The organism is Halovulum marinum (assembly GCF_009697225.1).
Taxonomy (GTDB): domain Bacteria; phylum Pseudomonadota; class Alphaproteobacteria; order Rhodobacterales; family Rhodobacteraceae; genus Halovulum; species Halovulum marinum.
Map to the genome: position 1 here is coordinate 1 of NZ_WIND01000023.1, position 52,792 is coordinate 52,792.

Annotated in this window: 46 protein-coding genes; 26 read left to right on the plus strand and 20 right to left on the minus strand. The window is 70.5% G+C overall.

Translation table 11 applies throughout. The annotated features are described in order from the left end of the window. Window positions 1–49: 49 nt before the first annotated feature. Both GE300_RS18965 and sbmA read right to left on the minus strand, forming a co-directional pair. Complete coding sequence (locus GE300_RS18965; protein ID WP_154449031.1) at window positions 50–502, minus strand: DUF421 domain-containing protein; 453 nt, start codon at window positions 500–502, stop codon at window positions 50–52. A gap of 118 nt (window positions 503–620) precedes the next feature. After that, window positions 621–1,904, minus strand: coding sequence for a peptide antibiotic transporter SbmA (gene sbmA, locus GE300_RS18970; protein ID WP_325063322.1), 1,284 nt, complete (start codon window positions 1,902–1,904; stop codon window positions 621–623). 155 nt (window positions 1,905–2,059) lie between these two features. Here sbmA and smpB point away from each other — a divergent pair, with 155 nt between their 5' ends. Continuing rightward, the gene (gene smpB / locus GE300_RS18975) at window positions 2,060–2,533 is read left to right on the plus strand and encodes an SsrA-binding protein SmpB (RefSeq protein WP_154449033.1); all 474 of its coding nucleotides are present in this window, start codon (window positions 2,060–2,062) and stop codon (window positions 2,531–2,533) included. Between the two features lie 4 nt (window positions 2,534–2,537). Beyond that, complete coding sequence (gene gntR / locus GE300_RS18980; protein WP_325063323.1) at window positions 2,538–3,608, plus strand: HTH-type transcriptional regulator GntR; 1,071 nt, start codon at window positions 2,538–2,540, stop codon at window positions 3,606–3,608. A gap of 31 nt (window positions 3,609–3,639) precedes the next feature. On the opposite strand, the gene GE300_RS18985 is transcribed toward gntR, so the two are convergent. The 6 genes from GE300_RS18985 to GE300_RS19010 form a co-directional block, all read right to left on the minus strand. Further along, window positions 3,640–3,984 carry a phasin family protein gene (locus GE300_RS18985; RefSeq protein ID WP_154449035.1) on the minus strand — a complete coding sequence of 115 codons (345 nt, stop codon included), beginning with the start codon at window positions 3,982–3,984 and terminating at the stop codon, window positions 3,640–3,642. A 166-nt stretch (window positions 3,985–4,150) separates the two neighbouring features. After that, a complete protein-coding gene (locus GE300_RS18990) occupies window positions 4,151–4,873 on the minus strand; it encodes a peptidase (RefSeq protein ID WP_154449037.1) in 723 nt (240 codons plus the stop codon). Between the two features lie 29 nt (window positions 4,874–4,902). Continuing rightward, the gene (locus GE300_RS18995) at window positions 4,903–5,709 is read right to left on the minus strand and encodes a transglutaminase family protein (RefSeq protein ID WP_154449039.1); all 807 of its coding nucleotides are present in this window, start codon (window positions 5,707–5,709) and stop codon (window positions 4,903–4,905) included. 3 nt (window positions 5,710–5,712) lie between these two features. Beyond that, window positions 5,713–6,663, minus strand: coding sequence for an alpha-E domain-containing protein (locus GE300_RS19000; RefSeq protein WP_154449041.1), 951 nt, complete (start codon window positions 6,661–6,663; stop codon window positions 5,713–5,715). Window positions 6,664–6,668: 5 nt separating this feature from the next. Beyond that, window positions 6,669–8,060, minus strand: coding sequence for a circularly permuted type 2 ATP-grasp protein (locus tag GE300_RS19005; protein ID WP_154449112.1), 1,392 nt, complete (start codon window positions 8,058–8,060; stop codon window positions 6,669–6,671). 147 nt (window positions 8,061–8,207) lie between these two features. Continuing rightward, complete coding sequence (locus tag GE300_RS19010; RefSeq protein WP_154449043.1) at window positions 8,208–9,617, minus strand: mannose-1-phosphate guanylyltransferase/mannose-6-phosphate isomerase; 1,410 nt, start codon at window positions 9,615–9,617, stop codon at window positions 8,208–8,210. Window positions 9,618–9,972: 355 nt separating this feature from the next. On the opposite strand from GE300_RS19010, the gene GE300_RS19015 reads away from it, so the two are divergent. From GE300_RS19015 to GE300_RS19050, 8 genes are all read left to right on the plus strand, one after another. Further along, a complete protein-coding gene (locus GE300_RS19015; protein ID WP_154449045.1) occupies window positions 9,973–10,539 on the plus strand; it encodes a GAF domain-containing protein in 567 nt (188 codons plus the stop codon). Between the two features lie 182 nt (window positions 10,540–10,721). Next, window positions 10,722–11,747 carry an ABC transporter substrate-binding protein gene (locus tag GE300_RS19020; protein ID WP_154449047.1) on the plus strand — a complete coding sequence of 342 codons (1,026 nt, stop codon included), beginning with the start codon at window positions 10,722–10,724 and terminating at the stop codon, window positions 11,745–11,747. 19 nt (window positions 11,748–11,766) lie between these two features. Next, a complete protein-coding gene (locus GE300_RS19025; protein WP_154449049.1) occupies window positions 11,767–13,218 on the plus strand; it encodes a sugar ABC transporter ATP-binding protein in 1,452 nt (483 codons plus the stop codon). Next, complete coding sequence (locus GE300_RS19030; RefSeq protein WP_154449051.1) at window positions 13,218–14,168, plus strand: ABC transporter permease; 951 nt, start codon at window positions 13,218–13,220, stop codon at window positions 14,166–14,168. The genes GE300_RS19025 and GE300_RS19030 overlap by 1 nt, the downstream gene beginning before the upstream one ends. Continuing rightward, window positions 14,165–15,103 (plus strand): ABC transporter permease, encoded by a 939-nt coding sequence (locus GE300_RS19035; RefSeq protein WP_154449053.1) that lies wholly within the window; start codon window positions 14,165–14,167, stop codon window positions 15,101–15,103. The genes GE300_RS19030 and GE300_RS19035 overlap by 4 nt, the downstream gene beginning before the upstream one ends. A gap of 12 nt (window positions 15,104–15,115) precedes the next feature. After that, entirely contained in the window at window positions 15,116–16,030 is a 915-nt protein-coding gene (locus tag GE300_RS19040) for an SMP-30/gluconolactonase/LRE family protein (RefSeq protein WP_154449055.1), read from the plus strand. Window positions 16,031–16,236: 206 nt separating this feature from the next. Beyond that, complete coding sequence (locus tag GE300_RS19045) at window positions 16,237–18,165, plus strand: elongation factor G (RefSeq protein WP_154449057.1); 1,929 nt, start codon at window positions 16,237–16,239, stop codon at window positions 18,163–18,165. A gap of 79 nt (window positions 18,166–18,244) precedes the next feature. After that, entirely contained in the window at window positions 18,245–19,684 is a 1,440-nt protein-coding gene (locus tag GE300_RS19050) for a hypothetical protein (RefSeq protein WP_154449059.1), read from the plus strand. Between the two features lie 47 nt (window positions 19,685–19,731). Here GE300_RS19050 and GE300_RS19055 read toward each other — a convergent pair whose 3' ends face one another. Continuing rightward, the gene (locus GE300_RS19055; protein ID WP_154449061.1) at window positions 19,732–20,463 is read right to left on the minus strand and encodes a sulfotransferase-like domain-containing protein; all 732 of its coding nucleotides are present in this window, start codon (window positions 20,461–20,463) and stop codon (window positions 19,732–19,734) included. A gap of 190 nt (window positions 20,464–20,653) precedes the next feature. Here GE300_RS19055 and GE300_RS19060 point away from each other — a divergent pair, with 190 nt between their 5' ends. From GE300_RS19060 to GE300_RS19085, 6 genes are all read left to right on the plus strand, one after another. Continuing rightward, on the plus strand, window positions 20,654–22,246 hold the full coding sequence (locus tag GE300_RS19060; RefSeq protein ID WP_154449063.1) for an ABC transporter substrate-binding protein: 1,593 nt from the start codon (window positions 20,654–20,656) through the stop codon (window positions 22,244–22,246). 120 nt (window positions 22,247–22,366) lie between these two features. Beyond that, the gene (locus tag GE300_RS19065; protein WP_154449065.1) at window positions 22,367–23,461 is read left to right on the plus strand and encodes a M24 family metallopeptidase; all 1,095 of its coding nucleotides are present in this window, start codon (window positions 22,367–22,369) and stop codon (window positions 23,459–23,461) included. After that, complete coding sequence (locus tag GE300_RS19070) at window positions 23,461–24,468, plus strand: ABC transporter permease subunit (RefSeq protein ID WP_154449067.1); 1,008 nt, start codon at window positions 23,461–23,463, stop codon at window positions 24,466–24,468. The genes GE300_RS19065 and GE300_RS19070 overlap by 1 nt, the downstream gene beginning before the upstream one ends. Next, window positions 24,468–25,376: an ABC transporter permease subunit gene (locus tag GE300_RS19075; protein ID WP_154449069.1), complete on the plus strand. Its 909-nt coding sequence runs from the start codon at window positions 24,468–24,470 to the stop codon at window positions 25,374–25,376. The genes GE300_RS19070 and GE300_RS19075 overlap by 1 nt, the downstream gene beginning before the upstream one ends. 3 nt (window positions 25,377–25,379) lie before the next feature. Next, window positions 25,380–26,357 carry an ABC transporter ATP-binding protein gene (locus tag GE300_RS19080; RefSeq protein WP_154449071.1) on the plus strand — a complete coding sequence of 326 codons (978 nt, stop codon included), beginning with the start codon at window positions 25,380–25,382 and terminating at the stop codon, window positions 26,355–26,357. After that, a complete protein-coding gene (locus GE300_RS19085; protein ID WP_154449073.1) occupies window positions 26,354–27,307 on the plus strand; it encodes an ABC transporter ATP-binding protein in 954 nt (317 codons plus the stop codon). The genes GE300_RS19080 and GE300_RS19085 overlap by 4 nt, the downstream gene beginning before the upstream one ends. Before the next feature lie 108 nt (window positions 27,308–27,415). On the opposite strand, the gene GE300_RS19090 is transcribed toward GE300_RS19085, so the two are convergent. The 8 genes from GE300_RS19090 to GE300_RS19125 form a co-directional block, all read right to left on the minus strand. Further along, window positions 27,416–28,561: an iron-containing alcohol dehydrogenase gene (locus GE300_RS19090; RefSeq protein ID WP_325063324.1), complete on the minus strand. Its 1,146-nt coding sequence runs from the start codon at window positions 28,559–28,561 to the stop codon at window positions 27,416–27,418. A gap of 4 nt (window positions 28,562–28,565) precedes the next feature. Continuing rightward, complete coding sequence (locus GE300_RS19095; RefSeq protein WP_154449075.1) at window positions 28,566–29,942, minus strand: aldehyde dehydrogenase family protein; 1,377 nt, start codon at window positions 29,940–29,942, stop codon at window positions 28,566–28,568. Further along, window positions 29,939–30,319, minus strand: coding sequence for a VOC family protein (locus GE300_RS19100; RefSeq protein WP_154449077.1), 381 nt, complete (start codon window positions 30,317–30,319; stop codon window positions 29,939–29,941). Before GE300_RS19100 ends, GE300_RS19095 begins: the two co-directional genes overlap by 4 nt. Further along, window positions 30,319–31,683 (minus strand): glutamine synthetase family protein, encoded by a 1,365-nt coding sequence (locus tag GE300_RS19105; protein WP_154449079.1) that lies wholly within the window; start codon window positions 31,681–31,683, stop codon window positions 30,319–30,321. The genes GE300_RS19100 and GE300_RS19105 overlap by 1 nt, the downstream gene beginning before the upstream one ends. Window positions 31,684–31,786: 103 nt before the next feature. Next, on the minus strand, window positions 31,787–32,824 hold the full coding sequence (locus GE300_RS19110) for a TRAP transporter substrate-binding protein (RefSeq protein ID WP_154449081.1): 1,038 nt from the start codon (window positions 32,822–32,824) through the stop codon (window positions 31,787–31,789). Between the two features lie 61 nt (window positions 32,825–32,885). Then, window positions 32,886–34,211, minus strand: a complete 1,326-nt coding sequence (locus tag GE300_RS19115) for a TRAP transporter large permease (RefSeq protein ID WP_154449083.1) — start codon at window positions 34,209–34,211, stop codon at window positions 32,886–32,888. Continuing rightward, window positions 34,211–34,741, minus strand: coding sequence for a TRAP transporter small permease subunit (locus GE300_RS19120; RefSeq protein WP_154449116.1), 531 nt, complete (start codon window positions 34,739–34,741; stop codon window positions 34,211–34,213). The genes GE300_RS19115 and GE300_RS19120 overlap by 1 nt, the downstream gene beginning before the upstream one ends. A gap of 92 nt (window positions 34,742–34,833) precedes the next feature. Next, on the minus strand, window positions 34,834–35,616 hold the full coding sequence (locus GE300_RS19125; RefSeq protein WP_154449085.1) for an N-formylglutamate amidohydrolase: 783 nt from the start codon (window positions 35,614–35,616) through the stop codon (window positions 34,834–34,836). Window positions 35,617–35,717: 101 nt separating this feature from the next. Between GE300_RS19125 and GE300_RS19130 the strand changes: the two genes are divergently transcribed. The 3 genes from GE300_RS19130 to GE300_RS19140 all read left to right on the plus strand — a co-directional run bounded on the left by GE300_RS19130 (window position 35,718) and on the right by GE300_RS19140 (window position 39,887). After that, window positions 35,718–36,602, plus strand: a complete 885-nt coding sequence (locus GE300_RS19130) for a MurR/RpiR family transcriptional regulator (RefSeq protein WP_154449087.1) — start codon at window positions 35,718–35,720, stop codon at window positions 36,600–36,602. A 122-nt stretch (window positions 36,603–36,724) separates the two neighbouring features. Then, a complete protein-coding gene (locus GE300_RS19135; protein ID WP_154449089.1) occupies window positions 36,725–37,744 on the plus strand; it encodes a TAXI family TRAP transporter solute-binding subunit in 1,020 nt (339 codons plus the stop codon). Window positions 37,745–37,784: 40 nt separating this feature from the next. Further along, window positions 37,785–39,887, plus strand: a complete 2,103-nt coding sequence (locus tag GE300_RS19140; protein WP_233417189.1) for a TRAP transporter permease — start codon at window positions 37,785–37,787, stop codon at window positions 39,885–39,887. Here the strand turns inward: GE300_RS19140 and GE300_RS19145 are convergent. Further along, on the minus strand, window positions 39,884–40,999 hold the full coding sequence (locus tag GE300_RS19145; RefSeq protein WP_233417190.1) for an AbrB family transcriptional regulator: 1,116 nt from the start codon (window positions 40,997–40,999) through the stop codon (window positions 39,884–39,886). The two genes, GE300_RS19140 and GE300_RS19145, sit on opposite strands and share 4 nt — an antisense overlap. Before the next feature lie 221 nt (window positions 41,000–41,220). On the opposite strand from GE300_RS19145, the gene GE300_RS19150 reads away from it, so the two are divergent. Genes GE300_RS19150 through GE300_RS19165 form a run of 5 tightly spaced genes read left to right on the plus strand, consistent with a single transcriptional unit; the run spans window position 41,221 to window position 49,107 of the window. After that, window positions 41,221–43,527, plus strand: a complete 2,307-nt coding sequence (locus GE300_RS19150; RefSeq protein WP_154449093.1) for a tetratricopeptide repeat protein — start codon at window positions 41,221–41,223, stop codon at window positions 43,525–43,527. After that, the gene (locus tag GE300_RS19155) at window positions 43,524–45,230 is read left to right on the plus strand and encodes an AMP-binding protein (protein WP_154449095.1); all 1,707 of its coding nucleotides are present in this window, start codon (window positions 43,524–43,526) and stop codon (window positions 45,228–45,230) included. The genes GE300_RS19150 and GE300_RS19155 overlap by 4 nt, the downstream gene beginning before the upstream one ends. A 13-nt stretch (window positions 45,231–45,243) precedes the next feature. Continuing rightward, the gene (locus GE300_RS23280) at window positions 45,244–47,139 is read left to right on the plus strand and encodes a cytochrome P450 (protein WP_233417191.1); all 1,896 of its coding nucleotides are present in this window, start codon (window positions 45,244–45,246) and stop codon (window positions 47,137–47,139) included. Between the two features lie 37 nt (window positions 47,140–47,176). Beyond that, window positions 47,177–47,434, plus strand: coding sequence for an acyl carrier protein (locus GE300_RS23285; protein ID WP_233417192.1), 258 nt, complete (start codon window positions 47,177–47,179; stop codon window positions 47,432–47,434). After that, window positions 47,431–49,107, plus strand: coding sequence for a carbamoyltransferase family protein (locus GE300_RS19165; protein ID WP_154449100.1), 1,677 nt, complete (start codon window positions 47,431–47,433; stop codon window positions 49,105–49,107). Before GE300_RS23285 ends, GE300_RS19165 begins: the two co-directional genes overlap by 4 nt. 150 nt (window positions 49,108–49,257) lie before the next feature. Here the strand turns inward: GE300_RS19165 and GE300_RS19170 are convergent, their stop codons facing one another. Beyond that, window positions 49,258–49,746, minus strand: coding sequence for a hypothetical protein (locus GE300_RS19170; protein WP_154449102.1), 489 nt, complete (start codon window positions 49,744–49,746; stop codon window positions 49,258–49,260). A gap of 243 nt (window positions 49,747–49,989) precedes the next feature. Between GE300_RS19170 and GE300_RS19175 the strand changes: the two genes are divergently transcribed. Continuing rightward, a complete protein-coding gene (locus tag GE300_RS19175; protein WP_154449104.1) occupies window positions 49,990–50,946 on the plus strand; it encodes a DUF2927 domain-containing protein in 957 nt (318 codons plus the stop codon). Here GE300_RS19175 and GE300_RS23760 read toward each other — a convergent pair. Next, entirely contained in the window at window positions 50,921–51,757 is an 837-nt protein-coding gene (locus tag GE300_RS23760; RefSeq protein WP_325063325.1) for an AraC family transcriptional regulator, read from the minus strand. The two genes, GE300_RS19175 and GE300_RS23760, sit on opposite strands and share 26 nt — an antisense overlap. A gap of 88 nt (window positions 51,758–51,845) precedes the next feature. Here GE300_RS23760 and GE300_RS19185 point away from each other — a divergent pair, with 88 nt between their 5' ends. Next, entirely contained in the window at window positions 51,846–52,688 is an 843-nt protein-coding gene (locus GE300_RS19185; RefSeq protein WP_154449108.1) for a hypothetical protein, read from the plus strand. Window positions 52,689–52,792: the final 104 nt, after the last annotated feature.

Below are 52,792 nucleotides of genomic sequence, written 5' to 3' on the forward strand. Positions count from 1 at the left end.
AAGAAGTTCGCATTCGATCACACCCCAAAAAGGTCAGAACACTCTTGCATCACGGGCGGCAACCAAAGAAGTTCGCCTCGGACAGCCTGGTCATGCCGTGCGCGCGCAGCTTGGCGCGCACCTCGGCCTCGGTCACGCGCTCGGCGCGCAGCGCCTCGCGCAGGTAGCGCCCGTCTTCGGCCAGGATCCGCGGGTGCGGCTTGACCAGACCGGCGAAGCGCGGGCTGCGCAGCGCCAGCCAGGTGGTCGCCGACTGCAGCGCCGCCAGCAGCACCATCGCCAGCGCGGCGTCGGCGATCGAGACGTTCTTGAGCAGGATGCCGCTGGACGCCAGGCTGCCGATCGCGACGGTGATGATCCAGTCGAAATTGTTCATCTGCCCGGTGGTGCGCTTGCCCGACAGGCGCATCAGCGCGACGATGAACACGAAGAAGAACACCGAGCCGACGGCGATGCTCTGCAGCCGGGCCCAGCTGTTGAACCAGATGTCCACGTCCGCCATCGCCGCCCCCTTCCCGCCCGGTGCTGCGGAACAACGATAGGATGCCCGGCCGCGGTTTAAAGCCGCGGCCGGCGCGGGCGCGGGACGCGGCCACCGGCCCGGCGGGCTATTCGGCGGGCTATTCGGCGGGCTGGGTCTCGGGCTCCAGCTCGATCCCGGACAGCTGCTCGCCGCGGATCTGCGCCTCGAACGCGGCCAGGCGCTTGTAGATCGACATCAGCTCGACGATCGTCGACCAGTTGTGCACCAGGAACTGGAAGCTGTCCTCGACCCGGCCGAAGGCGCGGATGATCTGCTGCATCACGCCCAGGGTGAAGCCGGCGGTGATCACCGTCGGGCCCAGCGCGATGTAGGGCACCATCACCCCGGCCTGCAGGTAGGTGAAGCGGGCGATGTCGAAGTAGAGGTAGTTCAGGTACAGCCGGAAGTAGTTCTTGCGCACGTTGGCGTACAACTCGCGCACGGTCGGCGGCTCGGCGCGCTCGGCGTGGTCCTCGCCCAGCACCAGTTCCTTGCGGTAGGCGGCCTCGACGCGCTGGTTGCGAAACTCCAGCCCCGGCAGCCGGATCCCGGCCAGCGCCAGCAGCCCGGTGCCCATCGCCGACCAGATCAGCGCGGTGAACACCAGCGCCTGCGGCACCTCGCCGATCAGCGGCAACTCCTTCACGAAGCTCGACAGCCCCCACAGGATCGGGGTGAAGGCGATCAGCGTCATGATGCTGTCGATGAAGCGGGTGCCCAGGGTCTCCATGATCCGGGCGAAGCGCATGGTGTCTTCCTGCACGCGCTGGCTGGCGCCCTCGATGTGGCGGATCCGGTCCCACATGCCCATGTAGCGGTTGTTCATCGCCGTGCGCCAGCGGAACACGTAGTGGCTGGTGAAGAAGTTGTTGATCACCGCGACGGTGATGTAGACCAGCGCGATCTTCAGGAAGGTGGCGAGGGTGGCGTAGTACTGCGCGCCGGTGACGGTCTCCTGCCCGCCCAGCGAGACCTGGATCAGGTCGTAGAACTCGCCGAACCATGCGTTGATCATCACGTCGAGCTGCACCAGGAACCAGGCGACGAACACGATCAGCGCCGAGCCCATCACCGACCAGCGCGCCCAGGGATGCGGCGCGCGCACCAGCCAGAAGGCGGTGAAGGCGGCGAAGCAGACGATCAGGTATTCCCAGAACCAGAAGCCCTGCGCCGAGGCGCGCGCGGCGTCGTAGACCGCCTGCGCCTCCTCGCCGGCGTCGGGCGGCAGCACCTCGGGGTAGCCCCAGCCGCCGAACACGCCCAGGCTCAGCGCCTGGCCCCAGTCGCTGGCGGTGACGTACCACAGGATCACGCAGAAGATGGCCCAGGCCAGCGCCGAGCCGAAGAACTGTCCGGGCCTGGGAAAGAAGGATGAGAACACTTTGCATCGCCTCGTGTCGCATGGGCGCGGCCGCGCCGTTCCTTCCGGTCTAGGGTGCGGCGCGCGGACGTTCCAGTTAATTTCATGTCATGGGCGCGCACCGGCCGGGCCATCGCGGCTTTGACAGCTCCCGCGCGACCACATACATCCGGTGCATGGCCAGGACACCCGCATCCAATTCGCGCACGATCGCCGAGAACCGCAAGGCGCGGTACAACTACGCGATCGAGGACGACATCGAGGTCGGGATCATGCTGCAAGGGTCCGAGGTCAAGTCGCTGCGCGCCGGCAACGCCCAGATCGCCGAAAGCTACGCCGAGGTGAAGGACGGCGAGCTGTGGCTGGTGAACGCCTACATCGAGGGCTACGACAAGGCCAAGACCTTCGGCCATGACGAGCGCCGCCGCCGCAAGCTGCTGGCCAGCAGGCGCGAGATCGCGAGGATGCACCAGAACGTCGGCCGCGAGGGGATGACGCTGGTGCCGCTGTCGCTGTACTTCAACGGCCGCGGCATCGCCAAGCTGAAGCTGGGGCTGGCCAAGGGCAAGAAGGTCGCCGACAAGCGCGAGACCGAGAAGAAGCGCGACTGGAACCGGCAGAAGCAGCGCCTGCTGAAGGCGCACGGCTAGGCCCGTGGCACGCAAGCGGCGCGGCAGCGGCAATCCCACGATCATGGACGTCGCGCGCGCGGCCGGGGTCAGCGCGATCACCGTCAGCCGCGCGATCCGCACCCCCGGCCGGGTGTCGACCGAGGCCCGCGCCCGCGTCGCCGCGGCGATCCGCGATCTGGGCTACACCCCGGACCCGGCGGCCAAGGCGCTGGCGTCCAGCCGGTCCGACATCGTCGGCGTGCTGGTGCCCTCGGTCACCAACTCGGTGTTCCTGGACACGATGCGCGGCCTCTACGAGGTCTGCGAGACCACCGACTACCGGGTGCAGATCGCCAACACCCGCTATTCCGCCGCCGAGGAGGAGCGGCTGCTGCGCATGTTCCTGACGCAGCGCCCCGCCGGGCTGATCGTCACCGGGATCGACCAGTCGGCGGCCACCGCCGGGCTGCTGCGCAGCGCGCCCTGCCCGGTGGTGCAGATCACCGAGATCGGCCCGGCGCCGTTCGACATGATGGTCGGATTCTCGCATTCCGACGCGGCGCGCGTCGCCGCCGAGCACCTGGTCGACTCGGGCTACCGCCGCATCGCCTTCCTGGGCGCGCGGCGCGACGCGCGCTCGACCCGGCGGCTGTCGGGGTTCCGCGCCGGGCTGGAGGGCAAGGGGCTGTACAACCCGGCGCGGGTGCTGTTCGCTGACCGGCCCAGCTCGGTGCCGCTGGGCGCCGAGCAACTGGTCGAACTGCTGACCCGCGATCCGGACGCCGACGCGGTGCTGTGCAACAACGACGATCTGGCGCTGGGCGTGCTGTTCGAGTGCCAGCGCCGCGGGCTGGCGATCCCCGACCGGTTCGGCATCTGCGGCTTCAACGACATCTCGGCGATGGCGACCGCCTGCCCGGCGGTGACCTCGGTGCAGACGCCGCGGCGCGAGGTCGGCCGGCAGGCGATGACCATGCTGCTGGCGCGGCTGGCGGACGAGGATCCGGGCCGGCCGGTGCGCGATCTGGGCTTCCGGCTGGTGCGGCGCGACAGCACCCGGCGCGGGCAGGGCGCGGTGGCGCCCGGCCCCGGCCGGGTGCGGCCGATCGCCTGACCGCCGGTGCGCACCGGCCGCCGCGCGGCGATCACTGGGTGACGGTGCCGGCCATCATGTCGCCGCCCAGTTGCACCAGCTTGCCGGTCTCGGCCATGTACTGGTCCAGCGCGTCGCGCACGAAATCGGCCTGGACCCGGCGCAGCTCGTCCATGTCGTTGCAGTGCATCAACTGGTGTTGAAGCCGGAAGTCCTGCTGCACCCGGTCCGACAGGAACTGCGCCACCTCGGTGGTAAAGCCGCTGATGTTGTACATCCAGTTGGTGCCCAGCAGCGACAGCGTGCGCAGGCTGGAATCGCGCAGCCCCTCCATCGCAGCGAACGCGGTCAGCGGATCCGGGATCGCCGGAGTCTCGGGCGCGGCTTTGCGTGTCATGTCCCATCCTCCCCAGGAAAGGGCCGACGACGCGCTGGGATTGCGGGCGTCCAGCGTCCGGCGCCGGCCTTACATTCCAATGTTACGATACATCCGGGTCCGGTCAAAGCCCGCGATCGCGCCGCACGCGGATCGGCGGGGATCCCCCCTCAAGCCGCGCGCCGGCCTAGGGCACCGCCTTGAAACTGTCGCGCAGCGCCGACGACCAGGCCTCTGACATCGCCAGGAAATCCGCATCGCCTGCCTCGATCCGGGTCTGCTCGGCGATGGCGCAGGCGTCGCGGTGGACCACCAGCAGATCCAGCGGCATGCCCACCGACAGGTTCGAGCGCAGCGTCGAATCCATCGACAGCAGCGCGACCTTGCGCGCGTCCTCGAGGCTGGTGTCGGGCGTGACCACCCGGTCGAGGATCGGCTTGCCGTACTTGTGCTCGCCGATCTGCAGATAGGGGGTGTCCTCGGTCGCCTCGATGAAATTGCCCTCGGGGTAGAGCATGAACAGCCGCTGCGCGCCGCCGCGGCGCTGGCCGCCGACGATCATCGACGCGCTGGCGGCCTGCGTCATCCGGCTGACTTTGGCCGAGATGTCGGCCGACACGTCGGACAGCGTCTGGCCGACCATCTCGGCCACGCGCAGCATGGTGGGCGCCTGCAGGATCGAGCTGTCGGGCCCGGACTCGGGGTCCTCGATCGCCTCGGTCAGCTTGGCGATCACCGTCTGCGTGACCGACAGCGAGCCGGCGGTCTGGATCACGATGATCCGCTCGCCCGGCTCGCAGAACACGAACTGCTTGCGGTAGGTGGCGATGTTGTCGATGCCCGCGTTGGTGCGGGTGTCGGCAAGAAAGACCATGCCTGCGTTCAGCAGCAGGCCCACGCAATACGTCATCGGATTTATGTTCCTGCCCGGGCGGCCGCCTACTGCTGGGCGGCCACGCTGACCTGAATATCCATGCTTTCCTCGCCCGCGCCAAGCGAAATCCCCCGGATCGGCGCTGCGTCGAGCGCATCCAGCCCCGAGCTGACGCGGATGTAGCGCGCGTCCGGGCAGCAGCGGTTCGCCGGATCGAAACCGACCCAGCCCAGGTCGGGCAGGTAAAGCTCGGCCCAGGCGTGGCTGGCCTCGTCGCCGACGGTCTCGTCGCCGGCCAGCAGGTAGCCGGTGACGTAGCGCGCCGGGGTGCCGCGGATCCGGGCGATGGCGATCAGCACCTGCGTCTGGTCCTGGCAGACGCCCTGGCCCAGCTCGACCACGTCGGCGGCGGTCATGTCGGCCTCGGTCACCCCCGGCGTGTAGGCGATGGTGTCGGCGACCAGCGCGCACATCTCGTGCGCCGCGTCCAGCGTGCCCAGCGGCGCGGACACCTGCGCGCCCAGCTCGTGCAGGCCGATGCCGGCGGCGGTGGCCCAGGTCTCGCGCAGGTAGACCGGCGGCGCGACGGTCTCGCGGTGGCCGCGCAGCACGCCGGCGGTGTCGGCGGTCTCGACCTCGCCGCGCACCAGAACGGCGACGCCGTCGACCGGGCCCGGCACGGTCATGGTGCTGACCCGATTGCCGGCGCCGTCGACGAACGCCGCGCCGAAGCTGGCGCCATCGGCGGCGACCGACCAGGCGCGGATCGTCTGCGCGGCGCTGTCGGACGGGGTCAGGCGGTGGCTCTGCACCACCCGCTTGCGCGGCGCCTCGAAGCTGTAGCTGGTGCTGTGCTCGACGATCAGCCGCATGGCTCAGACCTTTCCGAAAAGATAGCTGTCGGCGATCTTCTGCCCCAGGTCGGCATTCCGGGCGACGAACCGGCCGAGGAACTCGTGCAGCCCGTCGTGGACGATGTCGCCGATCTCGGCGTCGGCCAGCTCGGCCAGCAGCGCGGCGGCGGCGTCGTTGGCCTCGGTGCGCTGGCCGGTGACGCGGCTGAGCTCGGTCAGGTGGTCCTCGGCGGCGTTGACGCAATGCACCAGCGACCGCGGGCAGGCGCGGTTGAGGATCAGGAAATGCGCGATCCGGCTGGGCGCGTAGTCGCCGCCATAGGCCCAGTGATAGGCGCGGTGCGCCGACAGCGCCCGCAGCAGAGTGGTCCACTGGTAGTTGTCGATGCCGCCGCCGACCATGTCGCTGGTCGGCAGCAGCACATAGTACTTCACGTCCAGCAGCCGCGCGGTGTTGTCGCCGCGCTCGACCGCGTGGCCCATGTTGAAGAACCGGTAGCCCTCGTTCTCGAGCTGGGTGTTCTCGTGCGCACCGCGCACCTCGGCGGCGTGGCGCTTGGTCCAGTCGCAGATCTGCGGCAGCGACAGTTCCGAGCGCGGCGTGCGCTCCAGCTCCTGAAACTCGAGGTAAGCGCGGTTCAGCGCCTCCCAGACCTCGGTGGTCAGCGCGGTGCGCACCGCGCGCGCGTTGTTCCGCGCCGACGCCAGGCAGCACTTGATGCTGGACGGATTCGCCGCGTCGAACACCAGGAAGCTGACGACGTTGCGCTCGACCGCGTCGCCGTAGCGCTCGGCGAAATCGCCGCGGGCGCCGGCGGCGGTCAGGACCGACTCCCATTCGCTGGCGAAGCCGCCGTCGGCGGTCGGGATCAGCTGCATCCGGTAGCCCATCTCCAGCAGACGGGCGGTGCAGTCGGCGCGCTCGACGTAGCGCGCGGTCCAGTAGAGGTTCTCTGCGGTCCTGCTCAGCATTGCCCCTACTCCGCCAGTACCCAGGTGTCCTTGACCCCGCCGCCCTGCGACGAGTTCACCACCAGCGAGCCCTCGCGCATCGCCACGCGGGTCAGCCCGCCCGGGGTCAGGTGCACCGTCTCGCCCACCAGGCAGTAGGGGCGCAGGTCGACATGGCGCGGCGCAAGGCCCTGATCCACGAAGGTCGGCGAGGTGGACAGCGCCAGCGTCGGCTGGGCGATGAAGTCGCCGGGATCGTGGCGGATGCGCGCGGCATAGGCGTCGATCTCCTCCTTCGTCGAGGCGGGGCCGACCAGCATGCCGTAGCCGCCCGAGCCGTGCACCTCCTTCACCACCAGCTCGCCCAGATGCTCCAGCACGTACTTCAGCTCGTCCGGCTCGGAGCAGCGCCAGGTCGGCACGTTGTTCAGGATCGGCTCCTCGCCCAGGTAGAAGCGGATCATCTCGGGGACGTAGGTGTAGATCGCCTTGTCGTCGGCGACGCCGGCGCCGGGGGCCGAGCAGATCTGCACCCCGCCCGAGCGGTAGACGTTCATCAGCCCCGGCACCCCCAGCAGGCTGTCGGGGCGGAAGCACAGCGGGTCGATGAACGGATCGTCGATCCGGCGGTAGATCACGTCGACCCGCTGCGGGCCGCGGGTGGTGCGCATGTAGACGAAATCGCCGTCGACGAACAGGTCGGGGCCCTCGACCAGCTCGACGCCCATCTGGTCGGCGAGGAAGGAATGCTCGTAGTAGGCCGAGTTGAACGAACCCGGCGTCAGCACCGCGATCGTCGGCTCGCCGGCGCATTTCTCGGGCGCGACCGAGGCGAAGGTGCGGCGCAGCGCCTGCGGGTAGTCGTCCACCGGCAGGATCCGCGACGAGCGGAACAGGTCCGGGAACAGCCGCATCATGATCTCGCGGTTCTCCAGCATGTAGGACACGCCGGACGGGGTGCGGCAGTTGTCCTCGAGCACGAAGAACTCGTCGAGGCCGGTGCGCACCAGGTCGACGCCGACGACGTGGGAATAGACCCCGCGCGCCGGCGAGGTGCCGACCACCGCCGGCTCGAACGCCTCGTTGCGCCAGATCAGGTCTCCGGGGATGCGGCCGGCGCGGACGATCTCGCGCCGGTGGTAGATGTCCCACAGGAACGCGTTCAGCGCGCGGGCGCGCTGCTTGACGCCGCGCTCCAGCTTGCGCCACTCGGTTTCGGTGAACACCCGCGGCATCATGTCGAACGGGATCAGCCGCTCGGAGGTTTCCTCGCTGCCGTAGACCGCGAAGGTGATGCCGATGCGGCGGAAGATGGTCTCGGCCTCCTTCCGCTTCAGCTCGAAATGCTCGGGCGGGTGGCCGTCGATCCACTGCGTCAGGTTGGCATAGGCGGGACGCACCGTGTCGCCGTCGTACATTTCGTTGAAGAACCTGGACTTCACGCGCGCCCCCTGCCGGATCCTGCGAGCCTTTCAAAGCGCGCGGGCAAATTCAACGCGGCAGTCCTGCCGCGACCGGTTGCGGGCGTCCGCTGCCGCTTTTCCGTGCACCTGCCGCCTGCGTGGTCACTTTCTGGCATAGATGTCATCATAGCGCACGATGTCATCCTCGCCCAGATAGCTGCCGGACTGCACCTCGATCAGCACCAGCTCGACCTTGCCGCGGTTCGCCAGCCGGTGCGTCGCGCCCAGCGGCACGTAGACGGATTCGTTTTCGGCCAGGGTGCGGACGGTGTCGCCGACGGTGACCTCGGCGGTGCCCGAGACCACCACCCAGTGCTCGGCCCGGTGCAGGTGGCTTTGCAGGCTGAGCACGCCGCCGGGCCGGACCGCGATCCGCTTGACCTGGAAGCGCGGCCCGGAGGCCAGCGCCTCGTAGCTGCCCCAGGGCCGCAGCACGCGGCGGTGCTCGGTCGCCTCGGGGTGGCCGGCGGCCTTCAGGTGCCGGACGACCTCGCCCGCGGCGCCGGGCGCGGCGCGGTCGGCGACCAGCACCGCGTCGGCGGTCGCCACCACCACCAGGTCGCGCACGCCGGTGACCGCGACCAGCGGGCCGTCGCTGTGGACATAGCTTCGCTTCGTGTCCAGCAGCGCGACGTTGCCGCGGGTGGCGTTGCCGTCGGCGCCCTCGCGGGCGATCTCCCACATCGCCGCCCAGGAGCCGAGGTCGGACCAGGTGAACTCGGCCGGGACCATCGCCGCCCGGCGGGTGCGCTCCATCACCGCGTAGTCGATCGACAGGTCCGGGCAGGCCACCAGCGGATCGGCGGCGAGGCGCAGGAAATCCAGGTCGCGGCCGGCGCCGTCGAGCGCACCGCGCGCCGCGTCCAGCACCTGCGGCGCGTGCGCGCGCAGCTCGTCCAGCAGCAGCGCCGCCGGGGCGGCGAAGATGCCGGCGTTCCAGAAGTGGTCGCCCGACGCCAGGTAGCCGCGCGCCGTCTCGAGGTCGGGCTTCTCGCGGAACGCCGCCACCCGCGCGCCGCGCTCGCACAGCGCCTCGCCGCGGCGGATGTAGCCATAGCCGGTCTCGGGGCCGTCCGGGGTCACGCCGAAGGTGACGATGTGCCCGCGCGCGGCCAGCGCCGCGGCGTGCGCGGCGGCGGCGCGGAACGCCGCCGCGTCGGGGATGTAGTGATCGGCGGGCGCGATCAGCAGGATCGTCCCCGGCGCCTGCCGCTCGGCGATCAGCGCCGCGACGGCGCAGGGCAGCGCGGTGTTGCGGGCCAGCGGCTCGAGCACGATCCGCGCCCGGTGCCCGGCCTCCTGCACATGCTCGGCGACCTGGAAGCGCGCCTGCTCGGCGCACAGAATCAGCATCTCAAGGCCCAGCGGCGCCAGCCGGTCCAGCGTCTCGCGCAGCATCGTGCGCTCGCCGGTCAGCGGCAGGAACTGCTTCGGCCGCGCCCGGCGCGAGACCGGCCACAGGCGCGAGCCGCTGCCGCCCGACAGGATGACGGGCAGAATGCGTGATTCCATGCGCTGACTGCTCCTTGCCGCGGCTTTTGGCGGATGATGCCCGATGCACGCATGACGTTAAAGCCCCGTCTGGGACTGCCGCCGGCAGGAACGACACGCGAATGGGACAGTTTTGCCACATGGCGATGGAATCTGCCGCCGTCGCGCCGCCCCCGGCATTGTATGCGATTGCACTTGCAGACAAAGAAACCGCCCGGAATAGAAGAGCCACGGGCCTCGGATGGGCCGGCGCGATGCGGGCAACCGGTTTCCCCGCGAACGATTTCCGCCGCAACCATCTGTGGACATTTCTTGTCACGCTCTTAAAGAAGGTGTGGCAGGTCACAGATGAACTAGTCAGGCGATAGATAGATTGATGTTGAGCAGGTTGCATCGCGTGCCGTCCGAGCAGACAGGCCACCGGAACACGGCGCTCTATTCGCTGTCCGACCTGGGGCTGGTGAATACGCCGCCGGACTCCGCCTTCGACCGCATCGCCGCGCTGGCGCAAAAGCTGCTGCGCGCGCCGATCGCCATGCTCAGCGTGATCGAGACCGACAGCGACCGGCAGTTCATGACCTCGCTGCGCGGCGCGCCCGAACCGCTGGCCGGCTCGCGCGAGTTGCCGCTGCGCTACTCGATCTGCAAGCACGTCAGCGCCAGCGCGGCGCCGCTGGTGATTCCCGACGCGCTGCACGACATCCGCACCCACGCCGCGCAGGAGTTCGGCCGCGTCGGCGCCTATCTGGGGGTGCCGGTGCGCGGGCCGATCAACGACGTGATCTGCGTGCTCAGCGTGATCGACCACGCGCCGCGCCACTGGCACGACGAGGATGTCGAGGCGATGGAGCAGCTGGCGGCGCTGGCCGAGCGCGAGATCCTGCTGCGCGCCTCGATGCGCACGCTGGGCCTGCTGCAGCGGCGCCAGCGCGGCGCCGCCTAGGCCCGGCGCCGGCGCGACCCGCCCCGACCGGCGGTACATCAGGCAATAAAAGCTTGCGATTTCCGGGGCCTTGGGCAGACTGGCCCTTGGGCCGGAGGATCGTCGCGCCGCCGCGCGCGCCGCCGTGCCGGCCCCCACCCGGCGCCGACAGCCGGCGGGACACCGACTTTGGGGAGCGAATCATGACCATCACCGAACGGGCGGCGCTGCTGGCGACCGCCGCAGCGCTGGCGTTTTCGGCCGGGACCTCGGCCGTGGCGGACACCTCGGACAAGCGCATCGCGCTGTCGAACAACTATGCCGGCAACAGCTGGCGGCAGGCGATGCTGCGCAGCTGGGAGAAGGTGACGGGACAGGCCGTGGCCGACGGCGCCGTGGCCGCCGCCGACGCCTTCACCACCGCCGAGAACCAGGTGACCGAGCAGGCGGCGCAGATCCAGAACCTGATCCTGCAGGGCTATGACGCGATCGTGCTGAACGCCGCCTCGCCCGAGGGGCTGAACGGCGCGGTCAAGGAGGCCTGCGACGCCGGCGTGACCGTGGTCAGCTTCGACGGCATCGTCACCGAGCCCTGCGCCTGGCGCATCGCCGTCGACTTCCAGCAGATGGGCAAGGACGAGGTGCTGTACCTGGCCGACCGCCTGGACGGCGGCAACCTGCTGGAGATCCGCGGCCTGGCCGGCGTGTTCGTCGACGACGAGATCAGCGCCGGCATCCAGGAGGGCGTGGACGAGACCGGCAAGTTCGAGATCGTCGGCTCGGTCCACGGCAACTGGGCGCAGGACGTGGCGCAGAAGGCGGTCGCGGGCATCCTGCCCTCGCTGCCGGACGTCGCCGCGGTGGTGACGCAGGGCGGCGACGGCTATGGCGCGGCGCAGGCGTTCAAGGCCGCCGGGCGCGACATCCCGATCATCGTCATGGGCAACCGCCATGACGAGCTGACCTGGTGGAAGGAACAGAAGGACGCCAGCGGCTACGAGACGATGTCGGTGAGCATCGCGCCGGGGGTCTCGACGCTGGCGTTCTGGGTGGCGCAGCAGATCCTGGACGGCGCCGAGGTGCCGAAGGACATGACCGTGCCGTTCCTGCGCATCGACCAGGACAATCTTGAAGAAAACCTGGCCAACACCGAGGAAGGCGGCGTCGCCAACGTGGAGTACACGCTGGAGGATGCCAAGGCGGTGATCGCGGAGGCGTCGGGCAGCTGATCCGGGCCTCTCACGGCAGATGACCGCGACCGCTCCCATCGTCCGGCTGGACGGCGTCGAAAAGCGATTCGGCGCCGTCCGCGCGCTTTCGGGGGTGTCGCTGGACCTGGCCGCGGGCGAGTGCCTGGGGCTGGTCGGGCACAACGGCGCGGGGAAATCCACGCTGATGAACGTGCTGTCGGGGGTGCTGACGCCGGACGCGGGTCGTGTCTCGATCGCCGGGCAGGACGTGACCGGCGGCTATTCCACCGCGAACGCGCAGGCGCACGGCGTGCGCTGCGTGTTCCAGGAGCTGTCGCTCTGCCCCAACCTGACCGTGGCCGAGAACGCGCGGATCTCGCATCCGGCGATTCGCGGCTTCGGCTGGCGCGGGCAGGCGCGCAGGCTGATCGGCAACAAGCTGGGCGAGGTGTTTCCGGGGCACGGGATCTCGCCCAACGATCTGGTCGGGGATCTGTCGATCGCGCGGCGGCAGATGGTCGAGATCGCCCGCGCCTTCGCCGTCACCGACCGCCCCGCCCGCGTGGTGATCCTGGACGAGCCGACAAGCTCGCTGGACAGCGTCGCCGCCGGTCTGCTGCTGAAGCATGTGCGGCGGTTCGTCGAGGGCGGCGGCACCTGCGTGCTGATCTCGCACCTGCTGGGCGAGATCCTGGACACCTCCGACCGGATCGCGGTGATGCGCGACGGCGGCGTCGTGGCGCTGGACGCCGCACGCGCCTTCGACCGCCGCTCGCTGGTCGCGGCGATGGGCAGCGTGACCGAGGCGCACGGCCAGGCCGACGCGGCGCCGAAGCGCGGCACCGCGCAGCCGGTGGTGCGGGCGCGGCCGCTCAAGCAGCCCGACGAAAGGGAACTGACCGCCCATGCGGGCGAGGTCGTGGGGCTGGCAGGCCTGTCGGGGCAGGGCCAGACCGAGCTTCTGGTGCGGATCTTCGACCGCGCGCCGGGAACGGATGTCGCCGGGCCGGTGGCGCTGGTCGCGGGCGACCGGCAGTCGGACGGGGTGTTTCCGCTGTGGTCGATCGCCGAGAACATCGCCGTCGGCTCGCTCAGGCGGTTCAAGGGCAAGTGGCTGCTGGACGAGGCCGGGATCACCCACTTCGCCGAGGACTGGCGGCGGAAGATCGGCATCCGCACGCCGGACGTCGGCAACCCGATCCTGTCGCTGTCGGGCGGCAACCAGCAGAAGGCGCTGTTCGCCCGCGCGCTGGGCTCGGACGCGCGGATCGTGGTGATGGACGACCCGATGCGCGGCGTCGATGTCGGCACCAAGCAGGAGGTCTACGGCATGATCCGCGAGCAGGCCGCCAAGGGCCGCTGTTTCCTCTGGTACACGACCGAGACGGACGAGTTGCGCAATTGCGACCACGTCTACGTCTTCCGCGAAGGGATCATCGCCGCCGACCTGCCGCGCGCCGAGATGACCGAGGAAAAGGTCATCCACGCCAGCTTCCGCGAGGACGCGTGATGGCCAGTCAGATCGGAAACCTGATCTCTCCGCGCCTGCTGCGCGCGCTGCTGCCGCCGCTGTCGCTGGCGGCGCTGCTGGTCACGATCTTCTGGCTGCAACCGCGCACGCAAAGCTATTTCGGGCTGAACCTGCTGCTGAACCTGGCGATCCCGATCGCGCTGGCGACGATCGCGCAGATGTTCATCCTGTGCGTGAACGAGCTGGACCTGTCGATCGGGGCGTTCGTCAGCCTGTGCGCCTGCATCACCGCGACCTGGCTGAACGACACGCCGCTGCTGGGCGTGCTGGCGCTGGCCGGGCTGGTCGGGGTCTATGCCTTGCTGGGGGCGCTGATCCACCTGCGGAACCTGCCCAGCATCGTGGTCACGCTGGGCATGTCCTTTGTCTGGCTGGGCCTTGCGGTGCTGGTGCTGCCGACGCCGGGCGGCGCGGCACCGGGCTGGATCCGGTCGCTGATGACGCTGAAGCCGCCGCTGGTGCCGTTCCCGATCATCGCCGCAGTGGCGATCGCCGGGGTGGTGCATGTCGGGCTGATGCGCTCGGCCTTCGGCACGGTGCTGCGCGGGGCGGGCGGCAACCCGGCCTCGCTGGCGCGGGCGGGCTGGTCGATCCTGCGGATCAAGATGACCATGTTCGCGCTGGCGGGCTTCTTCGGCGCGCTGTCGGGGATGGCGCTGGTCGGGCTGACGACCTCGGCCGATGCCAACATCGCGCTGCGCTACACGCTGCTGTCCATCGCCGGGGTGATCCTGGGCGGGGGCGAGTTCGTCGGCGGCCGGGTCTCGCCCATCGGCGCGGTGATCGGCGCGGTGACGCTGGCGCTGGCGGGCTCGTTCCTGTCGTTCCTGCGGCTCAACCCGGACTGGCAGATCGGCGCGCAGGGCGCGATCCTGATCCTGGTGCTGGCGCTGCGCGTGCTGATCAGCCGCGGCGAGGCGCGGCGATGAGCGGGCGTCTGCGGCAGCCCTGGCTCTGGGCCTGGGTCGGGGCGGCGGCGGTCTGGCTGGCGACGGCGGCATTCACCGGCGGCACCGGCTCGGCCCAGGTTCTCAGCGCGGCGCTGACCTTCGGCGCGTTCTACGTGATCGTGGCGCTGGGGCAGATGTTCGTGATCACCCTCGGCCCGGGCAATGTCGACCTGTCGATCCCGGCCTGCATGACGCTGGCCGGCACCGTGTCGATGAAGGTGATGGGCGGCGCGGCGGCGATGCTGCCGGTGGGGCTGGTGCTGGCGCTGCTGATCGGGCTGGGCGTCGGCACGGTCAACTTCGCGCTGATCCGGCTGCTGCGCATCCCGCCGATTATCGCCACGCTGTCGTCCAGCTTCATCTTCCAGTCGGCGGCGATCTGGTACAACCGTGGCCTGCGCGTCAAGCCGCCCGAGCCGCTGGCCGACTTCACCACCGCCCGGATCGCGGGGGTGCCGGTGATCGCGCTGGCCGTCGCCGCGCTGGCGGTGGCGATGCACCTGCTGCTGACGCGTACGCTTTATGGCCGTGCGGTGCTGGCCATCGGGCAGAACCAGCGCGCGGCGCACCTGGCCGGCATCAGGGTCGAGCGGACGCGGGCGCTGACCTACCTGATGTGCGCGACGCTGGCGGGGCTGTGCGGCTTCCTGCTGGCGGGCTTTTCGGGGGGCGCGGCGCTGAACATGGGCGAGGAGTACCTGCTGTCCTCGATCGCGGTGGTGGTGATCGGCGGCACCTCGGTCGCGGGCGGCTATTCCAATGTGCCGGGCCTGTGGGGCGCGGCGCTGTTCCTGTTCCTTCTGGTCACCATGCTCAACACCTTCGGCGCGGGCGCCGGGGTGCGGCTGGTGCTGACCGGGCTGATCATCATCGGCGTCATCGTCGCGGCCAGCGGCGGGCGCAGACGCATCTGAGGAGATTTGTGCATGGCGCTTGTGGGCGACGACATCGAGTATCACGACGACCGGTTCCGGGCGCTGACCGTGCCCACGGCGGCGGTCGAGACGCTGTTCGACGGCTGCCGCTGGTCCGAGGGGCCGGTCTGGTTCGGCGACGGCAATTTCCTGGTCTGGTCGGACATCCCGAACAACCGGATGCTGCGCTGGGTGCCGGATGCGGGCGTCAGCGTGTTCCGCGCCGACAGCAATTTCGCCAACGGCAACACCCGCGACCGGCAGGGCCGTCTGGTCAGCTGCGAGCATGGCGGGCGGCGGGTGACCCGGACCGAGCCCGACGGCACCATCACCGTGATCGCCGACAGCCACCGGGGCAAGCGGCTGAACTCGCCCAACGACGTGGTGGTGAAGTCCGACGGCAGCATCTGGTTCACCGACCCGACCTACGGGATCATGAGCGACTACGAGGGCCACAAGGCCGAGCCGGAGCAGGACGGCTGTTACGTCTACCGGGTGGACACCTCGGGGCAGATCCGCGTGGTGGCGGACGATTTCGTCAAGCCCAACGGGCTGGCGTTCTCGCCCGACGAAAGCCGGCTCTACATCGCCGACAGCGGCTTCAGCCACGACCCGGACGGGCCGCACCACATCCGCCGCTTCGACGTGGGCGACGATGGCACGCTGACCGACAAGGGCGTGTTCGTCGAGGTCTCGCCCGGGGTGCCGGACGGGTTCCGCTTCGACGTGGACGGCAACCTGTGGTCCAGCGCGCAGGACGGGGTGCACTGCTACGCCCCCGACGGCACGCTGCTGGGCAAGATCAGGCTGCCGCAGATGGCCGCCAACCTGTGCTTCGGCGGGCCGAAGCGGAACCGGCTGTTCATCACCTCGACCCATGCGCTGTATTCGGTGTTCGTCGGCACCAACGGCGCGCAGCAGCCGTGAACCCGCCGTGAGGGCTTGACCGCCCGCCCGGCCCTGCCCGACACTTCGCAGAGTCGCCGGGACCGCCGAAGGCCCGACCAAGGCGCCACCGATCCCGACGCCGCCGAGGCAGACCGGCAGGCCGGATCGCATCCGTGCGAGACCACCCATCGCGCAGCGGCCCGTGCATTCGCGCGTGCCCAACGCAGACAGGGAGGAATCCGCGCATGAGGGTATTCACCGTCATCGGCCCGTCGCAATCGGGAAAGACCACGCTGGCGGACGCGCTGGCCGGTCTGGAGGGCCGCGCCAGTATCAACGAGTTCTCGGACGCCGCCACGCTGCGGCGTTTCGACTATCTGGGCGACGCCTGGGGCTGCATCGACATCGCCGGCGGCACCGAGACGCTGGGCCTGGCCGCGCAGGCGGTGCTGGCCAGCGACGCCGCCGTGGTGGTGGTGCCCCCCGACCCCGACGCCGCGGTGCTGTCCGCGCCCTACCTGCGGCTGGTGCAGGAGGCCGACATCCCCGCGGTGCTGTTCGTCAACCGGATCGACGCCCCCGCCGGCCGGGTGCGCGACATCGTGGCGGCGCTGCAGGCGTTCTGCCCGCAGCCGATCATCCTGCGCCAGGTGCCGATGCGCAGCGGCGACAGCGTCACTGGCACCATCGACCTGATCTCGGAACGGGCGTGGCAGTTCAACGAGGGCCAGCGCTCGGACCTGATCGAGATGCCCGACACCGCGAAGGAGCGCGAGCAGGAGGCCCGCACCGAGCTGCTGGAGCACCTGGCCGATTTCGACGACGCGCTGCTGGAGCAGCTGATCGAGGACAAGCGCCCGGCCACCGACGAGGTGTTCGGCCTGGCCGCCAGGGTGCTGGCCAGCCACGAGGCGATGCCGGCGCTGCTGGGCGCGGCCAGCCACGGCAACGGCATGCAGCGGCTGATGAAGACCCTGCGCCACGAGGTGCCCGGCCCGGACGCCGCCCGCACGCGGCTGGGCGGCGCGCCGCTGGCGGTGGCCTTCCTGGCCGATGTCCGCAAGCACCTGGGCAAGATGACCGTGCTGCGGGCGCTGGCCGACGGCGTCGCCGCCGGCGCGCCGCTGGGCGGCGCGGCGCCGGGCAACCTGACCGCGCTCGACGCGCGCACCCCGGTGGACCGGGTGGCGCCGGGCGATTTCGCCATCGCGGTCAAGTCGGACCACCTGGCCGCCGGCACGCTGCTGACCGCCGACGGCGCCGCCCCGGCGCCGGACTGGATGCGCCGCCGCGTGCCCGGCCTGCGCCAGCTGGTCGCGCCGCTGCACGAGCGCGACGACGTGCGGCTGTCCGGTGCGCTGGGCAAGCTGGCCGAGACCGACCCGGCGCTGCTGCTGGAGCAGGATCCGCAGACCGGCAAGCCGATCCTGGCGACCCAGGGGCCGATGCACGCGCGCCGGGTGGCGGCGAAGCTGGCCGAGGACTTCGGCATCGAGATCGACCTGGCGCCGGTGCCGCCGGCCTACCGCGAATCGATCACCAGGGCGGTCGATCAGCACCACCGCCACCGCAAGCAGTCCGGCGGCGCCGGCCAGTTCGCCGACGTGCAGCTGCAGGTCGCGCCGGCCGCGCGCGGCGCCGGCTTCGCCTTCGACGAGGTGGTCAAGGGCGGCGCGGTGCCGCGCAACTACATCCCCGCCGTCGCCGCCGGCGCCGAGGAGGCGCTGGCGCAGGGGCCGCTGGGCTTTCCGGTGGTCGATGTCGCGGTGACGCTGAAGGACGGCAAGCACCATTCGGTCGACAGCTCGGACCACGCCTTCCGCACCGCCGGCAAGGCCGCCGTGCGCGAGGCGCTGAAGCAGGCCGCGCCGGTGCTGCTGCAGCCGATCTTCCGGGTCGACATCCACGTGCCGGCGCCGTTCTCGGGCGGGCTGGTGCCGGTGATGAACGGGCTCAAGGGCCAGGTGCTGGGCTTCGAGGCGCACCCCGCCGCCTATGGCTGGGACGTGTTCAGCGCGCTGCTGCCGGCGGCGGCGCTGGACGAGCTGCAGCGCGCGCTGGGCAGCGCCACCCAGGGCACCGCCTGGGCCGAGGCGCGGTTCGACCACTACACCGAGGTCTACGGCCGCGAGGCCGAGAAGCTGAGCGCGGCGCTGACCGGCGAGCCGGCGTGATTTTCCCGGGCGGCGGATTGAACCGCCGCCCGCAACCTGCTTGAAAGGACGCATTCCTGTTCCCGAGGGGCGTCCGCCCGTGTCCAGCACACCCACCGATGCCGGCGACAGCGCCGACCGGCCAGACAGCAGGGTCGCCGACCGCGCCGCCGGGGCGCTGTCGCTGACGGTGCTGCTGCTGATGATCCTGCGCGACTGGGGCGGGCCGGGCTGGGCCGGCGACGCCGCCGCCGCGCTGGCCGCGGCACTGCTGCTGCTGCTGGCGCCGCAGGTCCGCTGGAGCCGGCGGCTGTTCGTGGTCATCGGCCTGGCGCTGGTGGCGGCGGCGATGGCCACCCGCGCCAGCTGGCTGGCCGACGTCGACCGCGCGCTGCAGAGCGCCGCGTTCATCGCCGCCTTCTTCAGCGCGCTGACCTCGCTGCGGCATGTCGCCGACACCTCGCCGGCGATCCACCGCGCCGGGCGGTTCCTGGCGCAGCAGCCGCCGGGGCGGCGCTATCTGGCGCTGACCGCGGGCGGGCAGGTGTTCGGGCTGCTGCTGAACTACGGCGCGATCGCGCTGCTGGGCAGCATGTCGGTGACCAGCGCCGGCCGCGAGCCCGACCCGCAGATCCGCGCGATCCGCGTCCGGCGGATGCTGATGGCGATCCAGCGCGGCTTCACCTCGACCCTGGCCTGGTCGCCGCTGGGCTTCGCGATGGCGGTCTCGACGACGCTGGTGCCCGGCGCCAGCTGGGCGGCGGCGCTGCCCGCCTGCCTGGTGACGGCGGCGCTGCTGGCGGCGGTGGGCTGGGCGCTGGACACGGTGTTCAAGCCGCGCCTGCCGGGGCCGCGCCCGGCGCCGCCGCGGCCCGAGGGCGGCTGGCGCACGCAGCTGCCGCTGCTGTGGCTGCTGCTGCTGCTGGTGATCGCCGTCGGCGGGCTGCACCTGGCCGCCGGGGTGCGCGCGGTGGGCGTGGTGATCGTGGTGGTGCCGCTGATCGCGCTGGGCTGGACGATGCTGCAGGCCGCGCCCGGCGCGCGGCTGCGCGCCACCGGCCGGCGCGGCCGCGACTACCTGCTGCGCGACCTGCCGGGCTATCGCGGCGAGCTGGTGCTGCTGATGACGGCCGGCTTCATCGGCGCGCTGGGCGCGGCGCTGCTGGTGCCGGTGGTGCGGACCTCGGGGCTGGACCTGTCGGCGGTGCCGGGCTGGGCGGTGTTGCTGGCGCTGGTCTGGCTGATCCCGCTGACCGGGCAATTGGGGATGAACCCGATCCTGACCGCCTCGCTGCTGATCCCGGTGCTGCCGTCGGCGGCGCAGATGGGCGTGACCCCGACCGAGGTGATCGTCGCCGTCACCGGCGGCTGGGCGCTGAGCGGCGCCAGCTCGCCCTACACCGCCTCGACGCTGATGATCGGCACCCTGGCGCGGGTGGAGGCGCGCCGCGTCGGCATGGTCTGGAACGGCGGCTACGTGCTGGCCGGCGGGCTGGCTGTGTCGGCCTGGGTGCTGCTGCTGGCGCTGGTGCCGGGCTAGACGCGGCGGCCCGGCCCCCCGGCCAGGCGTCGTGCGGGTGCAGCGCATCAGCCGCCGGTCGGCGTCAGCGCCCGGGCGCGCAGCCGCCGGTAGTACGGCAGCGCGTCCTCCAGCACCGGGCGCAGGTGCTTCGGCACCGCCGGCAGCGGCCCCTCGGGGCCGGCGAAGCCGGTGGACCGGTGCACCGCGCCGTACCAGTGCGCGGCCCAGACGCCGTCGCCGGGGTGTCCGCCCGCCGGCCAGCGCAGCATCGCCGGATCGAACGCCAGCCCGATCGCGGCGCACAGCGCGCGCAGCATCGGCTCGGGGGCGGCGCGGATGTCGGCGCTGTCGATCACCACCGGGTCGCGCCCCGCCGCGGCCGCGGTGCGCGCAAACAGCGCCGCCTGCCCGGCCGCGCCGATGTCGGCGGGCACCGGGTTCTGCCGCTTGGCGTGGTAGCTGGCAATCACCCGCGCCGGGTGGCGAATCAGGAACACGTTGACCGCGGACCGGGTCCACGACAGGTCGAACCCGGGCAGCATGTGCTGCGCCATGTGCTTCTGGTAGAACACCGCCCGGCCGTCCGGCGCCGGGCCGGCGCAGCGCGCGGCGACCGCCGCCGGGTCGGCCTCGTGCGCGGCAAGGACGCGGTCGGCCATCGGGTGGTCCAGCCCGGTGCGCGCCAGGTAGGCGGCGTAGAACGGCTCGTCCCAGACGGCGCAGTCGGGGCGCGCGCCGAACGCGTACATCAGCGCCGTCGACAGGTTGCGCGGACCCGACCACATCGCGACGTTCATGCCCGCCCTCCGCTGGGTTCCGGCGCGACGGTACACCCTGCCGCCGCCGCCGCAAGCATGCCGCGGCGCGGCACCCGGATTTCCGCAACGTCAGGTTTCGGAGCCGCAGTTGCAAGCCCGGCGGAATGGGTGTCTTATTCGGCACGCGCCGCGCAGAAGACGCGGTCCAACTAGACTAGGGAGATAATCAATGGATTTTGCACGAAGATTGACGGCCGGGCTGCTGTTCGCGGCGCTCGCCGCCGGGTCGGCGTCGGCGCAGACGCTGGTGTATTGCTCGGAGGGCTCGCCCGAGGGGTTCGACCCGGCGCTGTACACCTCCGGCACCACCTTCGACGCGTCCGAGCACACCATCTACGACAAGCTGACGCTGTTCGAGACCGGCACCACCAACGTGATCCCGGGCCTGGCCGAAAGCTGGGAAGTGTCCGAGGACGGGCTGGAGTACACCTTCAAGCTGCGCCAGGGCGTGAAGTTCCATTCGAACGACATGTTCACCCCCAGCCGCGACTTCAACGCCGACGACGTGATCTTCAGCTTCGAGCGCCAGTGGAAGGACGACAACTCCTACCACGAGGTCTCCGGCGGCACCTGGGAATACTTCGACGGCATGTCGATGCCCGACCTGCTTTCCTCGATCGAGAAGGTGGACGACTACACCGTCAAGTTCGTGCTGAACCGCCCCGAGGCGCCGTTCGTCGCCAACCTGGCGATGGGCTTCGCCTCGATCATGTCCAAGGAATACGCCGACGCGATGATCGAGGCCGGCACCCCCGAGATGCTGAACCAGCAGCCGATCGGCACCGGCCCGTTCAGCTTCGTCGCCTACCAGAAGGACGCCGTCATCCGCTACGCGCGCAATGACGAGTACTGGCGCGACCCCGCCGACATCGAGAACCTGGTGTTCGCGATCACGCCCGACGCCTCGGTCCGCTACCAGAAGCTGACCGCCGGCGAGTGCCACATCATGCCCTATCCGAACCCCGCCGACATCGAGGCGATGAAGGCCGACGAGAACATCGTCGTGGCCGAGCAGGAAGGGCTGAACGTCGGCTATCTGGCCTACAACACCACGCAGGAACCGTTCGACGATCCCAAGGTGCGCAAGGCGCTGAACATGGCGATCGACAAGCAGGCGATCATCGATGTCGTGTTCCAGGGCTCGGGGCAGATCGCCAAGAACCCGATCCCGCCGACCATGTGGGGCTATGCCGAGGGCATCGAGGACGATCCCTACGATCCCGAGGCCGCCAAGGCGATGCTGGAAGAGGCCGGCGTCACCGACCTGTCGATGAAGGTCTGGGCGATGCCCGTGCAGCGCCCCTACAATCCCAACGCCCGCCGCATGGCCGAGCTGATCCAGGAGGACTTCAGCCAGGTCGGCGTGGACGTCGAAATCGTGTCCTACGAGTGGGGCGAGTACCTGAGCCGCTCGCGCGAGTTGGACCGCGACGGCGCGATCCTGCTGGGCTGGACCGGCGACAACGGCGATCCGGACAACTTCCTGGCGGTGCTGCTGGGCTGCGACGGGGTCGAGAACTCGAACCGCGCGCAGTGGTGCTACGAGCCGTTCGACGAGCTGATCCAGAAGGCCAAGACCGTCTCGGACCAGGAAGAGCGCGCGAAGCTCTACCAGCAGGCGCAGGAGATCTTCAAGGAGCAGGCGCCCTGGGCCACCATCGCGCACTCGGTGGTCTACATGCCGATGCGTCCCGAGGTGCAGGGCTACAAGGTCCACCCGCTGGGCGGGCACATCTTCTACGGCGTCTCGATCGAGCAGTGATCGTGACGTGACACGCGCGCGGGCCGGGGGTGCGTGCCCCCGGCCCGTTTCCGTTCCGACGCACGGGCCCCTGGCCCGTTCCCGTGTCGCCATGCGACTTTCGCGCAGCCCGAGGACCGGATGGACCGCTACAGCGAATACCGCGCCGTCGCGCGCGCCCTGAACACCGACGCCGTGGCCCTGGTGCCCGGCCCGAACTTCGAGCGGCTGTTCGGCCACGGCTTCCACAGCCACGAGCGCCCGCTGGTGATCGTGATCCCGCCCGAGGGCCCGCCCGCGGCGCTGGTCCCGAACCTGGAGCTGCGCTCGTTCGACCTGCTGGGGTTCGAGGGCGAGGTGTTCGACTGGCGCGACCAGGACGGCTATGACCACGCCTTCGCCGCGCTGGCCGCGCACCTGCCGCTGCAATCGCTGGCGGTCGAGGGCCAGGTGATGCGGGTGTTCGTGCACCACGCGCTGGTCGCGGCCTGTCCCGGCCTGCGCATCGTCGATGCCGAGCGCGAGATCTCGGGCGTGCGGCTGCGCAAGCGCCCGGACGAGATCGCGGCGCTGGAGCGGGCGATCAGGATCTCCGAAACCGCACTGGCCGAGGTGCTGGCGCAGGTCCGCGCCGGCCAGACCGAGAAGCAGGTCGAAAGCCTGCTGACCCAGGCGCTGTTCCGCCACGGCGCCGAGGCGCACGCGTTCGGCCCGATCGTCGCCGCCGGCGACAACTCGGCCCGGCCGCACGCCCATGCCCGCGCCGACTACGCCATTCAACCCGGCGACGCGTTGCTGTTCGACTTCGGCGCGCGCCTGGACGGGTTCTGCGCCGACATCACCCGCACGGTGTTCGTCGGACATGCCGACGACGAGGCGCAGGCGGTCTACGACACCGTGCTGCGCGCGAACCTGCGCGGACTCGCAGTCACCCGGCCGGGGGCGACGGCCCATGATGTGGACGATGCGGTGACGGGCGTGCTAGAGGCCTCGCGCTATTGCGACCGGATTCGCACCAAGACCGGCCACGGGCTGGGCCGCGACGTACACGAGGCACCGTACATCATGCGCGGAAACCGCCAGGTTCTGGAGCCGGGAATGGTCTTCACCGTCGAGCCGGGGCTCTACCGCATCGGCGGCTTCGGCGTGCGGATCGAGGATGACGTGGTCGTCACCGAGGACGGCTGCCGGTCGCTGACCGGGTTCGACAAGACGCTGACCCTGGTGGGCACCTGATGCTGAAATTCCTGCTGAGCCGGCTGCTGACCTTCGTTCCGACCTTCTTCGGGGTCACGCTGATCTCGTTCGCGTTCATCCGCGTGCTGCCCGGCGATCCGATCCTGGTGATGGCGGGCGAGCGCGGCATGACCGAGGAACGCTACCAGGCGCTGCAGGAGCAGTTCGGCTTCGACCGGCCGCTGATCGAGCAGTACATCGAATATCTCGGCGGCGTGCTGCAGGGCAATCTGGGCGAAAGCTTCGTCACCAAGCGCCCGGTGTGGGACGAGTTCTTCTCGCTGTTTCCGGCGACGCTGGAGCTGTCGATCTGCGCGATGGTGTTCGCGCTGGTGCTGGGGCTGCCGGCGGGGGTGATCGCGGCGGTGAACCGCGGCAAGCTGTTCGACCGGGCGCTGATGTCGACCGCGCTGGTCGGCTATTCGATGCCGATCTTCTGGTGGGCGTTGCTGCTGATCATCGTGTTCTCGGGCAACCTGGGCTGGACCCCGGTTTCGGGGCGGATCTCGCTGCAGTACTTCTTCGACGACGTCACCGGCTTCATGCTGATCGACTCGGCGCTGTCGGGGCAGAAGGGGGCGTTCGGCTCGGCGGTGCAGCACCTGATCCTGCCGGCGATCGTGCTGGGCACGATCCCGCTGGCGGTGATCGCGCGGCAGACCCGCTCGGCGATGCTGGAAGTGCTGGGCGAGGACTACATCCGCACCGCCCGCGCCAAGGGCCTGCCGCCGCAGCGGGTCGTCGGCCTGCACGCGCTGCGCAACGCGATGATCCCGGTGGTCACCGTGATCGGCCTGTCGGTCGGCACGCTGCTGGCCGGCGCGATCCTGACCGAGACGATCTTCTCGTGGCCCGGGATCGGCAAGTGGATGGTCGATTCGATCTTCCGCCGCGACTATCCGGTGGTGCAGGGCGGGCTGCTGCTGATCGCGGTGATGGTGATGATCGTGAACCTGACCGTCGACGTGCTCTACGGCTTCATCAATCCCAAGATCAGGAAGGCGTGATGGCGACCGCAACCGACCCCGACGCGCTGTCGACCGAGGCCGAACGGCCCGGCCGCCTGCGCGAGTTCTGGTACTACTTCCGCGAGAACCGCGGCGCCGTGTTCGGCCTGTGGATCTTCCTGGCGTTCCTGTTCGTCGCGATCTTCGCGCCGCTGATCGCGCCGCACGACCCGACGGCGCAGTACCGCCAGGCGTTCCTGCAGCCCCCGGTCTGGCAGGAGGGCGGCAGCTGGCAGTTCCCGCTGGGCACCGACATGGTGGGGCGCGACATGCTGTCCCGCCTGCTGCACGGCGCGCGGTTCTCGTTCTTCGTCGGCATCGTGGTGGTGGTGATCGCGGCGGGCGGCGGCATCACCGTCGGCCTGCTGGCCGGGTTCTCGCCGCGCTGGCTGGACTCGATCATCATGCGGCTGATGGACGTGATCCTGGCGTTCCCGTCGCTGCTGCTGGCGCTGGTGCTGGTGGCGATCCTGGGCCCGTCGCTGCTGAACGCGATGATCGCCATCGCCATCGTGCTGCAGCCGCACTACGTGCGCCTGACCCGCGCGAGCGTGATGTCGGAGCTGCCGAAGGACTACGTCACCTCGGCCCGCGTCGCCGGCGCCTCGCTGCCGCGGCTGATGTTCGTCACCGTGCTGCCGAACTGCCTGGCGCCGATCATCGTGCAGGCGGCGCTGAGCTTCTCGACCGCGATCCTGGACGCCGCGGCGCTGGGCTTTCTGGGCATGGGCGCGCAGCCGCCGACCCCGGAATGGGGCACGATGCTGTCCGAGGCGCGCGAGTTCATCCTGCGCGCCTGGTGGGTGGTCACCTTCCCCGGCCTCGCCATCCTGGTGACGGTGCTGGCGATCAACCTGATGGGCGACGGCCTGCGCGACGCGCTCGATCCGAAACTGAAGCGGAGCTGAGACATGGCGCTGCTGGAGATCCGCAACCTTAGCGTCGATTTCGAGACCACCTCGGGCCGGTTCCGCGCGGTCGACGGGTTCGACCTGACCATGGAGCCCGGCGGGATCACCGCCGTGGTCGGCGAAAGCGGCTCGGGCAAGTCGGTGTCGTTCCTGGCGCTGATGGGGCTGCTGCCGTGGACCGCCACCGTCACCGCCGACCGGCTGATGTTCGACGGCACCGACCTGCGCCAGGCCAGCCGCGCCCAGCGCCGCCGGATCATCGGCAAGGACATGTCGATGATCTTCCAGGAGCCGATGTCGTCGCTGAACCCCTGCTTCACCGTCGGCTTCCAGATCAAGGAGGCGCTGCGCCAGCATCTCGGGCTGGACCGCAAGGCGCGGCAGGCGCGCGCGGTCGAGCTGTTCGAGCAGGTCGGCATCCCCGCCCCCGAGCAGCGGCTGAAGGCGTTCCCGCACCAGCTGTCGGGCGGCATGAACCAGCGGGTGATGATCGCCATGGCGATCGCCTGCAAGCCCAAGCTGCTGATCGCCGACGAGCCGACCACGGCGCTGGACGTGACCATCCAGGCGCAGATCCTGGAACTGCTGACCTCGCTGCAGGGCGAGACCGGCATGGCGCTGGTGCTGATCACCCACGACATGGGCGTGGTCGCCGAGACCGCCGAGCAGGTCAGCGTGCAGTACGCCGGCCAGAAGGTCGAGCAGCAGGAGGTGCGCGCGCTGTTCGCGACCCCGCACCACCCCTATACCGCGGCGCTGCTGCAGGCGCTGCCCGAGCGGGCGACCTCGAAGCACCTGCCGACGATCCCGGGCGTGGTGCCGGGCCAGTTCGACCGGCCCGCCGGCTGCCTGTTCAGCCCGCGCTGCGCCTACGCCGACGACAGGTGCCGGGCGGTGCCGCCGCCGGTGCTGGGCCCCGATCTGGGCCTGGCCCGCTGCCACTACCCGCTGAACACGCAAGCCGAGGAGCAGGCATGACCCGGCCCGTCGTGATCGCGGACCGCCTGACGCGGCACTACGAGCTGGGCGGCGGGCTGTTCGGCGACAAGCCGGTGGTGCGCGCCCTGTCCGAGGCCAGTTTCCGGCTGGAGCCGGGCAAGACCCTGGCCGTGGTCGGCGAGTCGGGCTGCGGCAAGTCCACGCTGGCACGGGTGGTGACGATGATCGAGCCGCCCAGCGCCGGCACGCTGGTGCTGGACGGGGTCGAGGCCGGGCCCGACACCATGGCCGAGCTGCGCCAGACCGTGCAGATCGTGTTCCAGGACCCTTACGGTTCGCTGAACCCGCGCCAGCGCATCGGCCAGATCCTGGAAGAGCCGCTGAAGATCAACCGCCCGGCGATGTCCGCCGCCGACCGGCAGGAGGCGGCGCGCAGGATGCTGTCCCAGGTCGGCCTGCGCCCCGAGCATTACGACCGCTACCCGCACATGTTCTCGGGCGGGCAGCGCCAGCGCATCGCCGTCGGCCGCGCGCTGATGCTGGAGCCGAAGGTGCTGGTGCTGGACGAGCCGGTGTCGGCGCTGGACCTGTCGATCCAGAGCCAGATCCTGAACCTGCTGGTCGACCTGCAGGAGCGGCTGGGGCTGGCGTATCTGTTCATCAGCCACGATCTGTCGGTGGTGAAGCACATCGCCGACGATATCATCGTGATGTATCTCGGCCGGCCGGTGGAGGTGGGCACCAAGGAGGCGGTGTTCGCCCATCCGCGGCACCCCTACACCAAGGCGCTGCTGTCGGCGACGCCGATGGCCGATCCGTTCGCCCAGAAGGAGCGGATCCGGCTGACCGGCGAGCTGCCCTCGCCGCTGAAGATCCCGCAGGGCTGCCCGTTCTCGCCGCGCTGCTGGAAGGCGCAGGACAAGTGCCGCGCCGAACGCCCCGAACTGGACGACAGCGCCCACCCGGCGGCCTGCTTCTTCCCCGAATGACGCTCGGCCCGCCGGACGCGGCCCGCCGGCGCCTGGCCGGCCGCCGGTGGCGCGGCCGCCTGAGCCGATGCTGCGGACCCGGCGCCGCTCAGGCGCCGGGTCCGCGGGTCACAGGCACGCCTCCAGCAGCGCGCGGGTGTTGTCATGGTCCATGCCGACCGGGTTGCCGCCGACCGACGGGTCGGCCAGCGCCGCGCGGGTCAGCGTCTCGAGGTCGGGGTCCCTGACGCCAAGTCCGGTCAGCGTCTTCGGGATCCCAAGCCGGGCGTTCAGATCGTCGACGAAGGCGCAGAACCCGTCGAAACCGCCCTCGATCCCCAGATAGGCCGCCGCCGGGCCGAAGCGCTCCGCGATGGCGGGGCGGTTGAACCGCAGCACCGCCGGCATGAACACCGCGTTGGTGGTGCCGTGGTGGGTGTGGTGCCATGCCCCGACCGGGTGGCTGAGCGCGTGGATCGCGCCGAGGCCCTTCTGGAACGCCGTCGCGCCCATCGCCGCCGCGCTCATCATCTGCGCCCGCGCCTCGATGTCGGTGCCATCCGCATAGGCGCGCGGCAGGTAGTCCTTGACCAGCCGCATGCCCTCCAGCGCGATGCCCTGGCTCATCGGGTGGTAATGCGGCGAGGAATAGGCCTCGACGCAGTGCGCGAACGCGTCCAGCCCGGTGCCGGCGGTGATCGCCCGGGGCATGCCCACGGTCAGTTCCGGATCGCAGATCACCACCGAGGGCAGCATCCGGGGGTGGAAGATGATCTTCTTCTCGTGGCTGTCGGAATTCGTGATCACGCCCGCGCGGCCCACTTCCGAGCCGGTTCCGGCGGTGGTCGGCACGGCGACGATCGGCAGGATCGCATCGGCGTCGGCGCGGGTCCACCAGTCGGCGATGTCCTCGAAATCCCAGACCGGGCGCGACTGGCCGGCCATGAACGCCAGCACCTTGCCCAGGTCCAGCCCCGAGCCGCCGCCGAAGGCGATCACGCCGTCGAAGCCGCCCTCGCGCAGCACCGCCAGCCCCTCGGCCAGGTTGGTCTCGTTCGGGTTCGGATCGACGTCCGAGAACATCGCCCGGCCCAGCCCCGCGCCTTCGAGCAGGTCGAGCGTGCGGGTCGTGATCTCCATCCCCGCAAGGCCGCGGTCGGTGACCAGCAGCGGCTTGCGGATGCCGGCGGCGATGCACGCCTCGGCGATCTCGGCGATGCGGCCGGCGCCGAAGCGGATCGCGGTCGGGTACGACCAGTTGCCTGTCAGCGTCACGAGTTCAGCCCTTCTTCAGGTGGTAGGATCTGGGACGGGTCAGGGCGTGGAAACCCAGCACCGACAGCCCGGCGCCGCGGCCGGTGTCCTTGCAGCCGGTCCAGCACAGCGCCGGGTCCAGGTAGTCGCAGCGGTTCATGAACACGGTGCCGGTCTGCAGCCGGTCGCCGATCGCCTCGGCGGCGGCGGCGTCGCGGGTGTAGACCGCTGCGGTCAGGCCGAAGCGGCTGTCGTTCATCAGTTCGATCGCCTGTTCGTCATCCCTGACGGGCATGATGCCGACGACGGGGCCGAAGCTTTCGTCGCGCATCACCCGCATGTCGTGGCTGACGTTGGTCAGGACCTGCGGGGTCAGATAGGCGCCGCCGTCGTCCTTCGGGTCGGTGTCGATCCGCGCGGTGGCGCCATCGGCCACGGCCTCGGCGATCTGGGCGCGTACCTCGCGCGCGAAGCGGACGTTGGCCATCGGGCCCATCGTCGTCTCGGGGTCCAGCGGGTTGCCCAGCTTTTGAGCGCGCGCCCACGCCACGGCCTTTTCCACGAAGGCGTCGAAAAGCGTCTCGTGGACATAGATCCGCTCGATCCCGCAGCAGCACTGGCCGGCGTTGAACATCGCGCCGTCCATCAGCCCGTCGACCGCCGCGTCCAGATCGGCATCGGCGCGGACATAGCCGGGGTCCTTGCCGCCAAGTTCCGTGGACACGGGCGTGAAGGTGCCCGCCGCCGCCCGCTCCATCGCCTGGCCGCCGCCGACCGAGCCGGTGAAGTTCACGAAGTCGAACGCCTTCGCGCCGATCAGCGCGCTGGTGGTGTCGTGGGTCAGGAACAGGTTCTGGAACACGTCCTGGGGCACGCCCGCCGCGTGGAACGCCTCGGCCAGCCGCTCGCCGACCTGCAGCGTCTGCGTCGCGTGCTTCAGCACCACCGCATTGCCGGCGATCAGCGCCGGGGCGACGGTGTTGATCGCGGTCATGTAGGGGTAGTTCCAAGGCGCGACGACAAAGACCACGCCGTGCGGCAGGCGCTTGATCTGGCGCGTGAAGGCGTCGCTGTCCTCGATCACGATCGGGGCGAGCGCCTGCTCGGCGATGTCGGCCATGTAGCTGGCACGCTCGTCGAAGCCGCCGAACTCGCCGCCGTAGCGGACCGGGCGGCCCATCTGGTGCGCCAGTTCCACCGCCATCCGGTCGGTATTCTTTCCGACCTCGGCGACGGCGGCGCGGACCAGCGCCACGCGCTCGGCCAGCGGCCGGGCGGCCCAGGCGGGCTGCGCCGCGCGGGCCTTTGCCGCGGCAGCTTGCGCACCCTCCAGCGGCAGCGCCGGGCGTTCCAGGTACACCGATCCATCGATCGGCGAGATGCACTTCAACGTCTCTGTCATGTCGCGTCATCCGCATGGCTGCTGACCTCGACGAGATTTCCGTCGGGATCGTTGAAATAGACCGAGGTGATCGCCCCCCGCGCGCCGGCCTTGCGCACCGGCCCCTCGAGGATCGCCACCCCCTGCTCGGTCACCCGCGCCACCACCTGGTCCGGGGGCAGCGACGTCAGCAGGCAGACGTCGCCCGAGCCGATGCAGGCGTGGTTGCGTGTCTCCTGGCCGATGGTCTGCAGGTTGATCTTCTGGCCGCCCGCCAGCAGCGCGCGGCGGCCGCCGGCGAAGCTGACCGCCTGCATGTCCAGCACGCGGGTGTAGAACGCCACCGCGCGCTCGAGATCGCGCACGGTCAGCACGATATGATCGATGCCGGTGATCATCAGGCGCGCTCGAAGCCGCGCGCGATCTCCCAGTCGGTGACCACGCGGTCGAATTCCTCCTGCTCCCACTCGCCGCAGCGGGTGTAGTGGTCGATCACGTCGTCGCCCATCGCCGCGCGCAGCATCTTCGATGTACGCAGGGTCCGGGTGGCGTCGCGCAGGGTGGTGGGCACTTCGTCGGCATCGGCGTCGCCGTAGACGTCGCCGGTGCTGGGCGGGGCCAGGTCCATCCGCTGCTCGATCCCGGCGATGCCGGCGGCCAGCAATGCGGCCTGCGCAAGGTAGGGGTTCAGGTCCGAGCCGCCGATCCGGCACTCGATCCGCACCCCCCTGGTGCCCTCGCCGCACAGCCGGAAACCGGCGGTGCGGTTGTCCACCGACCAGACCGTCTTGGTGGGCGCGAAAGTGCCGGGCACGAAACGCTTGTAGCTGTTGACATAGGGCGCCAGGAAGAAGGTGATCTCGCGCGCATGGGCGATCTGCCCGGCGACGAACTGCCGCATCAGCGCCGACATGCCGTGCGCGGCGCCCTTGTCGAAGAACGCGGCCTCATCGCCCTGCCACAGCGACAGGTGCACGTGCGACGAGCTGCCGACCTTCCTGTGGTGCCATTTCGGCAGGAAGCTGGCGGCGTGGCCCCTGGCCCAGGCGATCTCCTTGATCGCGTGCTTGGCGATGGTGTGGTGGTCGGCGCAGGCCAGCGCCCCGGCATAGCGGATGTTCAGCTCCTCCTGTCCGGTCTCGGCCTCGCCCTTGGTGCTCTCGACCGGGATGCCGGCGGCGACCAGGTGGTTGCGCACCGGGCGCATCACCGACTCTTCCTTGGTGGTCTGGAGGATGTGGTAATCCTCGTTGTAGCCGCTGATCGGCTGCAGGTTGCGGTAGCCGTCCTTGCGCAGCTGGTCGTAGCTTTGTTCGAACAGGAAGAACTCCAGCTCGGTCGCCATCTTCGCGGTGTAGCCCAGCGACTCCAGCCGCGCGACCTGGCGCTTGAGCACCTGGCGCGGCGCATGCGGCACCGGCTCGTGGGTGTGGTGGTCCAGCACGTCGCACAGCACCATCGCCGTACCCTCGAGCCACGGCACCCGGCGCAGCGTGTCCAGGTCGGGCCGCATCACGTAGTCGCCATAGCCCTTGCGCCAGCTGGTCGCGGCATAGCCGTCGGGGGTGGACATCTCCAGGTCGGTCGCCAGCAGGTAGTTGCAGCAGTGCGTCTCGGCGTGGGAATGCTCGAGGAAGTTCGCGGCATGGAACCGCTTGCCCATCAGCCGGCCCTGCATGTCCACCAGGCAGACCAGCACGGTATCGATCTCGCCGCCGTCATGGGCGGCGCGCAGGGCGTCCAGGGTCAGGGTGCCGGTCATCGGGGGCTCCGTTTTCTCGGGTCAGGCTCGGGTCGGGCTCGGGTCGGTGTCGGGTCGGGCGGGACGGGCCCCGGCACGCGCCGGGGCCCGGTTCTCGGGCGGCTCAGCTGTTGGTGTACGGCGGGCCGGCCTGGTTGATCACGTCATTGTACTCGCGGAAGATCTCGACGATCCTGGCGTGCGTCTCGCCTTCCTGCGCGATCTCGTCCCAGAACACCTTGGCGGCATCCTCGACCTGCGCCCATTCGTCGGCGGGGACGGTCCGCAGTTCCAGCTTGTCGCCCCGCGCGCGCAGCCGCGCCTCGCCGCCCCAGTACCACTGGTTGCGGTAGGTGTGGCCCGCCTCGATCCCGGCCATGACCAGCTGCTTGAGATGCTCGGGCAGGTCCGCCCAGCGCTGCTGGTTGACGAAGAACGAGCCGATCCACGCGCCCGAGATGTTGTTGGTCAGGAAATAGTCGGTCACGTCCGCCCAGCCGACGGTGTAGTCCTCGGTGATGCCGGACCAGGCCATGCCGTCCAGCTCGCCGGTCTGCACCGCGACCTCGGCGTCCTCGTAGGGGATGTTCACCGGCACCACGCCGAACTGCGCCAGGAACCGCCCGGCGGTCGGGAAGGTGTACAGCTTCAGCCCCTCGAGGTCGGCGACCGAGGTGATCTCCTTCTTGGTGTTGAAGTTGCACGGGTCCTGCCCGGCGGCCGACAGCCACTGCACGCCGACCTTGGCGTATTCCTCGCGCCAGATGTCGGCCAGCCCGTACTGGCTGAACAGCGCCGGCACGTCGAGGATGTGCTTGGTGGCGAACGGGAAATAGCCGCCGAACACGCGCAGCGGCGTGGGCGAGGCCATCGAGTCGTCGTCCGAATGCACCGCGTCGATGGTGCCGCGCTGCAGCGCCTGGAATAGCTCGCCCGTCGGGACGATCTGGTCGGCGTAGAACAGCTCGATCTCCATCTCGCCGTTGGCGCCGGCGTTGATGTAGTCGATGATCGGTTTCGTCACCTGCTCGCCCAGCGCGGCGCCGGCATAGGTCTGGAAGCGCCAGCGCACCGGCTCCTGCGCGCGGACGACGGCGGGCGCGGCCAGCGCGGCGGCACCGCCGACTCCGGCCGTGGTCAGAAACTTGCGTCTTGAAGTCATCTTTCTCTCCTGTTGTTGCGGCTCGATTGTCTGGCGCGCTCCGTTGGCGGAGTTCTCGGGGTTATTTTCCATAGACCTGCTCCGGCAGCCACAGCGCGACCTGCGGGAACGTCATCACCGTGGCCAGCGCCACCGCCATCACCATCACGAACGGGATGATCGAGCGGTAGATGTCGCGGATGGTGATCTCGGGCGGGGCCATCGCCCGCATCAGGAACAGGTTGTAGCCGAACGGCGGCGTCATGTAGGCGATCTGGCAGGTGATGGTGTAGAGCACACCGTACCACACCAGGTCGAACCCCAGTTCCCCGACCAGCGGCACATAGAGCGGCGCGACGATCACCAGCATCGCGGTGTCGTCGAGAAACGTGCCCATGACGATGAAGCTGAGCTGCATCAGGATCAGGATCATCCACGGCCCCAGCCCCAGCCGCTCGGTGAACAGATCGTCGATTGCCTTGACCGCGCCCAGCCCGTCGAACACCGCGCCGAAGGCCAGCGCGGCGAGGATGATCCACATGAACATGCAGCTGATCGCCAGCGTCTGCCGCACCGAGGTCTCGAACACCGCGCGGGTCATGCGCCGCTTCAGCACCGCGGCGACGAACGCCGCGATCGCGCCGATCGCCGAGCTTTCCACCAGCGAGGTCCAGCCGTTGACGAAAGGCACCATCATCACCGCGAAGATGACCAGCGGCAGCAGCCCGGCGCGCAGCAGGCGCAGCTTCTCGGCCATCGGGATGTCGCGCTCCTCGGGCGCCAGCACCGGGCCCAGCGACGGGGTGATGCCGCAGCGGATGGCGATGTAGATGATGAACATCGCCGCCATCATCAGCCCCGGCAGCACGCCGGCCAGCCACAGCTGGCCCACCGGCTGGCGCGCGATCATCGCGTACAGCACCAGCACCACCGACGGCGGCACCAGGATTCCCAGCGACGATCCGGCCTGGATCACCCCGGTCACCATGCGCTTGTCGTAGCCGCGTTTCAGCAGTTCCGGCAGCGCGATGGTGGCGCCGATCGCCATGCCGGCGACGCTCAGCCCGTTCATCGCCGAGATCAGCACCATCAGCCCGATGGTGCCGATCGCCAGGCCGCCCGACAGCCCGCCCATCCAGACGTGGAACATCCGGTAGAGGTCGTCGGCGATCTTCGATTCGGACAGCACGTAGCCCATGAAGATGAACATCGGCAGCGTCAGCAGCGGATACCATTTCATCAGCTTGATCGCCGCCGAGAAGCCCAGGTCGTACCCGCCCCGGTCGCCCCACAGCAGCAGCGCCGCGACCACCGCGACGAAGCCGATGGCGCCGAACACGCGCTGGCCGGTGAACAGCATCACCATCATCGTCGAGAACATCAGGATCGCGATCATCTCGTACGGCATCAGATGTCGTGCCCCCTTATGCGAAGGATGTCCTTCAGCAGCTCCGACACCGCCTGCAGCAGCATCAGGACGATACCCACCACCATCACCAGCTTGATCGGCCACAGGTACGGCCGCCAGGCACTGGCGCTGCGCTCCATGTGGCCCAGCTTTTCTGCCGCCGCGGCCGGCCCCTCGGTGAAGAAGGTGGCGATCAGGTCGGCGAAGAAGCGGAACGGCTCGCCCGAGAAATCGCCCAGCGAATAGGCGGTCGAGCTGACCCCGCCCCACAGCAGGATCGCGAGGTAGAAGATCAGGAACAGCACGGTGAAGGCGTCGACCCAGGCCCTGCGCCGGTCGGTCCAGCTGCCGTAGAACAGGTCCATGCGCACGTTCGAGCCCAGCTGGATCGAATAGGGCCCGCCCAGCACATAATAGGCGACCATGGCGAACTGCGCCATCTCCAGCGTCCACAGCGTCGGGGTGAAGAAGGTCTTCGAGATCGACGACCACAGCAGCACGCCCATCATCGCGAAGATGCCGAACATCATGATCCGCCCGACGCGGCGGTTGAAGCCGTCCACCCAGCGGACGTAGCCGAAGGCGGCGCGGCCCCAGCGGCCGGTCTGGCGCGCGGCCTCGCTCACCGCGGCCCCGCCGCGCCGGCGGCCGCGGGCACGCAGGCGGCGATCATGGCGGCCAGCCCGTCGGCGATCCGGCCGATGGCGGCGGCGTCGCCCAGCAGGTCGTTGCGCACCTCGATCATCACCGAAGGCAGGCCGCGCGCGGTGGCATGCTCGCGCAGCGTGTGGGTGACGCCGTCGGCGGCGGAATAGGGCGCGTTCAGCCGGGTCCGCAGCTGCAGGTGAGCGGGCGCCGCGCGCAGCATCGTCTGCGCCAGCGCCGGGTCGTCGTCGTGCAGCAGCCCCAGTTCGACCGCGCGCGGCACGCCGTCGTAGACCGGGGTGAAGCTGTGCACCGTGACCAGCGTGCACGGCCCCTTCGCGTCGAGCGTGCGCGCCAGCAGGTCGCGGAACGGCCGGTACACCGCCCGCACCCGCGCGGCGCGCTGCGCCGGCGTCAGCGCGCGGTTGCCGGGCACGGCGAACGCCTCGCTTTGCGCCGGCATCGCCGCCGGCGCCTCGGGCGGGCGGTTGCAGTCGTAGACCAGGCGCGAGACCCGGCTCAGCACCAGCGGCGCGTCCAGCCGCGCGCTCAGCGCCCGCGCCAGCGCCCGCGCGCCGATGTCCCAGGCGGCGTGCGACGCCCGCGCCGCCGGCGCCAGCCCCAGCCCGTCCAGCGCCGCCGGGATATGGTTCGAGGCATGCTCGCACACCAGCACCACCGGGGCGCCGCCGCCGGGGGTCTCGACCACCGCCGCGGGGCCCTCGCCCGGGCCGATCAGGGATGAAGCATCGCCTTGCATTCCGCAACTTAAGTACGGCGGCGCGAGCGCTGTCAACGATTTCTGTAGACGTTTCTTCAGGCGCAACCTAGCGTATAGAAATCGCTACAAGGGGCTCGCGCATGGCCACCGACGCGCTGGTCGTCAAAGACATGATCCGGGACGGCATGGACGGCTTCACCCCCGCCGAGCGGCGGCTGGCCGACACGCTGCTGCAGGACTATCCGGTGGCCGGGCTGCAATCGATCACCCGGCTGGCGCGGGCCGCCGAGGTCTCCACCCCGACGGTGATCCGCATGGCCCGCAAGCTGGGCTTCGACGGCTTCCCGGCGCTGCAGGAACGGCTGCGCCAGGAGGTCGCCGAACAGATCAAGCAGCCGCTGTCCAAGCGCGACATCTGGCAGGCCAGGGCCGCCGACGAGCATGTGCTGAACCAGTTCGCCAAGGCGATCTCGGCCAACCTGCGGCACACGCTGGACCGGCTGGACGCGGCGATGTTCGACCGCGTCGCGGCGCTGCTGGCCGATACCGCGCGGCCGGTGTACCTGGCCGGCGGGCGCATCACCCGCTCCAATGCCGACTATTTCTTCAACCACCTGCAGATCATCCGCCCCGGCGTCACCCTGCTGTCGCAGTCGCCCAACGTCTGGCCGCAGTACCTGCTGGACATGGACGAGCGGTCGCTGCTGGTGATCTTCGACATCCGCCGCTACGAGACCGACCTGCTGAAGCTGGCCCGGCTGGCGCACGAGCGCGGGGTGACGATCATCCTGTTCACCGACCAGTGGGGCTCGCCGATCGGCAAGCTGACCGGCCTGGGCTTCAACGCGCTGGTCGAGGCGCCGTCGAACTGGGATTCGACGATCTCGATCATGATCGTGGTCGAGGCGCTGATCGCCCAGGTGCAGAGCACCCGCTGGGAAGACAGCCGCGGCCGGATCGACGAGCTGGAGTCGATGTTCAGCGAGACCAGGCTGTTCCGCTCGCCCGACCGGGCGCCGCGATAGCGCGCCGGCGGCGGACCGTGCGCGCATGCAGGTTTGTCTTGGTCTTCGGCGGAAACGGTTGCTAGGGTCGCCCGGCAGCCCGGGGCGACCCGGGGCATGCTTTGACTGACGGGAGGTACTTCATGAACATCATCGCACGGACGGCGGCGGCGGTCGCCGCCCTCGGCATGACCACCGGGCTGAGCGCGCCGCTGGCCCAGGCCGAGGAAGCCAGCTACATCCTCGCCACCGCCTCGACCGGCGGCACCTACTACCCGGTCGGGGTGGCGCTGGCGACGCTGGTGAAGGTCAAGCTGCAGCCCGACGAAGGCATCGCCATGTCGGCGATCAACTCCGCCGGCTCGGGCGAGAACGTCCGCCTGCTGCGCGAGGGCGAGGCGCAGTTCGGCATCCTGCAGGGCCTGTATGGCTACTTCGCCCGCACCGGCACCGGCCCGCTGGAGGAATCCGGCGCGCAGGAGAACCTGCGCTCGGTCACCATGCTGTGGCAGAACGTCGAGCACTTCGTGCTGGACAGCGACCAGGTGCAGTCCGGCACGCTGGCCGACATGGCCGCGCTGAAGGGCCAGGCGATGGCGCTGGGCAGCCAGAACTCGGGCACCATCGGCTCGAACGAGGCGCTGCTCGCCGGGCTGGGCATCGACATCTACCAGGATTACGAGCTGGTCTACGGCGGCTACGGCCCTTCGGCGGCGGCGCTGCAGGACGGCCAGGTGGCCGGCATCAGCACCCCCGCCGGCGTGCCGGTGGGCGCGCTCAGCCAGCTGTTCGCCTCGGCGGGCGACGGCGTGACGCTGCTGAACGTCACCGACGAGGAGCTTGCCCAGGCCGACGGCGGGCGCGAGCTGTGGACCCCGTTCACCATCCCCGCCGGCACCTATCCGGGGCAGGACGAGGACGTGACCACCATCGCGCAGCCGAACTTCCTGGCCACCGACGCCAGCGTCTCGGAAGAGAACGTCTACATGATCACCAAGACGATCTACGAGAACCTGCCGTTCCTGCAGGCGATCCATCCGGCGACCAAGGCGATGGCGATCGAGAAGGCGATCGCCGGCCTGCCGCTGCCGCTGCATCCGGGCGCGCAGCGCTACTACGAAGAGGCCGGGCTGGAGATCCCCGACCGGCTGAAGGCGCAATAGGGAGCCCTGGCCGCCGGCCCCGGCCGGCGGCCGCACCGCGATGACCGCACCCGATATCCCCGAGGATCCCTCGCCCGCGCCGCTGCGCGATATGCCCGACTGGGCGCGCCACGCGCTGACCGGGCTGAGCGTGGCGATCGCGCTGGGGCACCTCTATGTCGCGCTCTACCCGGTGGTGTCCGAGCTGACGCGCAACGCGCTGCACTACGCCGGTTTCGCGTTCCTGGCGGCGGTGGCGACGCCAATGACCCGCCGCACCCGGCGCGACGCGCGCTGGCCGCTGATCGCCGACGCGGTGTTCGGCGCGGCGGTCGCGGTCTCGGCGGTCTGGCTCAGCCAGGCCGAGAACGCGATCTACGCCCGCGGCGTGAAGCTGTCGGCGCCGGACTGGGCGGCGGCGATCGTCAGCATCCTCGGCGCGATCGAGCTGACCCGGCGGCTGACCGGGCTGGTGATCCCGACGCTGATCGTGCTGGCGATCACCTATGTCGCGGTCTGGGGGTCGTGGATCGGCGGCGTGTTCAGCTTTTCCGGGCTCAGCTGGGAGACGGTGATCTTCCGCTCGATCTATGGCGACGACGCGATGTTCGGCACCATCGCCCGGATCTCGTCGACCTATGTGTTCCTGTTCATCATCTTCGGCGCCTTCCTGCTGCAGTCGGGCGCGGGCGAGTTCGTCATCGCGCTGGCCCGCGCCGTCGCCGGAAAGCTGGTCGGCGGCCCCGGCATCGTCGCGGTGATCGCGTCGGGGCTGACCGGCACGATCTCGGGCTCGGCGGTGGCCAACACCGCCTCGACCGGGGTGATCACCATCCCGCTGATGAAGAAGGCCGGGTTCAAGCCCGCCTTCGCCGGCGGGGTCGAGGCCGCGAGTTCCACCGGCGGCCAGCTGATGCCGCCGATCATGGGCGCCGGCGCGTTCGTGATGGCAAGCTTCACCGGCATCAGCTACGAGACCATCGTCGCCGTCGCCGCGCTGCCGGCGCTGCTGTACTTCCTGTCGGTCGCGTTCTTCGTGCGGATCGAGGCCAAGCGGCTGGACCTGGCGCCGATGCCCTCGGACGGCGAGACGCTGGCGTCGGCCTTCGCCAAGGGCGGCGCCAGTTTCGTCGTTCCCATCGCACTGCTGATCGGGCTGCTGGTGTCGGGCTTCACCCCGACCTTCGCCGCGGTCTACGGCATCCTGGCGGTGATCGGCTCCAGCTGGCTGACGAGGACGCCGATGGGGCCGCGCCGGATCTGGGCGGCGCTGGCGCTGGGCACGCGCAACATGGTGATGACCGCGGTGCTGCTGGTCGCCGTCGGGCTGATCGTCAACGTCATCGCCACCGCCGGGATCGGCAACACCTTCAGCCTGATGATCGCCAACTGGTCGGGCGGCAACATCCTGGTGGCGCTGGTGCTGATCGCGCTGGCCAGCCTGATCCTGGGCATGGGCCTGCCGGTGACCGCCGCCTACATCGTGCTGGCGACGCTGTCGGCGCCGGCGCTGGCGGGGATGATCTCGGACCGGGTGGTGATCGCGGCGCTGTCGGCCGGAGAGCTGGGGCCGCAGGCGCAGGCGGTGCTGATGCTGGCCTCGCCCGATCTGATGCCGCGCCTGGCCGGGCCGATCCCCTTCGCCGAGGCGCAGGAGATCGTGCGCGGCCTGCCGCTTGAGGTCGCCAGCCCGCTGCGCGACCAGGTGGTGCCGGCCGAGGCGGCGCTGGCGGCGCTGCTGTCGGCGCACATGATCATCTTCTGGCTCAGCCAGGACAGCAACGTGACGCCGCCGGTGGCGCTGGCGGCATTCACCGCCGCGGCGATCGCCAAGTCGCCGGCGATGGCCACCGGCGTGGCCAGCTGGAAGCTGGCCAAGGGGCTGTACATCGTGCCGGTCCTGTTCGCCTACACGCCGCTGCTGTCGGGCGACCCGCTGGCGGCGCTGACCATCTTCGGCTTCGCGGTGGTCGGCATCTACGCGCTGGCGGCGGGGCTGCAGGGCTGCATGGAGCGCCCGCTCGGTCCGGCCGGCCGGGCGCTGGCGCTGGCGGCGGGGGTGGCGTGCCTGTGGCCCGCGGCGGTGGCGGTACAGCTGGCCGGGGTGGCGGCGACGGCGGCGCTGTTCGCCTGGAACCTGCGCGCGCGGCGGCAGCCGGCCTAGCGGTCGGCGCCGCCCTGCCGCGGCGCGCGCGTGGCGAACCCCAGCGCGCGGCAGGCGTAGTTGACCACGAACACGGTCAGCGTGATCCGGAACAGGTGGTTGGCCGAGACCATCACCGGGTTCACCCCCAGGCTCAGCGCGACCAGCCCCATCTCGGTGACGCCGCCGGGGGCGAAGCTGATGAACAGCGCCTCGAACGACAGCGGCGTCAGCCGGTGCAGCGCGGCGGCGAAACCGGCGCCGATCGACAGCATCACCGCCACCGACAGCAGCCCCAGCGCGAAGGTGCGCAGGATCAGCCGCAGGGTGACGCCGGTGAACATCGTGCCCAGGCCGACACCGACCACCAGCTGCGACAGGTCCAGCAGCCAGCGCGGGCTGACCGTCTCGGTCAGGCCGCCGCCGTGCACCGCCGCGCTCAGCAGCAGCGGCCCCATCATGTGCCCGGCGGGCAGCCGCAGTCGCGGCCCCAGGTACAGCCCGGCCAGCGCCAGCGCCGCGATCAGCGCCAGATCGCCCGCGCCCCAGACACCAGGGCCGAAGCCCTGCCCGGCGGCGCTGCCGACGCTCTCGCCGGTCCAGATCAGGAACAGGAACGGGATCGTCAGCACCACGATGACGATGCGCGCGAAGTGCTGCACGCTGAGGATGCGCACGTCGCCGCCCGCGGCCCCGCCCAGCTCGACCGCCTCGATCAGCCCGCCGGGCATCGCCGCGAACAGCGCCGTGACCGGATCGTAGCCGCCGACGCGGCGGAACAGCGCGTAGCCCAGCGTCTGGGTCAGCGCGACGAACACCAGCATGGCGACGAATACCAGCCACAGCGACGGCAGCACCGACACCATGTCGCGCGAGAAGCTGGCGCCGATCATCACCCCGATGCAGGCGACGAACAGCTTGCGCAACTGCTGGGGGAAGACCACGCGCCGCCCCGCCAGGTTGAACGCCAGCACGGTGAAAACCCCGGTCGCCGTCAGCCCGCCGACCAGGAACGGCATCGGCAGGCCCGGCAGCCGGGCCAGCAGCCCGCCACCCAGGCCAAGCGCCAGCAGCAGGGCGGCGATGGCGCCCCGGGCAATCGGATCGGGTCGGGACTCGGGTTCTGTGGACAATGCCCGCCCGTTCTGGACCTGCGCCGGTGGACTTGCAAGTCCGGTATGCACCGGCATGCCGCGGAATCGCGACGGGTCAGGGCCGGGACCGGGAAGACCGCGCCCCCGGCGTCGGCGAAAGCACGGCGTGGTAACGGTAACTCAACGCAATGTTGGACCGCGGCGGATTTCTCGTCTAACAACAACCTGTGACTGAATTCGGAAGGGGGACCCGATCATTCATGTCGGACAGAATCATCGACGATATGAAGTGGCCGCAGCATTGCCTGGCGGAAATCGACCGGCTGATCGACGACTGCCAGCCGGGTGCGGCGGTCGCGCTGGCGCGCGACGCGCACGGGAAATGGCCTGAAGACATCCGGTTTCCGCTCCGGATCGCCAGCGCCTGCAGGTCGATGCAACGGCTGCGCGAAGCCGGCGCGTGGATCGACAGCGCCCTGGAGTTGCAGCCCGACAACCTGAACGCCCTGCGGCAGCGCGCCAGCGTCGCCAACGTGCTGTCCGACTATCCCACCGCCGACCGGATCGTCGAGCGGATGGCGGCGATCGCGCCGCACGCGCTGCAGACGGACATCGCCGCGGCCGAGACGCAGAAATCCCGCGGCGACGTGCTGCGCGCGATCGATCTCGCCACCGAGGCCGGCCAGAGACACCCCGATTCGCCGCGGCCGCACCTGCTGCTTGGCGAGATCTTCCACTCCATGGGACGTTCCCGCAGCGCGCTGAAGGCGTACCGGACCGCGGCGGTGCGCGATCCGCGGAACACCAACGCACTTCTGGGAGTCGCGCTGAGCGCGATGCATCTCGATGACCAGGAGACCGCCGCCGCGATGGTCAGGCGCGCGCTCGAGGTCGAGCCGCTGGGTCTGAAGTGCCAGCTGGCCATGGTCGGGATCGCCCGGCAGGAAAACGTCTCGCAGGACGACCTCCGGGCCATTGCGATGGAATACGCCGAACAGCTTCGCGCCGCCCCCGGCAAGTCCGAGGCCTGGGTCAACCTGCCGCTCGGCGATCTGAACAACGCCCTCGACATGCCCGACGAGGCGCTCGAATGCTGGTCGGTGCTGGACACCGGCGACGAGCCGAACGCCCAGCGCTGGCTGCAATCCGCGGATTGCCACCTCAAGTGCGGCCGCTCGGACGAGGCGGTAGCGCTGATCGAACGCTACCTCGAGCTGAACCCGGCCGAGCCGCAGGCGCTGATCCGGCTGGCCGGGATCGAGATTTCCATGGGCAACATCGAGCGCGGCATCGCGCTGCGCTACGGCGTCATCGCCTCGGAATACCCCAAGCACGTCAGCGTCGCCGTGCGTCTGGCGGCGGACCTGTTCGTCATGGGCCGGCACGAGGAAGCCAACAGCCTGTTCGAGCACTGGTTCCCGATCGGCCGTATCTGTCCGGAACCCGAGTTCAAGACCGTTTTGCAGCGGCAGGGCCGGGTGCAGGACCTGCTGGACCTCGCCCTGCACTGGACCGACAACGACGATTGTCCCACCTACCTGCGCCGGTTCATCCTGCAGAGCCTCGTCGCCCAGCGCCAGTTCGACCGGGCCCGCGCCTACGCCCAGCACTGGCGCGACATCGGCGCCGAGCACGGCGAGACGTTCCTCGAGTATGTCGAGAACGAGATCGCCGACGACGGCCGCCCCGATTTCACCAGGAATGTCGGCATGCCGGAAGAGCGGCTGATGATGTCCGCCGAGGAACTCGAGGCCAAGATGCGCCCGACGACGCGGCTGGCCACCGGGCGCTGGCCCGCCACCGCGCTGGCCTGGTCGGTCGCGCGGGACAAGTCGATGGGCTGGGCCGAGTGGCGCGACAGGGCGGTGCGCGCCACCGCGCTGTTCCAGGCGCTGTCGCGGCGACCGTTCAAGCTGAAGGACATCCGGAAGTACATCCAGACGCCGGACCTGTCCGGGATCGAGGACCTTCTGGCCGAGGACAAGCCGTTCATCGGCGTCACCACCCATTCGGGCCCCTATTCGCACTTCGCGACGTCGGAGTTCGTGTCCAAGGCCGTCTACATGATGACCGGGCGCCACAGTGGCGTGACCCAGGTGCCCGTGATCTCGTTCCTCGGCGATACCAACGCGGTCGCCATCCAGTGCGTCACCGCGCTGCGCAAGGGCTACCGGCTGTTCATCGCCTCGGACACGGCGGCGTCGCAGATGGCGTTCCGCCCGGTCACGTCGGGTGCCAGCGCCACCCTGTTCGGCGTGCCGATCACGCTGCCGAACACGATACCGAAGCTGGCGCAGGAGCTGAAGGTTCCCACGGTCTTCTTCCAGCCCTACTGGCAAGGCGACAAGATCGCGTTCGACATCCGCCGGCTGCCGGACCCGGTGCCGGGCGAGGACCGCCAGGCCTGGTACGACCGCTGGGCGGCGGCCTATCTGGCGCAGGTCGAGCAGGTGATGTCCTCGGCGCCCGAGAACCAGAACCTCGGCGCCGCGCCCTGGCGCTTCCTGCTGCTGAACGGGCTGCTCAAGCCCGAGACCGCGATGCAGACCGCGCTGGAGCCTGCATGACCGAGCTTCAGGCGCTGACGCGGCAGCGGCTGGAGGAACGCGGCGACCAAGCGCAGTTCACCGTCCTCAAGCGGATCGGGGCCGACCGCCGTTCGGTGCTGACCGGCAGCGCGCTGCTGGCGCGCGCGGCGCGGCTTCATGCCGCCTGGCGCGACCAGCTGGGCCCCGGGCCGCTGCGCCTGGTGCTGGCGCTGCCGCCCGGCGAAAGCTTCCTGGTGGCGCTGGTCGCCAGCCTGCTGCACGGCGTCACCGTGACCCCGGTGGCGCCGCCCCGCGCCGGCGGCCAGGCCGAACGCTTCCGCCACATCGTCCGCGACAGCGGCGCCTGCGCGCTGCTCGGCACGCCGCAGACCGCCGCCGCGCTGGTCCGGCACCTGTCCGCCGACGGCGCCGAGCCGCTGCCCTGCCACGTGCTGGCGATGACCCCCGAGGGCGGCGCCGAGACCGTCGCCGAGGCCGCCGACCGCGCCGGCTGGGCGCGCGACGACGCGCCGCCGGCGGTGGTGCAGTACACCTCGGGCTCGACCCGGTTTCCCAAGGGCGTGCTGATCCACCCCGAGCAGGTGCTGGCGAACAGCGACCTGGTGCGGCGCTGCTGGCGGCTGGGGCCGGGCACGCGCAACGTCAACTGGCTGCCGCACTATCACGACATGGGGCTGATGGGCGGCATCGTCTATCCGCTGCTGATGGGCGTCGACAGCGTGCAGATGAACCCGCTGGACGCGATCCGCGATCCCGGCTTCTGGCTGCGCGCGGTCAGCGACCACCGCGCGACCACCAGCGGCGCGCCGGCATTCGCCTACCGCCAGTGCCTGGACCGGATCGACGACGCCGCGCTGGCAAACCTGGACCTGTCCAGCTGGACCACCGCCTTCTGCGGCGCCGAGCCGATCCCGGCCGGGCTGCTCGATGCGTTCCGCGACCGCTTCGCCGCCTGCGGGCTGGACCCGAACGCGGTCTTCGCCTGCTACGGCATGGCCGAGTTCACGCTGTTCGCCAGCGGCCAGCACGAGGACGGCGCCCGCCCCGAAGGCCGCCACGGCGACACCCACCCCAGCCGCCTGTCGCCGCTGACCGCGCCGGGCGTCGCCGTGGTCTCGCCCGAGACCGGCGCGCCGCTGCCCGAGGGCCGGCAGGGCGAGGTCTGGCTGGCCGGGCCGTCGCGCGGCACCGGCTATGCCAACCTGCCCGCCGAGACCGCCGAGGCGTTCGGCGCCCGCCGCGCCGACGGCGCCGACGGCTGGCTGCGCACCGGCGATCTGGGGGTGATCGCGGACGGCTGGCTCTACGTCACCGGACGGATCAAGGACATGCTGATCAGCAACGGCCGCAACATCGCCGCCAGCGAGATCGAGTGGCTGGCCTGCGCCCAGGCCGAGGGGCTGAACCCGTTCGGCGCGGCGGTGTTCCCGATCCGTCACGGCGCCGACGACCAGGTCGTGCTGCTGGTCGAACTGGCCGGCAAGGACGACACCGTCGCCGACCCCGAGGCGACCTTCGCCGCGATGCGGCGGGCGGTGCTGGGCGAATACGGCATCCGTCTGGCGCATATGGCGATCCTCAGGCGCGGCACACTGGAGCGCACCAGCAGCGGCAAGATCCGCCGGGCGGCGATCGCCCAGGCCTGGCGCGACGGCCGCCCGCCGCCGGCCGACGACATCACCGCCCAGAGCGGCGCGGCGCAGACTGCGGTGTCGGCATGAACACGGTGTCGGCATGAACACGGTGGCGCAGACCGGGTTCGCGCCCGCGATCCCGCCGGCGCTGGGCGACGAGGTGCTGTCGGTGCTGCGCGCGGCGGCGGCGGCGGAGCCGCTGGCGGCGCTGCGCCGCTTCGTCGCCGGGCTGGACCGGCACCGGGCCGAGGGCTTCGCGGCGCAGCCGCTGGCCGAGGCCAGCCGCGCCCGGCTGCAGGCGACGCTGGCCGCGCAGCTTCCGGCCTGCCTCGAACGGCTACGGGCCGCGCCCCGGCCGGATCTGATCGCCGACTTCGTCGACCCGCTGTTCGCCGGCGCGATCGCCGCCGCCGCGGACCTGCCGGCCGGCGCCGCCGACGCGCTGCAGGCGCTTGCCGCGCATCTGCGCCAGCTCGACCCGGCGGTCTGGGACCTGGCCGACGCGCGCGCGCTCGAGCGGCTGCTGCGGGACGTCGGCGCGCCGGGCGGCGGCGCGGCGTTCGCCGGCGCCGCGCCGGCCGCGGTGGCGGCGGATCTTTACGGTGCCGCGCAGGCGCTGGCGGCGGTGGTCTGGGACCTGCTGCTGCGCGACAACCGCGACTGGGCCGCGACGCAGGCGGAGAACTGGGACGGCGCCGCCGCCGAGCGCGCGCTGGCCCGGGCGATCCGCGGGCTGATGGCCGGCGCCGCGCCCGCCGCGCCCGCGCCCGGCGCCACGCTCGAGGCGGTGGCGCGGCTGATGACCGGGCTGGCGGTGCCGGCGCTGGCGTCCCGGTTCCCGCGCATGTACCTGCTGCGCTCGCAGGCCGAGTTCCGCAGCAACGCCGCGTTCCACGCCCCCGCCGCGCTGCCGTGCGACCCCGAGCCGGTCTCGGGCCGTTCGACCGCGAAGCTGTGGGACATCAAGGATTACGCGACCGCGCGCGGCATCGCGACCGACCTCGACGCGTTCACCCCGCCGGACCTGACCGCGTTCCTGGAGCAGTTGCAGCAGATCACCGGGCGCGACCTGGAAAGCGGCATCCGGTTCTCGCGCAACGCGATGTTCTTCATGAGCGGCCCGCGCCACGCGCAGGCGCGCAAGATCGTCGCCGACGTGCTGGGCACCAACCGCCTGCGCGCCTGGCAGCCGGTGATCGACGACGCGGTGCGGCGCGCGGTGGACCGGTTCGCGGCGGCCGACGCGCCCGACCTGGTACACGACTTCGCCATGCCGGTGTTCCGCAACGTGACCAAGCCGGTGCTGGGAGTGCTGCCGCGGGACGCCGCGCGCTTCGACGCGGTGGCGCCGGACCTGCAGGACATCCTCGCGCCGATCCGCCCGCTGCGCGAGCTGGTGCGCCTGAACGGCATCTTCTCCGAGCTGCTGCGCCTGGCCCGCGACGCGCGCGCGCCCGATCCCGCGCACCCGCTGTCGGTCGCCGACGGGCTGCGCCAGGCCGGGCTCGAGAACTTCGACCACGACGACAGCCTGGCGTTCGTGCTGGTGCTCTACGGCGCCAGCTTCAACATCGCGCACACGCTGTCGAACGCCCTGCACTGGACGCTGTCGCTGAACCCCGAGGAACGCCGCGGCATCGAGGATCCGGCGTGGATCAACGGCCGGCTCGAGCAAATCATCGCGCTGTGCGCCTCGCAGAAGTACATCTTCCGCATCGCCGGCGCCGCGCAGTCGGTGGACGGGCTGGCGTTCGGCCGCGGCGACACCGTGCGGATCAACGTCACGGCGGTGAACAACTCGATGCCCTCGGGCTACATGACCTTCGGCCATGGGCTGCGCCGCTGCCTCGGCGCATCGCTGTCGAAGGTGGCGATCAGGACGGCGATCCCGGCGCTGTTCCGGCGCTTCCCCGACCTGCGGGTGGAGCCGCAGGGGCTGCGCTATCTGGAATATCCCACCACGGTCGCGCTGGAGGCCCTGCCGGCGCGCCGTTGACCAGTATCCCCTTAACCATTTGAAAGGACGTCGCTGCATGGACAGTGAAACAAGCAACGCCGTGATGGATTTCCTCAAGACCAGCATTTCGCACTACACCGAGCTTACCGCCGACCAGATCACCCGCGATTCGCAGCTGACCGAGATCGGGTTGCAGTCCGTGGACGCGGTGCTGGTCTGCGGCAACGTCGAGGAGAGGTTCGAGATCGAGATCGACCCGTCCGAGATCTTCGAGCACGAGACCGTCGGCTCGTTCGCCCGGGCGGTGGCGGGCATGGTGGACGCCAAGGCATGACCACCTGGTATCTGGGCCTGGCCACCAGCGGCCACGACCCGGCACTGGCGCTGGTCGATGCCGCCGGGCAGGTCGTCTACGCCGAGGCGACCGAGCGCTATGTCCAGGACAAGCGCGCCTGGGGCATCGCCCCGGACCACGCACCGCACCTGGAACGCGTGTTCAGGGCGGCCGGCGTCGATCCGGCGCGCGACGAGGTCGTCATCGCCGCCAGCTGGAAAAGCCTCAAGAACGAGCGCCCGGCGACGCAGACCAACATGCGCCTGCCCGACGCCGCCTGGCTTGCCGTGCTGCAGTCGCGCGCGATGCAGGACGCCGGCGCGTCGCTGCTGCGGCTGCGCATGACCGACGCGCCGCCGCAGGCGCGCCGCTACGAGCATCACCTGTGCCACGCGGTGAACGCCGCCTACAGCGCGCCGTTCGACGACGCCGCCTGCCTGGTGATCGACGGCGAGGGCGACGTCGGCGCGACCTCGCTCTACCGGATGACCGGGCGGCGGATGAAGCGGGTGTTCCGCTCCTGGGGGCCGGGCAGCCTGGGCATGTACTATGCCTGGCTGACCGAGGCCTGCGGCTTCGACTGGCGGCTGGGCGAGGAGTGGAAGGTCATGGGCATGGCCGCCTTCGGCACCCCCGACCCCGAACTGGTGCGCTGGCTGCGCGGCCTGCTCGACGTGAACCGGGGCCGGATGCGGCTGCCGCCCGGGCTCACGCTGGCCGATGCCGACGCGCGGGTGGCGCCGCACGCCCGCCGCCCGGACGAGCCGATCATGAAGGCCGCGGAGCTGGCCGCCTCGGGGCAGCAGGCCTATGCGCAGATGGTCGACGAGATCCTGACCGAAGGGCTGGACGCGCCCGGCGGCAAGCTGATCCTGTCCGGCGGCTGCGCGCTGAACTCGTCGTACAACGGCACCATCTGCGGCCGGCTGGGCTTCGACGACGTGTTCGTGCCCTCGGCGCCGGCGGACGACGGCAACGCCATCGGCGCGGCGCTGCTGGCATGGATGGAGGATCACCCCGGTTCGCCGATCCCGCGCGGCGACGGCTCGCCGTTCCTGGGCGCGCGGCCGGACCGCCGGGTGATCGACAAGCTGGGGGCCAAGGGCGGCTTCGCCCGCGTCACCGACCTGGCCGGGCGCGCCGCCAAGGTGGTCGCGGACAAGCTGGCCGAGGGCCGTATCGTCGGCGTGATGCGCGGCCGGGCCGAATTCGGCCCGCGCGCGCTGGGGCACCGCTCGATCCTGGCCGATCCGCGGCCGGCAGAGATGAAGGACCGGATCAACGCGCAGGTGAAGGGCCGCGAGGCGTACCGGCCGTTTGCGCCTGTGATCCCCACCGCGCGGGTGCCGGAGTGGTTCGACGGCGCCACCCGGACCTCGCCCTACATGTCGTTCACCCTGCCGTGGAAGCCGCAGGTGCGCGAACGGGTGCCGGCGGTGGTGCACGCCGACGGCACCGGCCGGCTGCAGACCGTGGACGCCGCCACCAACCCGTGGATGACCGACCTGATCGCCGCGTTCGAGGCGCGGACCGGCGTGCCGGTGGTGCTGAACACCAGCTTCAACATCATGGGCAAGCCGATCGTGCATTCGGTCGAGGACGCGGTGGCGGTGCTGATGACCACCGGGCTGGACGCCGTGCTGCTGGAGGATGTGCTGGTCGAGGCCGGATGAGCGCGGCCGCCGCGGTCCTCACCGGCCCGCCGGGCGCACACCGACGCCCCGCGCGACGCCCTCAAGGGGCGCCTGCGGGGCGCTTCGAGCGCTCGCCCGGGGTAAACGCGACGAACGCTCTGCGGGCACGCTGATGTGCCGGGACGGCGCCTAGTAGTCCTGGAACTGCTCGGCCAGCGCCGCGCGGCTCATGCCGGACCCGTCGATCCCCAGAACCCGCGCCATGTGATCGTCGCCCGGTCCCATGCCGACGCTCTGGGTCGAGATCGTCGCGGTCGACTTCTCGCGCAGCAGACTGCGCACCAGCAGGTCTTCGCCGTCGTCGTCGATCGCGGCGCGGATCCGCGCCATCTGGGCGGTGGTGAAGGTGCCGGGCTTGACGCCGACGCTGCGGGCGAACTGGTCGGACGCGGCGCTCGCGCCGATGTTCTGGGTCGACAGCACGGTGGTGTCGCGCTCCTTGGTCAACTGCCGCAGCAGCTGGTAGTCGCCGTCTTCCGATGCGGCGCGGATCTGAAGCAGCTCGGCGACGGTGTAGACACCCGGCTCAACGCCGATGCTGCGCGCCAGCTGGTCGTCGGCGAATGCGCCCGATGCGATCAGCAGTGCGGCGGCAGCAGTGGTAACGAAATATTTCATAACATTCTCCTTTCAATCGAACCTCGTCGGCACAAATGGTCCCCCAATCGGCGCCGCACTTGTTCTGGAACCGAGACTGTCAGAACGCGCCGCCGCTGGCTTGAAGCCGCGTGCCGCAATCTTGAACCACACGCGCCATGGGCGGTGAGCGGGATGCGGCAATAAATCACACTCAGTGAGAAATGGGTATTTTTCTGGCAAAGAATCGTTTATGAACCGCGGAAATCCTACAGGAGGAACCGTTTGACCCGCACGACACCCCTGCCGCGCTCGCTCAAACTCGGCGCCCGCCGAATCGCCGCCATCAGCCTTGCGGCGCTGGCAATCGCGCTTTCAGCCCCTCAAGATCCGGCCCTGGCACACGACGCCCCGGCGACACTGTCGACCATCGCCACCACCACTGGCACCGGCGGCGGCTCGGACCTGGCCCGCAATTACCGGGCGCTGGAATCGCGGCTGGTCTCGTCCGGCCGCCTGCGCGGCAATCCGGCCGCGCCCGGCGTGGCCTGGGACGGCAATACGCTGGCGCGCAACTTCGTGCGCATAGCCATGTTCAGCGAGTACGGCTCGGGCCTGTCCGGCAACGGCCGGCGCAGCGTGCTGCGCCGCTGGGTGCAGCCGGTGCGGATGCAGTTGGTGTTCGGGCAGTCGGTGTCGCAGGCGCAGCGGGCGCAGGATACGGCGCAGATCCGCGACTACGCGGCGCAGCTGTCGCGCGCCACCGGGCACCCGGTCGGGGTCGGCTCGGGCGGCGGCAACGTGTTCGTGCTGGTGGTCTCGGACGGCGAGCGGCGCGGCCTCGGCCCGCTGCTGAACCAGATCGCGCCCGACCTCGGCCAGCCCGCGCGCCGCGCGCTTCTGAACGCCGGCCCGAACATCCTGTGCATGGTGATCGCCCAGCCGCACCGCCGCGCCGAGCAGGGCTACCGCCAGGCGATCGTGCTGGTGCGGGCCGAGCACCCGCCGCGGATGCGCCGCTCGTGCATCCAGGAGGAACTGGCCCAGGTCATGGGCCTGCCGAACGACGCCCGCGAGGCGCGCCCGTCGATCTTCAACGACAACGAGGAATTCGGCGTCCTGACGAACCACGACCGGGCGCTGCTGCGGATGCTGTACGATCCGCAGCTGCGACCCGGGATGACGGTGCCGCAGGTGTCCGCGGCGCTGCCCGAGGTCACCCGCCGGGCGCTTCAGCGCTAGCGGCCCGCCGCAGCCGCCACGCCCGCGGCGGCTGCCCGAAACGCGCCTTGAAAGCCCGCGACAGGTGCGCCTGATCGGCGAAGCCGCAGTCGGCGGCGATCGCCTTCAGGCTGGCGGCGGGATCCTGCATCCGGCTTCGCGCCGCGCGCAGGCGCGCGTGCAGCACGTACTGCCCCGGCGTCACGCCCAGCGCCTCGCGCAGGCCCCGGACCAGCCCCGACAGGCTGGTGCCCGCGGCCCGCGCCATGTCGACCCGATGGATCCGCCCGGACAGGTTCTCGACCACATAACGGTCCAGCCGGCTCAGCTGCGCGCCGCTCAGTCGCGCGGACACCGGCCGCGTTCCGCCCGTCACCAGCCCGTGATTGCGCGTCAGCACCACCATGAACACCATGGACAGCGCGTCCAGTTCCACCCCGGCGCCGAACGCGCCGGCGATCAGCACCTGCGCCATCTGCCGCGCGACGGTGCACAGTTCGGGATCGTCCAGCACCGGCGCGTCGGCCAGCCCACCGCCCGACAGGCTGCCGTACATCCGTCCCTCGACGAAATCGGCCAGCACCCGCGGCTCGATCCGCACCAGCAGCGCCCGGAACGGCGTCGCGGCACGCCAGGTCACGCCCGAACCGGCAGCAGACAGCACCGCCTGCCCCGGGCGCAGCGTCACCAGCCGCACCTTTCCCGCCTGGTACAGGCGCAGCGCCGGCGCGCCCGCGATCGGGATCAGCAGCCCGTGACTGCCGTTGTCCGGCAGCCCCGGCTGCGCCGGCGCCAGGTCCAGCCATTCGCAGCTGAGCGTGGCGCAGTCCACCCGCCGGCCCGGCGTCGCCGAGGGTCGCGCAGGAGGAAGTGCAAGTTCTGCCCCCGCGTTGGGAGCGATGACAGCGCCGGCTGCGAACATGATTGCGCCCGTTCGGTTTCTGACCAAGATCCAGTTACACCCGACAGGCGGGCGGCCATTCCTGTCCGCCTTCTGCGCCGCCTCCGCTGGCGCGTGCGTGCCCGCCGACAATTCGGGGGCGCGGCCGCGGTCCCGCCGTGCGCGGGATGCCGTTCCGGCCCTCGAATTCAACTATCATGATATAACGGGTGAAATTTTCCGGCAATCACAGCCGCGCGACCACTGTGACGAAGCGCAACACCGGCGCGGGCTTTCCGCCACGCCGCCGGTCGGGTCCGGACTTTTCCCGCGCATCCGGCGTATCGCCCCAACGCCAAAGCCCGAACGCCCGGCGCCGCCGCGAACAGCCTGTCGGGGCGCGGGGGCGCGCTGTAACAAGTACACCTGCAGCAACACGAAGACCAACCGAAGGGATACGCTGGAGGCCAGTATCCTCCATGGCCTGCAGCACGCGCTGATGCGCGATGTGTATCTGGATGAGTTCTGTGCCGTCTACACGGTCGAGATAAACCGCCTGCGAGTAGAACGAAGCGGGGATCGCGAGCGTTGCGAGGCGCGATTGTCGAAGATCGACCGCGAGCTGGAGCGGCTTGTCGACGCCATCGTCGCCGGTGCGCCGGCCGAGCGGCTCAAGGACCGCATGGCAGCGCTGGAGGCCGAACAGGCGGAGATCCGGGCCAGGATCGACACCCAACCGACCAAGGCGGCGCCACTTTTGCACCCGTCGCTGGGCGAGCTCTATCGCATCAGGATCACTTCCCTGCGCGAGGTCCTTGACAGCGACCCGAGCGATGCAGCTGAGGCCATCGATCTCCTGCGCGCTCTGATCACCGGGTGGTGATCACGCCCGCAGCAACAGCGGACGCACGGTAGTGTCCAGAATCTTTCGCACATTTTCTCAGGCGACGGCTCCGTGGGTTGAGGTTTGCTCCGCGTAGAGCGGGG

Coding starts and splice junctions, on each gene's coding strand:
- GE300_RS18965 (WP_154449031.1), bottom strand. CDS start 502: ATGGCGGACGTGGACATCTGGTTCAACAGCTGGGCCCGGCTGCAGAGC.
- smpB (WP_154449033.1), top strand. CDS start 2,060: ATGGCCAGGACACCCGCATCCAATTCGCGCACGATCGCCGAGAACCGC.
- GE300_RS18985 (WP_154449035.1), bottom strand. CDS start 3,984: ATGACACGCAAAGCCGCGCCCGAGACTCCGGCGATCCCGGATCCGCTG.
- GE300_RS18990 (WP_154449037.1), bottom strand. CDS start 4,873: ATGACGTATTGCGTGGGCCTGCTGCTGAACGCAGGCATGGTCTTTCTT.
- GE300_RS18995 (WP_154449039.1), bottom strand. CDS start 5,709: ATGCGGCTGATCGTCGAGCACAGCACCAGCTACAGCTTCGAGGCGCCG.
- GE300_RS19000 (WP_154449041.1), bottom strand. CDS start 6,663: ATGCTGAGCAGGACCGCAGAGAACCTCTACTGGACCGCGCGCTACGTC.
- GE300_RS19005 (WP_154449112.1), bottom strand. CDS start 8,060: ATGTACGACGGCGACACGGTGCGTCCCGCCTATGCCAACCTGACGCAG.
- GE300_RS19010 (WP_154449043.1), bottom strand. CDS start 9,617: ATGGAATCACGCATTCTGCCCGTCATCCTGTCGGGCGGCAGCGGCTCG.
- GE300_RS19015 (WP_154449045.1), top strand. CDS start 9,973: ATGTTGAGCAGGTTGCATCGCGTGCCGTCCGAGCAGACAGGCCACCGG.
- GE300_RS19020 (WP_154449047.1), top strand. CDS start 10,722: ATGACCATCACCGAACGGGCGGCGCTGCTGGCGACCGCCGCAGCGCTG.
- GE300_RS19025 (WP_154449049.1), top strand. CDS start 11,767: ATGACCGCGACCGCTCCCATCGTCCGGCTGGACGGCGTCGAAAAGCGA.
- GE300_RS19030 (WP_154449051.1), top strand. CDS start 13,218: ATGGCCAGTCAGATCGGAAACCTGATCTCTCCGCGCCTGCTGCGCGCG.
- GE300_RS19035 (WP_154449053.1), top strand. CDS start 14,165: ATGAGCGGGCGTCTGCGGCAGCCCTGGCTCTGGGCCTGGGTCGGGGCG.
- GE300_RS19040 (WP_154449055.1), top strand. CDS start 15,116: ATGGCGCTTGTGGGCGACGACATCGAGTATCACGACGACCGGTTCCGG.
- GE300_RS19045 (WP_154449057.1), top strand. CDS start 16,237: ATGAGGGTATTCACCGTCATCGGCCCGTCGCAATCGGGAAAGACCACG.
- GE300_RS19055 (WP_154449061.1), bottom strand. CDS start 20,463: ATGAACGTCGCGATGTGGTCGGGTCCGCGCAACCTGTCGACGGCGCTG.
- GE300_RS19060 (WP_154449063.1), top strand. CDS start 20,654: ATGGATTTTGCACGAAGATTGACGGCCGGGCTGCTGTTCGCGGCGCTC.
- GE300_RS19065 (WP_154449065.1), top strand. CDS start 22,367: ATGGACCGCTACAGCGAATACCGCGCCGTCGCGCGCGCCCTGAACACC.
- GE300_RS19070 (WP_154449067.1), top strand. CDS start 23,461: ATGCTGAAATTCCTGCTGAGCCGGCTGCTGACCTTCGTTCCGACCTTC.
- GE300_RS19075 (WP_154449069.1), top strand. CDS start 24,468: ATGGCGACCGCAACCGACCCCGACGCGCTGTCGACCGAGGCCGAACGG.
- GE300_RS19080 (WP_154449071.1), top strand. CDS start 25,380: ATGGCGCTGCTGGAGATCCGCAACCTTAGCGTCGATTTCGAGACCACC.
- GE300_RS19085 (WP_154449073.1), top strand. CDS start 26,354: ATGACCCGGCCCGTCGTGATCGCGGACCGCCTGACGCGGCACTACGAG.
- GE300_RS19095 (WP_154449075.1), bottom strand. CDS start 29,942: ATGACAGAGACGTTGAAGTGCATCTCGCCGATCGATGGATCGGTGTAC.
- GE300_RS19100 (WP_154449077.1), bottom strand. CDS start 30,319: ATGATCACCGGCATCGATCATATCGTGCTGACCGTGCGCGATCTCGAG.
- GE300_RS19105 (WP_154449079.1), bottom strand. CDS start 31,683: ATGACCGGCACCCTGACCCTGGACGCCCTGCGCGCCGCCCATGACGGC.
- GE300_RS19110 (WP_154449081.1), bottom strand. CDS start 32,824: ATGACTTCAAGACGCAAGTTTCTGACCACGGCCGGAGTCGGCGGTGCC.
- GE300_RS19115 (WP_154449083.1), bottom strand. CDS start 34,211: ATGCCGTACGAGATGATCGCGATCCTGATGTTCTCGACGATGATGGTG.
- GE300_RS19120 (WP_154449116.1), bottom strand. CDS start 34,741: ATGATGTTCGGCATCTTCGCGATGATGGGCGTGCTGCTGTGGTCGTCG.
- GE300_RS19125 (WP_154449085.1), bottom strand. CDS start 35,616: ATGCAAGGCGATGCTTCATCCCTGATCGGCCCGGGCGAGGGCCCCGCG.
- GE300_RS19130 (WP_154449087.1), top strand. CDS start 35,718: ATGGCCACCGACGCGCTGGTCGTCAAAGACATGATCCGGGACGGCATG.
- GE300_RS19135 (WP_154449089.1), top strand. CDS start 36,725: ATGAACATCATCGCACGGACGGCGGCGGCGGTCGCCGCCCTCGGCATG.
- GE300_RS19140 (WP_233417189.1), top strand. CDS start 37,785: ATGACCGCACCCGATATCCCCGAGGATCCCTCGCCCGCGCCGCTGCGC.
- GE300_RS19150 (WP_154449093.1), top strand. CDS start 41,221: ATGTCGGACAGAATCATCGACGATATGAAGTGGCCGCAGCATTGCCTG.
- GE300_RS19155 (WP_154449095.1), top strand. CDS start 43,524: ATGACCGAGCTTCAGGCGCTGACGCGGCAGCGGCTGGAGGAACGCGGC.
- GE300_RS23280 (WP_233417191.1), top strand. CDS start 45,244: ATGAACACGGTGGCGCAGACCGGGTTCGCGCCCGCGATCCCGCCGGCG.
- GE300_RS23285 (WP_233417192.1), top strand. CDS start 47,177: ATGGACAGTGAAACAAGCAACGCCGTGATGGATTTCCTCAAGACCAGC.
- GE300_RS19165 (WP_154449100.1), top strand. CDS start 47,431: ATGACCACCTGGTATCTGGGCCTGGCCACCAGCGGCCACGACCCGGCA.
- GE300_RS19170 (WP_154449102.1), bottom strand. CDS start 49,746: ATGAAATATTTCGTTACCACTGCTGCCGCCGCACTGCTGATCGCATCG.
- GE300_RS19185 (WP_154449108.1), top strand. CDS start 51,846: ATGATTGCGCCCGTTCGGTTTCTGACCAAGATCCAGTTACACCCGACA.